This is a genomic window from Streptomyces sp. NPDC057565 (assembly GCF_042801455.1).
Lineage (GTDB): Bacteria > Actinomycetota > Actinomycetes > Streptomycetales > Streptomycetaceae > Streptomyces > Streptomyces yanii.
Window position 1 is genome coordinate 57,153 of record NZ_JBHVFU010000017.1, and the last position, 54,699, is coordinate 111,851.

The following is a 54,699-nucleotide window of genomic DNA, read 5'->3' on the forward strand; positions in this document are numbered from 1 at the left end:
CCCAGATCCCGCTCCAGCTGCCACAGCCTCGCACGTGCCTCGTCCACCGCGTTCACGGCGTCCGCCGCCTCTGCGAAGGGGACCAGGGCGAACAGGGCAGCGGTACAGGGTGAGGGGGCGGCGAGAAGGCGAGCGAGGGTCGTGTAGCCGGCGGCGAAGTCGCCGCTCTCCACCTGAGCCCACCCGGTGCTGACGGCGACGATGTCGTCCATCGCGGCCACGGACCGCCGCGCGACGTCGCGCGCCCGCGCATCGTCCCACGACACCACGGTGCCGGTGCGCAGACCTCGGGTGAGCTGTTCGAGGAGCCCCGCCGCGGTCGTGTGGTGGTCGTGGCCGCGCTCCTCGGCGCTCTCACCGCAGCGCCGGAACGCCCGTTCGGCCTGCCCCCAGTTGCCGGTCACCAGGTGTGACAGTCCCTGCCGGAGAAGTACGCCGGGCATGAGGTCGTGCAGGTCGTGGAAACGGCAGCGGCGCTCCGCCTGCCGCTGCAGATCCAGAGCCTGCAGGGGCGCACCGGTCAGCAGGGCCGCTTCCCCCAGGCGCTCAAGGTCTCGTACGGGCAGGTCGCCGCGCCCAAGAGCGTCGGGCAGGCGCTCGATGACGGCTGAGGATCGTCGCAGCGGCATCGCAGTGGCCATGGCGTGCAGCAGCCGTGGATCGTCCGCCCTGTCCGGCAGCCGGTCGAGAAAGGAGAGGAGTGCGCCCGCGCGCTCGATGTCCTTCGTGACGGTGGGGGCTACGAGCTGGGCCAACTCCAGCGCACTGTCCTGTTCGGCGGCGCCGACGGGCGTGGGCCAGGCGGCCGGATCCGCAGGTCGAGCGGGACTGCTCTCCAGCCGTGTCAGTGTCTCGGCGCAGAGGGTGCCCAGGGGTCCCAGCGGGAGGCGCAGTGCACGGTGGGCCAAGGTCCGCGCCATGCGCACCCAGTCTGCGCCGTAAGCCAGTTGAGCTGCCCGCAGGAGGCAGCGCCCCTGGTCCTCGGGCCTGCTGTACAGGTCGGCGGCGCGCCGCAGCAGACGAACGGCGGTGCCCGGCTCGTTCTGCCGCAGTGCGTGGCCGTGCACGTCTTCGAGGCGGGCGGCGAGTTCCGGGTCGGGCCCCTCCACCGCTTGGGAAAGGTGCCACATGTGCCGGACGGATCCCTGTTTCAGCTCGGCGGCCAGGGCTGCGTGGGCGGAGCGGCAACGCCGTGGACCGGTGCCGTGGACCACGGCACCGGCGGTGGCGGGGTGGCTGAAATGCAGTCGCATTCCGTCGAACATCACGATGCCCTGGCGTTCCGCGGGTTCCACGGCCGCGAGATCCAGGGCGACGCCCCCGAGCCGGGAGGCGGCCGACAGAAGGGCCGGGATGTCCGCCGTCGGGTGGAGCGCCGCCACCAGCAGCAGATCTCGGGTCCCCGCCGGGAGCTGTGCGGTCCAGGGGGCCAGGGCGGCGGCCAGCCGGTCGGACGAGGCAGGCAGGTAGGGAGCGGAGTGGTCGGCCTGGGTGGGAAGTTCGAGGAGGGCGAGGGGATTGCCGGCCGCGGTCGCCAGCAGCTCACGCTCGGTCCGGGGATCGTTGCCCGGACGCGTCTTCGCCAGCAGGGCGGCGGACTGGGCCCAGGGCAGCGGATGGAGCAGCAGTTCGGGAAGGCCCTCCGCAGACGCGGGACGGGTGTGCTGTGGGCGTGCGCTCATCAGCAGACCCAGGGGTCGGCCTGCGGTTCTTCGGGCGACAAAGGCGAGAACGTCCCTGCTGGGTTCGTCCAGCGCGTCCCAGTTGTCGACGACGATCAGCAGGGGCTGGTCGGCGCTGACCGCCTCAAGAGCGCCGAGAACGGCGAACGACATCCGGCCCCGGTCCTGCGGAGCCGGGGCGCCATCGACCAGCAGCGTCTCCAAGGCGTGGAACTGCCGGCCGGTCAGGAGCCGACGCGCATCCCCCAGGACAGGCCAGAGGACCTGAAGCAGACCGGAGAGCTCGGGCGGACGACCGCCGCGTATGCCGGTGCACCGCAGTATCCGCGCGCCGGCGGCGGCTGCCGACCCGGCACCGGCTTCCAGGATCTCCGACTTTCCTGATCCCGCGGCGCCGCGAACGACCAGGGTGGCACCGTCGGTCAGAGCGTCGCGCACGAAGGCCCGCAGCACCTCCAGCTCGCCCTCACGTCCCACGAGCCTCGAATCGTTCACCGGCTCGTACGGAACGGTGGCGCCGATCGACAGCGGGTGGTGGACGGCCTCTTCGGCGGAGAAGAAGGCGCTCTGGGTCTGCGTGTTCATGGGTGCCCCTGTTCCGGGCCGTTGAGCGTTGCCAAGTGGACCAAGGGGGCGCCCTCGAGCCTGACTCCCATCCCACCGGACCCACGGCTGCGAGAACAGGCAGTTCGCATGCAGCTTGCCCCGCAGTCGATCCGGCGTGCCGCGGACGGTTCCTCGGTGGAACGACCTGTTCGGCCTCCGTCAGCCGAGTTGCTCGGCCAGTCCGACGACGATGCCCTCAGGGCCGCGGACGTAGCAGAGCCGGTAACTGTTCTCGTACTGCGCCAGCTCGCCGATGAGTTCGGCGCCGTGGGTGCGCAGGCGGGCAACGACGCCATCGATGTCGTCGACCGCGAACACGATGCGACGCATGCCCAGCGTGTTCGCCGGCGCGTCCTTGGGTTCGGCGCTGATCGCCCGCGGCGTGTGGAATCTCGCCAGCTCGATACGGCCGTGGCCCTCCGGGGCCCGCAGCATCGCGACGTCCTGCCGGTCGGTCTTAGAGGAGCTCCCCCTGGATTCTTCGGGTGAGGTCAGGCGTGGCTGAGGATGACCAGCAGCGCGGTGCCCTCGGCGAGGCTCTGGGTGACGAGCGCCACCTGCCGTACCCGCAAGGCCGGTGCGGCCAGTGCGATGAGCAGTGACACAGCGCCGACGCCCGCACTCCACTCGGCCAGCCAGTTCGGCAGCCCGGGGGTGCACTGCTCGCCGTAGGTGATGCACCGGGAGGCATGGTCCGAGGCCAGCGTGAGGATTGCGGTCGCCACGACCGCCGGCACGAACAGGAAGGCGACCACGGCGGCCCACAGCCGTGTGCGGTCCGTCGGCGACTGGGACTGGACCGGGGGAGCGGGGACGGAAGTGGATGCGTTCATGCCGTCATCCAACGGGGGCGGCCGGCGTCTTACAGCCGCCCAGATACTCAGACCTCGGGAACCGCGTACTCAGGGGCGTCGGCTCCTGTCGCCGACGCATCGCCCAGTCCCTCGGCCACCTCGCCGTCCGCCAGAGCGCCTGCCGCCTTCTCAGCAGGTGGAGTGGACTTCGGACTGCGGAACAGCCTCCGCCTTGGCCCGCAGTGCCGCGGCACGAGGAACACGCAGACCGGTGAGCAGGTCGGCGGCTCGCATCCAGTGCGCCCGCGCCTGTGAATGGTCTCCGAGTTCAAGCAGGGCGGATGCGAGGTGGTCCAGGGTTTCAGCCTGCATGTAATCGTCGTGGACCTCTTCGAGGATCCGCAGCGACTCCCCGTAGCTGACGGCGGCGGCATCGAGACGGCCCAAGTGTTGCTGGGCAAGGCCGATGGAGTCCCAGACGGATGCTTCGCCGCTGCGGTCCTTCACCTCCCGCAGCATGGGCACCGCTTCCTCGCACGTGGCAATGGCCTCCTGGTACTGGCCCAGCATGGCGAGGCAGAAGCCCACACCGATGAGTGTGCGCGCGATCTCACCGGTCCGAGAGAGCCTGCGGGCGATCGCCAGACTCCTGCGCGCGTGCTGCAGTGCCTCCTCGTGGCGCTGCTGACGACCACGCAGAAAGCTGACATTGCGCTCGACGCGGGCCTGGTGCTCCGTGGGCAGCCGCCGCAGTTGCCCGAGCATCATGCCGATGGGCTCGTCAGCCTCGTTCATCCGCCCCGTCTCGACCATGGCGCGCGCCAGGTGCGCGCTGGTCCGCGCGATGGCGACCGGGTCGTCGAGGACAAGGGCTGCGTCGAGCCCGATGCGCGAAGCCGAGACCTCCTCGGCCCAGCGCCCTGCCGCCGCGTTGTAGCCCATCCATTCCAACGTCAGGTTCACACGATGACGGAGCAGTCGCGGATCCTGCATGCTGCGCAGAGCGGTCGCGACGGACGACTCCTCCCGGTGGAACCAGTCCAGTGCCTCCTCGCGATGGTCGACGGTGACATGCACGACGCCCGGCGCCGGTGCATCGCCCACCTCGGAGGGGAAACGCGAGACGAACCGGCCGGCGGCGTAGGCGTTGTGGCGCAGGTAGTCCAGCAGGCGGATTTCGGCGCCGACGTGGTCGTCCTTCTCCTGCTCCATGAGTTCGATGCCGTAGGCCCGGATCAGGTCGTGCATCACGTAGCGGCCCTCGGCGTCCCGCGAGAGCAGGCTGGCTGCGGTCAGCTCACGCAGACGCCGCCTCGCCATCGGCATCTCCACGCCCGCGAGGGAGGCGGCAGCCTCGGCGGACACCGCCGGTCCGGGATGAGCCGCCAGATATCGGAAGAACCGTGCCGGCTCCTGGTCGAGCGCCCGGTAGGACCACGAGAAGACGGCCCTGACATCGACCCGCCGGTCATCGGCCGCAAGGGCGTCCAGCCGCGGCCGAGCCTTCCGCAGCTCACGGACGCTGTAGCGCAACGACAACTGTGGGCTTCCGCTCAGCTGCGCGCCGACGACGGCGACTGCCAGTGGCAGGTACCCGCAGAGTTCGACGAGTTCGGCGGCAGCGTCCGGCTCGGACCGGCACCGGTCGTCACCGATCCGGGCGGCGAGCGCGGCGAGAGCCTCTTCCTGTGTCCACAGGTCCAGGCTGATCGTGGAGGCGCCCTCCGCCGCGGTCAGGCCGGGCAGCTGGTTCCGCGAGGTGATGAGGGACAGGCAGCCGGCAGGGGGCAGCAGCGGCCTGACCTGTTCGGCGTCCCGCGCGTTGTCCAGAACGACGATCAACTGCCGGGATGCGGTCCGCTCCCGGAACAGAACACCGCGCTCCTGGGTACCGGGCGGTATGTCGCTGCTCGGTACCCCGAGTGCCCGCAGGAACCCTCCCAGGGCCTCACCTGGGTCCAGAGGGCGTGAGGACTCCTCGAACCCGCGCAGGTTCACATACAGCTGGCCGTCAGGGAAGCGATCTGCCACCTGGTGAGCCCAGTGCACTGCCAGTGTGGTCTTGCCCACCCCAGCCATACCGCCCACCGCGGCGATCACGACATGCCTGCCGTCCCCGGCAACTTGGTCCATGGTTCCGTGCACGGCCTTCAGTGCCTTCTCATGCCCACGGAACACCGCGAGATCGGGAGGCAGTTGCCGGGGAACCTGCTGCGCCCGCAACGTGGACGCCTGCACAAGGCGCCGACGCTCGCCCTCGTCCAGTTCGAGAGCATCCATCAAGTCGCTCAGCGTCGACTGGCGCGGAAGGCTCCGGCCACGTTCCATATCGCTGATGGCCCGGACACTCACCCCCGAAGCCTCCGCAAGGCGCTCCAGTGTGAACACAGACCGCTGCCGTGCCTCACGCAGCAGGCGGCTGAACGTCTCCTTGCTCATTCCACTCCCTGGTGCCGCGCTGTCAGATGCCTGTTGAAGGGGCGGCGGTGTGCTTCGGAATGTCACGAAACGTAGCAGTTCTGGAATGGAAATTCACCGTGAGTCTCATATGGTGAGCCCACCTTGAGACAAGATGAGGTGTCGCCGTCCGGGGAGCGGGTTCTCCCACGTACGTCGCGAGTACCGAGGCAACACATGTGTCATGCTGCCGGACAACGACTCCGGTTCGTCTCCGATGACTTGCCCGCCTATGTGTGGGCGGCCGGATCCCTCGTCGGCACAGTCCTCGTCTCCTTCTTCCTCGTCGACATTGCTCGCTCCGGTGCCGCCGCCGACGACGTGCGGGCCGGGGAGCGAGGCGCGGTGCGCACAGGCTGAAGTGCGCTGTTGTCCAGGCCGGCATGCGACACGGGTCTGCCCTTCATGTCCTGAGCGCGCCAGCGATGGACCGAAAGCTCCAAACGCGTGCGACGACGTCCTTGACGAGACGGCGGCCGACCGCGTCGCAGCCGGGCGCATCGGGCGATACGCCAGGTGCCTGGTCAGCGCCGAGGACCGTTCTCTTTGCCGCGCCGGATCCAGTGCGCCCGGCGCTGGTAGCGGGCGACTGGCGGGGTGACCGCTGGACCGTGCGACGGCGCGGCCTCGCCGGTCGGTGGCGGGGTCGGGGCGGGCGTGTCGCTGGGCGGGCGGAGCCCTTCCGCCGAGTACTGCGTCGTGGCGATGCTCTCCACGAGCTGCTCTTCGGTGAAGCTCTCCGAACCGGGCACATGAGGTACGAAGCCGATGAGCACCCCGTCGCTGACGACTTCCGCGTCGAGCCCCGAGGCCCCGTCGACGTCCCACAGCGCCTCGATTCCCTCGTCGAGGACGACCCGGATCCCGAACTCGTAGACACCTGCCTCTACCAGATGGGCCATCACGCCACGGGCACGAAGCGCCGACACCAAACGGCCGGCACGTTCCGAATCCATACCGGGCGCACCTCCTTCGAGTACGGGCGCACGAAGGGGACAACCGAACGCAGGCACGTCCCGAGTGCCTCGGAACCGTCCTGGCGAACGGTGGCCGTGCCGGTCACCAGGGCGAACCGGCAAGGATCCCTGCCGTACGGCCGCCGCCTCTGTCAGCTCTCGGTATGCTCCGCCAGGCTCTCACTCTCCGCCCGGGACGGCCGGGTGCGCCACATGGCCGGATACTCGGCCTCGGCGGGATCCGCTTTCCCTTCCAGCCTCTCCCCTTCGGCCTGTGACGGCGTCGGGTACTTGACGTTCTGGCCCATGACCGCCTCCGCGGCCGCAACACGTGCCTACAAAATGAGCCTAACGCGTCGCCCGGTTGACGGCCTGGGCTGCCCGCATCGCCGCACAGGCCTGGCCCGGACAGCAGATGCTGTGCGACTTCGAGCTCGTCGTCGGCCCGGCCGGAGTCGGTGAAGGCGGGAACGAACACGCGCTGGGCCCGACTGGTGGTCCGTCCACCTGCTGTTGCGGTGCGGCTCCGTTGAGAGTGAGCAGGCGCGAGGGGCGATCCGTGCCGGTCGGTGATCAGGTGCTGCTGCCCGGACGCGGGCCGGGCGGGTGTGTCGTGGTGTGGCTGTTGTGTGCTGTCTACGGTCGTAGACAGCACACCGTATGCTGGTTTTCATGACTGGTGAACAGCCGTCTCGCCGACGGGACGCGGCGGCGACGCGTGAAGCGATCCTGGCCGCCGCGGCCGTGGAGTTCACGGAGCACGGATACGACCGGGCGGGGGTCCGGCAGATCGCCGAGCGGGCGGGCGTCACGGCGATGATGATCAATCGCTACTTCGGCTCGAAGCAGGGCCTGTTCGCCGAGACGGTCGACCGCTCCTTCGAGCCGCCGACCGTCGTTGGCACCCAGCGCGGTGATCTGACGCAGGCGATGGCCCGGTCCCTTGCCGAGCGCACGGCACCCGGCGCTGAGCGTCTCGATCCGTTCCTGTTGATGCTGCGCTCCGCGTCGGACCCTGAGGCGGCGGACATCGTTCGGCGGGGGATCGAGGCGCATGTGGGGGCGCGGCTGGCGGGGCTGATCGGTGGCTCGGAAGCCGACGTCCGTGCCCAGTTGGGGCTGGCGCTGGCTGCGGGGACGTGGTTGTTGCGCACCGTCGTCGGTGTCGGCGCGCTGGCGGCGGCCGACGACGACCGCCTCGCTCAGTTGCTGGCCGACATGCTCGAACCGGTCACGGGTCAGGCCCGGGTCCCGGGCTCCGGGGCGTAGATGGCGCTGTCGTCGGTGGGAGGGGTGCGGGGCGTTCAGAAGGCGGAGCGGATGAGGCCGCCATCGACGCGGATGGTGGCTCCGCTGACGTACTGCGCGTGCCGGCTGCACAGGTAGGCGACTGCTGCCGCGATCTCGTCCGGTTCGCCGAAGCGGTTCTGGTCGTTGGGGATGAGGGCATCGACGGCGTTCGGGTGGATTTCCTCCCAGGTCTGGCCCCAGCCGCGGGCCGGTCCGATCTGTGTGACGAGGTCCTTCACGCTGTCCACGAGGATCGCGCCGGGGGACACCACGTTCGAGGTGACGCCCGTGCCCTTGAGGTCGCGGGCGAGTGAGACGGCGAGGTTGTGGCGGGCGGCGAGCGTGGCGTTGTACTGCGGGTGGGTGTTCATCGGCTGGGAGGCCAGGCCGCCGCCGATGGTGACCACACGCCCCCAGCCGCGCTCGCGCATCGCCGGGACCAGGTGCTGGATCATCCGCACGCCTGAGACGACATTGACGTTGTAGGTGTCATTCCACTCCGTGGGCGTCGCCTCCACCCACGAGAGGTGCCGGTAGAAGCCGGCGTTGTTGACGAGGATGTCGATGGGGCCGTCGGCGGTGGCCGCCCGGGCGACATCGGCGGCGCCGGCGTCGGTGGCCAGGTCGCCCAGCGCCGTGGTGGCCGTTGCGCCGGCCGCACGGACTGACGCCGCGACCGCCTCCACCCGGTCCTTGTCGCGTCCGTGGACCACCACGGCTGCACCTTCGGCTGCCAACATCCTGGCCGTTGCCTCGCCGAGCCCGGCACTGGAGCCGGTGATCAGCGCGCGCTTGCCGGTGAGTTCGAGGTTCATGTCCTGTCTTCCTTTCCTGAGCCGGCCACCCTCGCGCCCTGACGGCGCGGGCGGCGAGCGGCCACACCAGTAAGTATACAGCTGTAGACTTACTGCGCCGCGACAGAACCGCCGAGGCAGCGGCAGCCACCACACCAGGGCCGCCGGCCGAGCAGGAAGTGCACCTGTCGGGCCCTGTGGTCCTCATCAGGAGTGGGTATGCGCGGGGGCCTCGGGCGGGCCCAGGTCTCGGGTGGGGGGCCGTGCGGACGAGATCGGGACGGGCCAGCGCACGACGGTCGCTCTGCGCCGCCGAGCCCAGCTCGGTGATGCCCCAGCCCGGGAAGGTACGCGGGCGCCGTTTTCCGCTCTCCCATTTCCCGACCGACGGCTTCCTCTCAGAACAGGACGCGGCCTACTCCGGCGGCCGCGTAGGCGTCGTCGAGTTCGCCGCCGAAGAGGGTGACGGGGATGGGCTCGTCGGTGCCAGGTTTGCGAGCGGTCTTCTTGAACTCGGTGATGTGGTCGAGGATGTGGGGGCGGAGTATGGGGATCCATTCGTCGCCGTGGGCGATGACGCGTCGGGCGACGTTGGCGCCGAATTTCATGACCGGTCCTCGTGCTGGTCGACGGCGATGACGATCTTGCCGACCTGGCCGCCGGCCTCCAGGTAGCGGTGGGCGTCCGCGATGGCCTCCAAGGGGAACGTCTTGTGGATCACGGGGGCGAGCTCTCCCTTGGCGAGGCCGTCGCTGACGAACGCGACCGCTTCGGCCCGCCGACGGTCGTCGGTGGTGATCTCGAAGAGTTCGAACCCGTGGATGGTGAGGTGCTTGAAGAGGACCTCGCCGACGTTCAGCGGGGTCGGCGTGCGGTCGAGAACGCCGTAGACCACGATGACGGCTTCGTGGGCGGCGGTCTTGACCAGGTCGGCCAGGGCCGGACCGCCGACGGGGTCGAAGATGACCCGGGCGCCTTTCCCGCCGGTCAGCTCCCCCACGCGTGCGGCGACGTCCTCCTCGGCGGTGGCGATGACCTCGTCGGCCCCGGCCGCCAGGATCTGCTTGCGCTTGGCGCCGGTGCGGGTCAGGGCGATGGCCCTGGCCCCGGCCTTGTGGGCGACCTGGATGGCCGCCAGGCCGACGCTGCTGGACGCCGCGGAGATCACGACGGTGTCCCCGGCGCGGACGCCCGCGAGGTCGACCAGGCCGCCGTAGGCGGTGACGAACTGCATCCACACCGACGCGGCCTCCTCGAACGACAGACGCTCGGGGTGGGCGACGACCGCGCCGGCGGGTGCGAGGACCGCCTCGCCGTGCATGGGGTTCGAGCTGCTGCCGGTTTGCTGCACTGAAGTGAGTGGTGGTGAGCGGGAGTGAGTCCTGTCGGCGGGTTTGGGGGTGGGGACAGGGGTTCTGTGGTCGAATGGGTGACCTTGGCGGCTGCTGCTCGTTGGGCTGGACAGCGGGTGTCTGGCCTTTGTGGGCGGGGGTGGCGCGGTGGGTGGCGTGCGGGAGTTGGCCGGGTCCTTCGTGGTGCCGGGGCCTTGCGGGGTGGCGGTCCGGGACCGTCTGGGGCACCTCACGGCCCAGGACGAGATGGTGCTGCGTGCGGTCGGTGAGCACCAGGGCCGTCTGGCTTCGCGTGATCTCCAGGCCCGCTGTGCGGACGGTCTGGAGCACAGTGCGGACAGCTGGGCGTCGCGTAAGCGGGACCTGACGCCGCTGTCGTCGTCGCGGATCGCGGGTGCGATCACCAAGGCCACCCACGATCAATGGGCGCTCACGCGCCGTTGCCAGGCAGCACACATCCAGACGCTGGCAGCCGGGATCAGGACGCTGCGGCACCGCCTGTCCCTCCCGATCGGGGAGAAGGGCACCAAGCGGGCGGCGGGTGGCTACCGGTCGAAGAGCGAGTGGTTCCGCAAGTCCCGCCGCCTCGCGATGCTGGAGGCGCGGCACGCTGCTGCTGTTGCCGAGTGGCAGGCCGGGCGGGTGCGGGTGGTGCGGGGCGGCAGACGTCTCCTGAACACCCGCCACCACCTTGCCCAGGCCGGGCTCACCGAAGAGCAGTGGCGGCAACGGTGGGAGGCGGGGCGCTGGTTTCTTGCCGCTGACGGTGAGTCGGGGAAGCGGTTCGGGAACGAGACGATCCGCGTCACCCCGGACGGCGAAGTGTCCATCAAGCTGCCCGTCCCGCTCGCGCACCTGGCCAATGCCCGGCACGGCCGGTACGTCCTCACCACCCGGATCGGCTTCGCGCACCGGGGTGCGGAGTGGGCCGACCGCATCGAAGCGAACCGGGCCGTCGCCTACCGCATCCACCTCGACACCCGGCGTGGCCGCTGGTACCTCACCGCGTCCTGGCAGCGCCCCGTCGTGAAGACCATCCCGCTGGAGGCCGCCCGCGCCCGGGGCATGATCGGTGTCGACACCAACGCCGACCACTTCGCCGCCTACCGGCTCGACCGGCACGGCAATCCCGTCGGAGACCCGCGCCGCTTCGGCTACGACCTGTCCGGGACCGCCGGTCACCGCGACGCGCAGATCCGCCACGCGCTGACCCGCCTGATCCACTGGGCCGAGCGTGTCGGGGCCGCCGCGATCGGCATCGAAGACCTCGACTTCACCACCGAGAAGACCCGCGAGAAGCACGGCCGCCGCAAACGGTTCCGGCAGCTCATCTCCGGTATGCCGACCGGGAGACTGAAGGCCCGGCTGGTGTCGATGGCCGCCGAACACGGCCTGAGCATTGTCGCGGTCGACCCCGCCTACACCTCCCGGTGGGGTGCCCAGCACTGGCAGAAACCGCTGGTCACCCCCCGCCGCACCTTGTCCCGTCACGATGCCGCGGGCATCGCGATCGGGCGACGCGCCCTCGGGCACCCGGTCCGGCGTCGGACGGCACCGCCCCCGCACGACCGGAGCGATCGTGCGGGGCATCGGACCGCCCAGGCCGGACCAGGCACCCGAGGACGTGAGGGAACCCGCCCACCCGCAACGGACCGGCCCCCTGCAGGGCCGTCACCGAACGGGACGCGAACGCGGGAACCCAGCGCATCCCACACCGCTCGGGATGCGCCCAGTACGCAGCAGTGGGTCCCGAACTCACTCACGCACACTGGCTAGGAACGGTAGTCGGTCATGGCGAACGAGGGCACCACACTGACCGCCTCGCCCACGCTCAGCCTGCTTACGCCTTCCCCGAGAGCTTCGATCACACCCGCGGCCTCGTACCCGATCCCGGAGGGGAAGACGGGGTCGATACCGTACTGGCCGAGCCGGAACATCGACTCCGCCCGGTTCGGGCCCAACGCCCGGGTGCGGATGAGGACCTCGCCCGGTCCCGGGGCGGGGACAGGGACCTCCTCCAGGCGCAGGACCTCGGGGCCACCAGTCTCATGGAAACGGACAGCGCGGTTCATATCTGACTCCTTGGATGCATGTGATCGACGAAGGCCCCGTCTCCGGAGGCTGCGGACACCGCGCCTCCGGGCGGTCCACCCCCGCGGAGGGGCGGATTACACAAGGCATCGGGGCTGGGGTGTGTCCGGCGCGAGGCCGGGGATGCGTCAGGCCGCGCCGTGGTTGACGGTGACGACGATCTTGCCGACCTGGCCGTTGGCCTCCATGTAGCGGTGGGCCTCGGCTATCTCGGTGAGATCGAAGGTGCGGTCCACGACCGGGGTGAAGGATCCCGAGGCCAGGCCCGCGTTGATGAACGCGACGGCGCGGGCGAGGCGTTCGGGGTCGGCAGTGATCTCGAAAAGGGTGTAGGTGCTGCTGTTGAGCGCGGGGAAGGACTGCGCGTTCGGCAGCGGGGTGGTGCGCGGGTCGAGCGCGCCGTAGACGACCAGGAAGCCGCCCGGGGCGATGCCCTGGGCGAGGGTCTCGACGCCGGGCCCGGCGATCGGGTCGAAGACCAGGCGCACACCTTCGCCGCCGGTGATCTCCTTGATCCGGGCGGGCAGATCCTCGTCGTTGGTCACGATGACGTCGGCCGCGCCCGCGTCCAGCAGGCGCTGCTTCTTGCCCGGGCCGCGGGTGGTGGCGATCGGGATCGCGCCGATGTGGCGGGCGATCTGGATCGCCGCCAGACCGACGCTGCTGGAGGCGGCGGTGATCAGGACGTAGTCACCGGGGCGCACCCGGCCGCTCTCGGCCAGCGGGCCGTAGGCGGTGATGTAGGCCATCCACACCGCCGCGACCGTCGTGGCGTCGACGTTGGCCGGGCGGGGAACCACGGCCGATGCCGGAAGGATCACGTGGTCGCCGTAGGTGCCGTACTCGCTCTGCAGGAACGCGGGCACGACAGCGATCAGGTCACCCTCGGTGAACGACTTCACGCCCTCGCCAACGGCCTCGATGACACCAGCGGCCTCGTAGCCCAGCGTGGAAGGGAAGACCGGCTGGTAGAAGTACGCGCCGTCCCGGTACATGATCTCGGCCCGGTTCAGGCCGATCGCATCGACACGGATACGCACCTCACCCGTCCCCGGAGCGCGGTCCTCGACCTCACGGAGGGAGAGAACCTCGGCGCCGCCGAGACGGTCGAACTGTACGAGCTTTGCCATGGTGCACCAGTCCACAAGAGAAGCAGATGGGGTAAAAGCCGCATTCGTGACGCGACGCCATCCACACTGCCCCACACTTCGATGGCAGTCAAATTTTGAGCGTCATCGAAATATGTACCCGGGGCGCGCACCCAGCCCGCTCAGGCCTCTTTCGCCTCCGCGACAGAGGCCGCGATGACTGCCGAGAGCAGCCCGGGGAACCGCTTCTCCATCTCGTCGTTGCGCAGCGTGTTCATCTTCGCCGTGCCCACGTAGTACTGACGGATCACGCCCGCCTCACGCAGCACGTTGAAGTGATGCGTGAGCGTCGACAGCGAAACCGGCGCCTCGAACGTGCCGCAACTCAGATCCTCACCCGCCCGAACCAACTGCGACACCACCAGGCGACGCACGGGATCCACCAGCGCCTCCAGAACCTGCTGAAGGGAGACCTGGGCCAGGTCAGGATGATCCACGGTCCGAGCGGCAGCACGAGGACGAGCCACGGTGACTCCTTGAAGAAAGCGTAGGTGCAATCCATCCATACTACGATCGCCATCGAAGCAAGCCTCAATCTGACAGGTGCAGCCGACTCAGCCCGGGCCTCGGGAACCGGTGGACAAGCGCTGCCGGGAGAGCACGGTCCGCCGGAGTGACGCGTGGCCTGTCGATCTGCCGCTGCGGGACGGCCAGATGGTGACCGCCGGGTGTCCGTGCGGGCCGGCGGTACAACCGTCTCCGCTCCTCGCGAGTCATGATCTTCATGAACCCAGCCAGACGCACGACCACCGCGGCCGCGACCGCCGTCGTGCTCGTCACCGCCGGCGGCCTGCTCACCGTGACCACGGTGCCCGCCTCGGCCGCGACCACCTGTACCTCCCCGGTGTTCAAGCGGCAGTTCTACGCGAACACCAAGTTCTCCGGTACGCCGAAGAAGACCGACTGCGACTCGGCCGTCGACCAGAGCTGGAGCGGCGCCCCCGTGACCGGCCTCCCGAGGGACAATTTCGGCGTCCGCTGGAGCGTGACCCGCGACTTCGGCTCCGGCGGTCCCTTCTCCTTCAGCGCCTCGGGGCTGGACGGCATCCGGGTCCATCTCGACGGCGTCCGCAAGATCGACCTCTGGAAGAACGTCTCGACGACCGTCTCCAAGAGCGTCAACATCACCATCCCGTCCGGCAAGCACACCCTCCGCGTCGACTACGTCAACTGGACCGGCAGCGCCAAGGTCAAGTTCACGTACGCCCCGCGCACCGCCGCCACCGTCGACAAGGTCAAGCCGCTGGTGCCGACCGGGACTTCGGTGTCGTACGACCAGGCCACCGGCAGGGCGAAGCTCACCTGGGCGAAGAACAAGGAGATGGACCTCGCCGGATACCGGATCTACCGACGCGGCAAGGGCGGCTCCTTCCCCGGCAAGCCGCTGGCGACGACCACTTCCACGTCGTACACCGACACCACCCTCCCGAAGTCGGGCGCGACTTTCTACTACGAGGTCCGCGCCTTCGACAAGGCGGGCAACGAGTCCACCGGCACCGCCGACCAGGGCGTCACCACGGTGGACCGGCTGGCACCGACCGTCCGTGATCTGAAGGTCCTCGGCGAGACCTCCCTGGATGGGGTGAGCCTCTGGTGGATGTCCGACGAGGGGTCGCTGAACTACAAGCTGCTGAGGTCCAGTTCGCCCGACGGGCCGTTCACGGTGGCCACGAGCAATGTGAGTAACTCGGCGACCGATGAAACCGCCCCGTACGGGGAGACCTCCTACTACAAGGTCGCGGCGACCGACCCGGCGGGCAACACCGGGTACTCGTCGGTGGTGTCGTTCGCCCGGCCGCTCGCCGTGCCCTACTTCAGCAGGTCGCAGAACCGGCCGGAGGATGGTGGCGGCGTCGACCTGTCCTGGCAGGTGTCGCCGTACGCACCGACGGAGTTCCGGGTCCACCGCGAGGAGCGCCGCTTCGACGACGCGACCGGCACGTTCGACGTCGTCGACTCCCGTGTGGTGCCCTGCGCCCCAACGCTCACCGACACCGCCTACGGCATCCGCCACACGTACGCCTGCACCGACACCACGGTCACCGCGAGCCCGTCCGAAAGCTTCTACGTGTACTGGGTGACCACCGTCGACGCGCTCGGGCGGGAGTCGGGGCCGTCCGCCGCCCACTCGCTCTCCTACCGTGACGGCACCGCCCCGCCAGCCGTCACCGGGTTCACGGCCACCGCCACCGAGTACGGCACGGTCCTGGACTGGGAGGACAGCCCGGCGGCCGACCTCGCTCAGTACAGCGTATTCCGGAAGAGCACGAAGGACGACGGCACCGAGTACACCTGGGTGGGACAGACCGAGCCGGGAACGACCCGGTTCGTCGACACGGAGAACCTCCAGGACGGCGAGACCCACACGTACTTCGTGGACGCGTTGGACACCTCGGGCAACTCCGTCCACAACTTGGTCGGCGACCCCTACGAGACGGCGCACACCACCGTCACCGAGTACGACCTGCGGCCCACCGTGGAGACGCCGGTCGACTGGCTGGTCTCCGTCAAGGCCGAGGCCGATCCCGCCCTTGGCACGGTCCAGCTCGACTGGGACCTGTCCTCCGCGTACAACCGGGCGGACATCACCGGATACCGGGTCTACCGCTGGAACCCGGCCACCGCAGCGTACGAGCCGCTGACCGCGGACCCGGTCACCGGCCTGTCGTACGCCGACACCACGGCCACCGCCGGCACCACGCACTTCTACTGGGTGACGGCGCTCCACGCCGACGGCACCGAATCCGCCCCCGGCGACGCCTGGGTCGCCCTGGCTCCTCAGCAGTCCGAGTAAGACCGACCGGCAATTGGGGGGTGGGTGAAGAAGCGGGGCTGGGGTGCGTACATCGCAAGGCGGAGGATTGAGCCAGATGGGGTCTCCCCTGCTCGAGCGAAGCCGAGAGCTTGGGGAAGGAGCCATGGTGATTGACGACAACGCTGCGAGGTGCGCGCCGCTGCCCCGTGACGCCGCCCCCCAATTGCCGGTCGGTCTAAGCACGAAGGGGCCCGAGAACATCTCCGGGCCCCTTCGCACACGTGCCCAGTCCTTCAGGAGCGGGTGCTCACGTGTGGGTCGCTCGGTCGGTGCCGACTTCCATGCCCCAGTACTCGATCCTCGTCAGGCATCCTCCGGCCTGGCCCTGATGCTGATCGGCGCAGCGTTAATGGGTTCTGCGGCGCAGGCTCCGCACGAAGAGTGGCACCGACAGCAGAAGCAGGCCTCCTTCGACAGCCAGGCTGACCAGCCCGAGCGGTTCCGTCCAATTGCCGACATCGTCGCTGTAGTGGGGCAGCCCCGGCCCCCTGGAGAGGATGTAGCCCAGCAAGGGGCCGACGGCGACCGCGGCTGCCAGCAACCATCCCAGTCGGACGAGGCCGATGAGGAGCAGCACGGCGGCGACCAAGGCTGCGATCTCCAGGACGTGGTAGGCGATGCCGATGTAGTGGGGATCCCTCGTTGTCGTGATGCCGCCCTGGTCCACGACATGGATGGCGGCCACCGCGACGCAGAGCAGGGCTCCCGCCCACCTGGCCACCCAGGTAGCCCCCGGCACCGTCGCGGTGTGGTGTGACATACGGAGGTGCCTTCCCCTTGTTCTTCAGCAGCGTGTGCCTGCCGCGCTGCGATCCCATCTGCCTGGTTGGCTCCTGAACAGGCAGCGCGCCGTACCTGTGTCAGGTCCCAGCGTCAGCGGACGGCTGCTCGCCGTCGCCTCCGACGGTGCAGACGAGTGACACGGAAGAGGTACCGACGCGGACGGCGCCTCACTGCCGGCAGCCCGGTAGACGGGCACACGTGCCCCCCGCGTGCCCGATGAGGGGGCACTGCACGGGGAACAGCGGGGAGTCGCGGCGACTATTGCAGAGTTACCGCAACCGGCGCCGCCGCGGCTGACCCGCTACCGCGCGGTCAGTGCCCTCCCAGTCGCAGGAAGTCCGTGTATCCGGCCGTTGCGGTGCAATGGGGCCCGGGTTCGGACAAGGGGCCTGCGGCTCCCGGCTGTCGGTGTCACCAGCTGCCGTGGCCGCCGTCTCCGTGCCCGCCGCCGTGGTGGCCGGTGCCGCCCTCGGACCAACTGCCCGGGTCCAGGTCGTGGCCGAGACTGTGGCCGCCGGTGGTGAAGTCGGCGTAGAGGTCGCTGAGCTCGCCGAGGAGTTGGCGAGTGAGGACGTCGGCGCCGGTGGCCAGTGCCGCAGCGAGTTCCTCGTCGGCTGCCGGGTCCGCTTCGGCGGTTGCGGGGGTGAGGCGGTCGTTTGCGACGAGGGTGGCCAAACGGCGGCGGTCGGTGATGCCCCGCAGGCCTGGGTAGGCGGCAGGTGCGAGGCCCGCAGCCTGGACGAGGGCGGCGAGAGTGAGGTCGTGGTCGGCGGTCGAGATTGCGGAGCCGGAGCGGACCACGCCGTCGAGACGGGCCAGCAGCGCCTGGCGGCGCGGTAGGTCGACGGAGAGAATGTCGTGGCGGGTACGGCCGCTGGCGTCGCGCCAACGGCGGACCCGGACCGCCTTCTGGTCCTCAAGCCGAGAGAGATATTCGGTGGTGAGGGAGCGTGGTGTGCGGCGCAGCCAGTCCTTGAGGCTGGGCGGGGGAGCGGTTGCGCCCAGACTGTGCAGGACGTTGTTCAACCGGCGGTCCTCGACGCGCTGGGAGTCCATCACCTCGATCCGCCGGGGGCCGACGGCGATCCGTCCGGCAAGGCCCAGATCCGCCAACTCCGATGCCCGCAGGGCGAACCGGAGCCGGTCCTCGGCCCGTATCCGTATACGCCGCCTGCCGGGGCGTATCGCGAGCAGGAGCAGTTCATCCCCCGTGGTCATACGTGCCAGGGTAGGCGCGGCCGTCCGTGGAATGGAGTCCTCTGCGGCACCTCCGTATGAGGACGCTCCTTCGCCTTGCGATGCACCGCATCTGACGCGTCGTCACCCTCGCAGTCCGATGACGGACCGCCCGTATGCAGGGACAGGCTCTCCGCCTTACCGCGTGCGGCAACCCCTCTGCCACGTCATGCACACAGGGCTCGGCCGCACCCGGAGCACGGGCAGGCCGCGAGCGCCGCCACCAAGGGTGCACGTCTGCTGGTTCCCGTCACCGGTGATCGCTTCACCGGTCGCACCACCGGCGAAAACACCGCGCTCACCCGCCGCCGGAACACTTCCTCCCGGCGTTGTTGAGCCCTGGGCACGAAGTGCATTCCCGCAGGCGCCGCACCGACGCACGCGATCCCGACCGTCAGCGCATCCATCAGGACTACGGAACGGATGAGACGCCTGCCGCTCCAGACGCGTCCGGATGCCCGAGCAGCTCGGGCATCCGGACGCGGCACTCACAAACTGCCGCGTGTTGATCGCAAACTCACCGCGCTGGAGCCTCAGCGACCATGGTCACCGCCGCCGTGATCACCACCGCCGAAGCCATGCTCGAAACCGAAGCCGTGGTCACCGCGGAAGCCATGGTCGAAACCGAAGCCATGGTCGAAACGGAAGCCGTGGTCACCGCGGAAGCCATGGTCGAAACCGAAGCCATGGTCGAAACCCTCGTGACAGCGGAATCCCCAGTCCCAGTTGTCACCGAACCAGCAACCGTGGCCCCAACCCGAGCCGCCGTCGTGAGACGGGACGGAGACGACGACGGACGACGGGGGAGAAGCGGCCGCGCTGACAGCTCCGGCGCTGGCCGCGATGGCGAGGATTGGCGCCGCGCAGACCGCGGCGGCTATTCGCCGCATCCTGGTCGTATTCGCGCGCATGATGATGTCCCCCTTCTGGGGGTCGAGAAAGAGATCTCGGGCGTTCGCACGGGACGCCCATCCGCACCAGATCCTGCGCGCGGGTCTGGTGCGCGGGATCCACCCATCGGAATTGTCAGTTCCCCGACGGGCTTCAGGATCTTACTATTGAGTATGAAGAGGGTTGTACGGTACGAAACGCCTCGTATCGCTAAGATAGGGTCTTTTTTAGGGCAAAGTCAAAGGGCGCACCAGTGGCTCACAAAGGAGGCACCCGGTGGTTACTCCCAGGCAGCAGAGCGGCCGTCAGGACCCTTTGGCTCCCGAGTACGCCGCCCAGCACAACCGCATGGTGTCTCGCTCCGGGCGGCGGCGTCGGGAGTCTCACGAAGCAGTGCTCCGAGCCACGAAAGCCCTGCTCGGCGAGGGCGGATATCAGCGACTTTCCTTCGAAGGCGTCGCACGGCGAGCCGGAGTCAGCAAGGCGACGATCTATCGGTGGTGGCCGAACAAGGCCGCGCTGGTGATCGAGGCCCTCAGCGGGGACGTCCCGCTTCCTCCCATCCATGAGACCGGCGACCTGGAAGCCGACCTGCGAACCGCCGTCCGGCTGACCATCGAGCTTGTCTCCGCCATGCCCACGTGCCTGATCCTCCCGGCGCTGCTCGCCGATGTGATCGAGGATCCCACCGGTACCGGAGCCTTCGCCGAGCTCATCGAACCCCGCCGCGCGTCGGTCGTGGAAATGCTGGAGCGAGCCCGACTCGAAGGCCGGTTGCAGCCCGACACCGATACCTCACTGATGGTCGACATCTACTCCGGAACCATCGTCTACCTGGCCGCGGTGCGCCGCGAACCGCCGGGCGAGGCGGTGATAGACCAGATCGTCAGCCTCCTCCTGAACGGCCACCTTCCAGCCCAGACCCCTCCGACGACAACGACGGCCTGAGCACGCGGGTGCGGCGCCGATCGCCCGTGCTCCCGGGCGCCGGCCTCGGAGGCAAGCGCCTGGCCGAGGAAGGGCACGCTGGCTCATGCAATGAGGGGGGCGAGCAGAAACCGTAGACGGGTTGAAGTGCTCGACGGAACGGGCCGGGTACGAACCGCCTGTTCCAGACCCTGCGCGATCTCTCCCACACCCGTCCCTCCCGCCTGGCAAGCCGCGGCAGGTCCACCCTGCCCCCTCACAGCGTCAGGTCTTCCACGGTCCGCCGCCCCTGCCTGCCCGTTTTGGTGCCTTCGGGACGGCACCGGTCGGCACGTGTGATGACCTCGGCGCCTTGCGGACCCTCGTCGCTCCTGCTCGGTGACGGCGCTGCGCGCGGGGGCGGCGAAGAAAAGGGAAGGCGGGAACCAACGGGGTGTTGGCAGGATGTTCGAGCTCCACACCCGATGGGAGAGGACCCGACGACTATGGCTCGTGCCATCACTTTGATCCGCTCTGCTTCCCTGTCCGACGTCGCCGAGTATGCCTACGCGTCCACGGCGCCCGCCGAGGCACGCCTGATCTTCCTCGCCGGGGCGTGTCCGCTGAACGATGACGGCTCTACGGCAGCGATCGGGGGCTACGCGGGCCAGGCAGCGAAAGCCATCGAGAACATGCGGGCTGCTCTCGCTGCCTCAGGTGCGACACTCCAGGACGTCATCAGTACAAGGGTTCTCGTCGCGTCGGCCCGGCAAGGGGACCTGGTGGCTGCCTGGGAGGTAGTCCGGGACTCGTTCGCTGACCATGACGTCCCAAGCACCTTGATGGGCGTCACCGTGCTCGGCTACAAGGACCAACTCGTCGAGATCGAGGCCGTCGCCGCCGTGCTCGATTCTTGAGCCCTGCCCTTGCTGATAACCCCGTCTGCGCAGGTCAGGCAGCATGCTCGTACGCGTGGAGAATGGTGCCGAGACGATCGGAACGTCGTATGGCCAGGCGGGCTGTCTCGTCCGGATCGGCGATCGGCGTCGGCAAGGGGTACGGCGGGCGGACGTTCGCGATGTCCCGATGGGGCCGGTGGGAGTTGTAGAACTTCTCGAACTCACACAGGGCATGGAGCAGGTGCCGCTCGTTCCAGATCAAGGTGCGGTCCAGCAGCTCGTGCCGACAGGTCTGCACCCACCTCACATGCCCCCGACCCCGTACACGGCTCCCACCAGGACGGATGAGTTTTCGGCAAGGACAAGGCAGCGGTCACCCACGCCGACGTGACGGGTACGGGTACGTACCCGTACTCTGGAGGAATGGGAAGGAGTACGACCATGTCCGATGCCAATGTCCGTATCCCCGAAGAGGCCAAGGACCGGCTCGCCGCGATCGCAGCCGCTGAGGGGCTGTCGCTGCGCGCCTATCTGGCTCGTCTGGCCGAGACCATGCTCACCCCGGCCGAGCGTGCCGAGCGTGCCGAGAAGGCCCTGGCCGCACTGAAGGAGTGGAACGGCTACGCACCCACCCCGGCCGAGCAGGACGACCTGGACAGTGAGCTGGACCGGCGCCTGGCCCAGGTGACGAGCCGGTGACCGACGCCATGCATATCGTCCTGGACGACACGGCGATGGCCGCGGCCGGTCAGGGCAACATCCTCGCGTCCCGTCTCATCCACCGGGCCCACGCCGAATCCGGCTGGTTCCTGTACGCCCCGGCGTGTGCACTCGTCGAAGCCGACCGCGCACGGCCCGGCACAGCCGAGCACCTTGCCGCACTGCCGGGTATCACCGTCCTGGACCTGGACCTGGCCGCGGCCCTGGCCCTCGCCCGGCAGAAGACATGGGCTGCGGCTCACAGTCAGTACGCAGCGCAGCCCACACTCGACCGCCCCGACGGAGCGATCATCGCCACCATCGTCCCGAAGCGGTGGCAGGGCGAGCCGGTCCGCGTACTGGACCTCAACGCCTGATCCAATGTCGGGCTGGCGGGCGTCCTCCGCGTGCGGGTGCGCGACGGCGAGCGGCGCGTCGGGCGCCACGTCCGGCAACTCGCGCTGAACGTCCTGTATGGAGCCGTGTGGACCCTCGCGGGGGTTGTGAGCTGCTGTCGGTTTGCTGAGCTGAAGTGAGTGGTGGCGAGCGGGAGTGAGTCCCGTCGGTGGGTTCGCGGGGGCGTGAACGGGGGTTCTGGGGTCGAATGGGTGACCTTGACGGCTGCTGCTCGTTGGGCTGGACAGCGGGTGGCTGGCCTTTGAGGGCGGGGGTGATGTGGTGGGTGGTTTGCGGGAGTTGGCCGTGCCCTTCGTGGTGCCCGGGCCTTGCGGGGTGGCGGTCCGGGACCGGCTCAAGCACCTCACGCCCCAGGGACGAGGAAGTCCTCCGCTGGGTCGGTGAGCATCAGGGCCGTCTGGCTTCGCGTGACCTCAAGGCCCGCTGTGCGGACGGTCTGGAGCACGGCGCGGACAGCTGGGCGGCGCGTAAGCGGGAGCTGACGAAGGAGTCGTCGTCGCGGATCGCGGGTGCGATCACCAAGGCCACGCACGATCAGTGGGCGCTGGCCCGGCGTTGCCAGGCGGCGCACATCCAGACGCTGGCAGCCGGGATCAGGACGCTGCGGCACCGCCTGTCCCTCCCGATCGGGGAGAAGGGCACCAAGCGGGCGGCGGGTGGCTACCGGTCGAAGAGCGAGTGGTTCCGCAAATCTCGCCGCCTCGCGATGCTGGAGGCGCGGCACGCTGCTGCTGTTGCCGAGTGGCAGGCCGGTCGGGTGCGGGTGGTGCGGGGCGGCAGACGTCTGCTGAACACCCGCCACCACCTCGCCCAGGCCCGGCTCACCGAAGACCAGTGGCGGCAACGGTGGGAGGCGGAGCGCTGGTTCATCGCGGCGGACGGTGAGTCGGGGAAGCGGTTCGGGAACGAGACGATTCGCGTCACCCCGGACGGTGAGGTGTCCATCAGGCTGCCTGTCCCGCTCGCGCACCTGGCCAACGCCGGGCACGGCCGGTACGTCCTCGCCTCCCGGATCGGGTTTGCGCACCGGGGTGTGGAGTGGGCCGACCGCATCACCGCGAACCGCGCTGTGGCCTACCGCATCCACCTGAACGTGGACCGCGGCCGCTGGTACCTCACCGCATCCTGGCAACGCCCCGCCATCCCGACCATGACGCTGGCCACCGCCCGCGCCCGGGGCATGATCGGTGTCGACACCAACGCCGACCACTTCGCCGCCTACCGGCTCGACCGGCACGGCAACCCCGTCGGCGGGCCCCGGCGGTTCTTCTGCGACCTGTCCGGGACCGCCGGTCACCGCGACGCACAGATCCGCCACGCCCTCACCCGCCTGATCCACTGGGCCAAGCAGGCCGGGGTCGCCGCGATCGGCATCGAAGACCTCGACTTCACCACCGAGAAGACCCGGGAGAAGCACGGCCGCCGCAAGCGGTTCCGGCAGCTGATCTCCGGTATCCCGACCGGGAAACTGAAGGCCCGGCTGGTGTCGATGGCCGCCGAACAGGGCCTGAGCATTGTCGCGGTCGATCCCGCCTACACCTCCCGGTGGGGTGCCCAGCACTGGCAGAAGCCACTGGTCACCGCGCATCGAACGATGTCCCGTCACGATGCCGCCGGCATCGCGGTCGGGCGACGCGCCCTCGGGCACCCGGTCCGGCGTCGGACGGCACCGCCCCCGCACGACCGGAGTGATCGTGCGGGGCATCGGACCGCCCAGGCCGGGTCAGGTGACCGGGGGCGTGAGGGAACCCGCCCACCCGCAACGGACCGGCCCCCCGGAGGGCCGTCACCGAACGGGACGCGAACGCGGGAACCCAGCGCATCCAACACCGTTCGGGATGTGCCCGGTACGCAGCAGTGGGTCCAGGACTCACTCACGCACACTGGTTAGGAACGGTTGTGGCCCAGGGCTCCGATGAGCGCGGTGATCACCTCGCCGGTTTCCTCGGCGACCTTGGCGATCCGGCCCCGGCTTCGAGTCGCCAGGTCGCGGTCGCGGTTGGCTGAGGAGGCGTCGATCCACCGCGACAGGGCGTCGATCAGCGCACCGGTTCGGGTCACCCGCGCCTCCCTGATGCTGCCTCACCGCCGCGGCGGAAGACGATGGTTGGTCAGGGAGCGCGCCAGGACCTCAGCCGATCGGCGATGTCGTACGAGTCCAGGCGTAGGGCGCGGATGTCGTTGATCAGGTCGCGCCACGCCTCGTAAGTGGTGTCGACGGATTCGCCGGAGGCCTGCAGGTACGCGATGGCGACGCCGTACGTGCCTCGATGACCTGGATCGGAGACCTTACGCAGGCCACCTCTTGATCACAACCCGATATGCGCTCTGGATTCGTGCCCGGGGGCGGGCACGGCCGCTGGGGGGACTGCTGGGCCCCCACTCTGCGCCTACCGCTAGAGTGCGATGCTTGTTCGATTCGCCGCGAGGTGGAGGGGGAGGGGTTTTGAGCGCACAACTGAGAGACACCGCCGGGGAGTTGGCGGAGATCTTGTGGCGGGAACACACCGTGTACCGGGAGCGGTCCGGCGGTGTGGTCATCCGGGGTGAGCACGTACGGCGGTGGATCAGCCTCGCTCCGGCGGGCGGCCGGGACGAGGTCCTCGTACGCGCGGGGCGCATCCTGGACGGCGGTACCACCGCTCCGGCGCGTTCGGAGGCCGTGGTGCCCCTCTCCGCCGGTACAGGCGTGCTCGCCGCGACCTGCCGCCGCCTGCTCGCCGAGGCGGCGGCCGATGCGGCGCTGGTCGTGCCGGGACGGGCAGCGCCCGGGCGGTCCCGTCGCTCCGGGAAGACCGCGCGGCCCAAAGGCAGGGGGAAACACACCAGTTTCGGTTCATGGGTGATCCTCGCCTGTGTCGCCGGTGTGATCGCCCTGTACGTCTACAGCACCGCGATGCACGGCCAGTAGGGCCGGTCCGTATCGGTGTGGGTATGTCGCGGTGACAGGTGGTGCAGGCGCCGGTCCAGATCGCGAGGAGTGTCTGTAGCTCGCGGATGACCTGGTAGAGGCTCAGGCCGGCGCCGCGTCTTTTGGGGCCTGGGCCAGTCGTTGCAGGGTGCAGAAGGCGTGCGCGACAGAGACAAGGGTGACGTGGTGGTGCCGGCCGCCCCAGGTTCGGCCCTCGAAGTCGGGGCAGGGTCAGGGCCTGCTTCCTCTCCCGGTAGTCGTGCTCGATGCGCCAGCGGAGCTTGGCGAGCCGGACCAGCGTGGTCACAGGCAGGCCACGTCAGTGCTGCATGCGGTCGCCGTGGCCCCGGCCGGTGTCGGGAGAGCCGCCCATCATGTGCAACATGGTCAGCCCGCCGGTCCGCAAGAACCGCACCAGGAGCACGGCTGCGAGGACGAGGAAGGCAATGTTGAGCCAGGTGGTGTAGTTCCAGCTGACGCCTTCCATGGGGACCTTCGCGGCGGCCTGGTCGGGGATCAGACCCAGGCCGCCGAAGGCGAACTCCACGATGTATCCCGCAATGACCATCGCGAGGTAGAAGGTGCCGAGGAGGAAGGCGGCCATCTTCGCGCCGTAGTACTTCCGGTAGATGTTGAGGATCGGCAGGATCAGCAGGTCGGCGAAGATGAACGCCACCACGCCGCCGAAGCTGATCCCTCCCTTCCACAGCACCACTGCCAGCGGCACATTCCCGATGGAGCACACGAACGAGGCGATCGCCACCAGTGGGCCGACGATGGGCCCCCACAGTTTGGCGGCGAGCGGGTGGCCGTCGAAGAAGAAGGTGCGCCAGAACGAGTCCGGGACCCAGGCGGCGATCGCGCCGGCGATGAGCAGCCCGACGACCAGGTCGCGCAGGATCGCCGCCCATTCCATGACGAACACGTGGCTGGTGGCGGTGAAGCCCTCGCGGGAGAACAGGCGCCGGGTGAAGGTGCCTTCGCGCTGCACGGACATGTCCATCGCGGCATGGCCCTCCATCGACCCGGCAAGGCCACGCTCGGCCTGTTCGCGGGCCTGGCGCAGGAGCCCCGTGCGCAGGAACAGCCGGAACAGGACCGCCAGCACAATGATCATGATGGGGCCGCCGACGAACTCGGCGGCGGTGAACTGCCAGCCCATCAGCAGCGCCAGGATGACACCGAGCTCGACGACGAGGTTGGTGGAGGCGATCTCGAAGGCCATCGCGGCGGTGAAGTTCGCGCCCTTGCGGAACAGTGAGCGGGCCAGCGCCACCGCGGCGTAGGAGCAGGACGAGGACGCCACGCCCAGGCCCGCGGAGACGGCGAGGGTGCGAGGCCGGTCGTCGCCGAGCAGAGAGACGATGGTGGACTTGCGGACCACGGCTTGAACGACGGCGGACAGGGCGAAGCCCAGGATCAGGGCCCAGGTGATCTCCCAGGTCATGGACCCCGTGATCGACAGTGCGTGCAGTACGGCGTGCATCCGTGAAGCCTTCCCTGCAAGGTGCGGCGTACGGCCGTCGGACACGCCCAATGGCAGGCATCCTTCTGTCGCCGAGGGTCTTGAGGCGCAGTACTTCAAAGACGGCGGCCGCCGGGCTGGGGGCCTCGTGGTGGAGTTCACCGACATCGACTGCATCGAGCTCGACTACGCGTGACGCGTTTCGGGCAGGGGATCGCGCCGGAAATCTGAGCAGAAGCACGATAGTTGTCACCAAGGCAGGCGTGTTGTCACCAGGGCCACCGAACGGGCGCACTGGACTGACCCTGGTTCCTCCACTTCGTGATCATGTCACCGGTTTGCGACAGCGATGTCCTGGAACGAAGACGCCGGGATCTCCTCGGCTCACAGCCCCCTCATAGTGATCAAGCAAGCACCAAGAAGCCGAAACCGCTTCGGCCTCAACCACTGATTACCAAGGGGATTTCATGTTCGGCAGCCGTCGCAAGGCCTTTCTCGTCTCCGCATTCCTCGTCGGCGGCGCCATGCTGATGACGGCGTGCCAGGACTCGGACGCGGCCACGGACACCGGCGCCGCGCAGGGTTCTTCGTCCCCCACTGCGGCCGGCAATGCGGTCACCCCGTCCGGCTCGTCGACCGCGGGCAGCAACCAGGGCACTGGCAAGGGCTCCGACGCGAAGGGCAAGGGAGCCTCGGACGGGGTCGACTCCGGCGCCGACACCGGCAACGGCGAGCGGGAGCCGGTCGGGCAGAGCTGCGGCGCCAACGACATCTCCTGGAGCACCAGGCCCGAGACCCAGGCCGGCGGATACATCCTGATCATCGCGAAGGCGAAGTCGGGGATCACTTGCTACCTGCCCGCCGCGCTTCCGACCGTGGCGTTCGGATCTGACGGCACCGAGGCGGGTCCCGCGGAGCAGACCGCCGGCAAGCAGATCAAGCTGAGCGGGAGCACCACCGCCTACGCCGGGGTGAACCCGAAGACCACCAACGCAAACGGTGGCAAGGAACTGGACAGCATCATCGTCGCCATCGGTGACGACGACCCCAACCCGGTTTCCCTGCCGGTCGGCACCATCACTGTCGATCACCCGATCGTCACCAACTGGCACACCGCCCCGAAGGACGCCGTTCCCTTCAGCTGAACGGACCCGCAGCTCGTGATCCATGCCGACGACGCGCAGCGTGCCGACCTGATGACAACCACCGTGCTTTGCCTGATCGAAGCCGCAGGTCAAGGGATGCCAATGGTGACAACTAGCGTGCTTCGGCTCACATATGAAGTGGTCGGCGGTCGGGGCTGAGCCGGGACCGGACTGATTCCGAGCCCGCTCTGACGTCACCGTAGACCCGAAGACCTCAGTACTCACGGATGCCCGTCTCAGGCCCACGCTTGGAAGGCAGGACAAGCTCAGGATGACGCGTAGGCCTGAACGGGCCGGATCTTGCTGCCGGTCCACCCACACCCACCATGCACCGGCCTGGGACCGCCTCGAGGGTGACGCCGTCGGCCGGAGGCGTGTCGTCGCGTGCGGCAGACCGGGGCCGGGAAAAACTGTCTGCTGAGGACACCCCGCCCGCTGGAAGGGACCGCAAGATGACCACGGATGTTGGCCCGGCTCCCGTTCGGGTCCTTGTATTCGGTGCGGCCCGGCGCGCCGGGTCCACCAACGCGCAGTTGGCCTCGCTGGCGTCGGGCCTGGTCGCCGAGACCGGTGCCGAGGTCGACATGGCCAGCATGCGGGATTTCGACATGCCGCTGTACGACGGGGATGTGGAGGCCGCCGAGGGGCTGCCCGCGGGTGCCCTGGCCCTGTGTGAGCGGATCAAGCGCTGCGATGCGTTCGTGATCTCGTCTCCCGAGTACAACGGCTCTGTCCCGGGGCTGCTGAAGAACGCCATCGACTGGGTGTCACGGGTACGGCCGCAGCCGTTCAAGACCAGGCACGCGCTGCTGCTGTCGGCCTCCCCGTCGCTGATCGGTGGCAACCGCGGCCTGTGGGCGCTGCGGGTCCCGCTGGAGCACCTGGGGACGCGGGTCTACCCCGACATGTTCAGCCTGCCCCGCGCGCACGAGGGCTTCACCGAGGACGGCCGGCTCGCCCGCCCCGAATCACAGGAGCGGCTCGCCGAGATCATCTCCGGGTTCATGCAGCTGGTACAGGCCGACGTGCAGTTCGTCTGCCTGCAGCGCCGCTGGTACGAGTTCCCCGGCGACCGCACCGACGCACCGGTCACCCAGCGGGCCGAGGACTGACTCCGGGACTGGCAGCGCCACTACGCGGGCGCCCGGGAACGCCTCGACGGGGGAGAGCGTGGGCTGGGCGGCACTGTCTCCAGCGCGCAGCCCTTGGCCACCCCTGCGCCGTGGGCGTGCGCTTCCTTGGCGTAGTGGACCTGGCAGTCCACGATCGGGGCGGTCGGAAGCCGAGAGGCGACGGAGCGGTGGCCGGCGGCGGCCGGTCGTTCTTCACCGGGTTCGGGTGTGAGTAGTTGAGGTACAGGAAATCCCGGTGAGATTGATCTTGCTGGCTCTTCGGTCTCCGTGGGGTGGATGACCTGGCCTTGGAGGCGCTGGCGGAGGTCGGCTTCCTCGGGCGTGAGCGGATCATCCGGGCGCCGGATGCGGGCTCGGCAGGGGCGGGGAATATCGTCGGCGCCCTGGATGTCGGCGAAGTCGGCGTGGGCCTGGGCGACGGCCTCGCGGTACGCCTCCCTCTTCTCGTGCTCGGCGAGTGCGCGGTAGATGCTCGCGACGCTGGGGGCCTGACCCTTGCGTTTGCCGGTGGGGATGATCAGGTCGGGCTGGATCTGCTCGACCGAATCACCGTTCGCCCGGCGCCGGAGACCAGGCCGCCGCCCACTGGAAGAAAATCGTGCGCCTCGCCTTTCCCGGCGGGCGCTGACCGGCGAATACCGACACGCGCCAAGGTGGCGTTAGGCGGGCTGCGGGGCGGGCGTTGCCGGAGCGGTCGCGATCTTGCGGGTCTCGTGCATTATCAGCAGGCCGTTGACCACCATCAGTGTCGCGGTCAGGCCGTGGATGCCGAGCGCGGTGGCCACGGAGCCGTGGTGGGCCAGCACGGTGGTCATGTCGCCGTATGCGGCGAGGGCCTCCACCAGCAGCGCCCAGCCCAGCGCCCGGCGGTGGCCCGTCACCAGCAGGATGCCCAGGACCAGGGCCAGGACGACGTCGCGGATTCCCTTGATGATCAGGAAGCCGTCGCCGTCGCCGGACGGCCAGCTCGGCAGGCCGAAGCCCGGCGCCGTCGTCTCCGGGCTCAGGATGAAGTCCGTCCCGAACCAGAGGATGAAGAGGATGAAGGCGGCGGCCAGGACGGTGTTGATCTTCTTCAGCGACATTGTTCTTCTCCTTGCGAGTCTTCGTCGGCTTGGTGAGCTTCGTGGAGCTTGCTGAGTCGTGTGGGGCCCGATCAGGCCGCGGGACGCGGCTGATCGAGGGGCGTAGCTTGTCGGGATCGCAGTGGTGGGATCTGAGCGGCAGCTGCATTCCCGAATGTCGGGATTTCGGTGGCACCTGCCGCCCGGGGGTGGGGGTTGTGCGCCACCGGTGCGGCGTCGGCCCGCGGGGTCAGAAATCCGAAGCCCTGTCGGGCTCACCCCGACGGGGCGAAAGCTGTCGACCCAGCCGGCAGCACCCGCAGCCGGTCGACGGCGATGCAGCCCCGGTTGAGATCGCCGTACGGCCCGCCGTGCCCCGCCGGTGTTCGGACAGCTTCAGGGACGGGGCTACGCGTGGTGGGGTGCTCGGCGGCCTTGGCGACCCGGCATGGTGCATCGATGCGTGACTGCCCGGGGAGGGCAGGGCTTCTCCGGCTGCCCTCCTCCGGCTACAGCTGCCGTGTCATACGTCGATCTGCTCGAAGATGTGCGGGTACGACACGATGTCGTCGGGGAAGTCGGCAGCCATGCGCTGGAACTCCGGGCTGCCGAACGCCGTGGCGAGAGCCTCGGTCGACTCCCAGACCGCGACGTTCATCAGAAGCTGACTGTCCGCCGTTCCCTTGTGCATCTGCAGGGAGACGAATCCCGGCTGAACCTTCATGAACTCGGCCTGCCTCCGAAAGAGGGCCAGGAACGACTCAGTCCTCTCCTTCGGGACGAAGAAGGTGTTGGCCAGGGCGATGGGCCCGGTCTTCTTCTTGAACTGCGCGAACATCGGCGTGTGCGGGTCGAGACTCTGCAGCTTGGCCATTCTCGGTACTTCCTCTCGCTATCGGTCATTGGGTGTCGCTGGCGCCCGCGTCCTGGGGATACCAGCGGAGTTCGAGGGTGTTGGTGTCCGGGCCTTGGATGTAGATGGAGGTGGCGGTGCCGCACTTCGGGCGCACGGCCGAGCGGTTGCGGCTGACGACCGGGCGGGTGAGCCCGTGGGCTCAGGTGAGGGCGGCGACGAGCAGGGTGAAGGCGGCGATGATGATGGCGACGCGGACGTAGTGGTAGCGGTCCCAGCGGTTCATCTGCTCCTTCCAGTCGGCGGGCCGGTTGTCGGGGGTCCACGTCTTGCCCCGGTTGTTGATCGGGACGAGCAGCAGGATCGACATGATCACGCTGACGATCAGCAGTGCGGCGGCGGTGATGACGAGGCCGGTGCCGCGGTGGTGCCATCCGGCGACAGCCCAGACCGCGGCGAGGACGAGTGAGCCGATGTACCAGAACGGCATCACGGCGCCGAGCATCCGGCCCCCGTGGGAGTGGGCCTGCTGGTTGCTGTCCTCCGGGAGGGCGTTGAAGATCGGGTTCATGACGAAGGCGACGGAGAACTCCACTCCCACCATCAGGCCGACGATCACGGTGGTGATGACCTCGAGTGCGCTGAGCATGTGCCCCTCCCGGGATCTAGCGTTGCTAGCTGATGTGAGCAACGCTAGTACTACTGCCGCTTGATTGTCTAGCGGTGCTAGGATTCGAGTTATGTCAGTACAGGAACGCAAGGCACGCGAACGGGCGGTCCGCGAGCGCCTCATCGTGGCGACGGCCCGTGAACTCGCCGAGCAGCAGGGCTGGGACGCGGTCACCACGCGCCGGCTCGCCGAGCGCATCGAATACAGCCAGCCCGTCCTCTACAGCCACTTCCGGGGCAAGCGCGAGATCATCGGCGCCGTCGCCCTCGAGGGCGCCGCCGAGATGGCCGCGGCGGTGCGGGCCGCGGCGTCCGCCGCGAACAGCCCGCGCGAGCGGGTCGCCGCCCTCGCCCGTGCCTACCTCGACTTCGCCGAGCGCAACCCGGCGGTCTACGACGCCTTGTTCCAGCTCGACGGCGGCCTGGCGTACGCGCAGGAGGACACCCCGGAGCCGCTGAAGGACGCCTTCGCCGCGCTGATGGAGAGCCTGGGCGAGGTCGCCGGGGACGGCGTCGACCCGGGGCTGTTCACCGAGGTGTTCTGGGCGTCCCTGCACGGACTCGCGACCCTGACCCGGGCGGGACGGCTGCTGCCGAAGGACGCCGAGCAGAGGGTGGAACTGCTGGTGGACCGGCTCGCCGTGCTCTGACACACCATCCCGGCGGGCACACGGCCGGGGCCCTCGCACCCCACCGCGTGCCCGCCCACGGCAACGCTTCGGGTCACCCGCGTCCGCACGGCACAGCCACAGATCGCCGGGCCCCGCACCCCAGACGGGCACCCGCCCCGCAAACTGCGATGCTCATTGATCACCACCCGATACGCGCCCTAACGCCGCGTCATTCGCCGGTGCCCTCGTCGTCCTCGTCGAGGTGGACGGTCGCCGGGTCACGCAGCGGGCGCAGGCCCTCGTGTGGCGGCCGGGCGGCGAAGCTGTAGCGGCCCAAGCAGTTGAAGTTGGCGTGCTTCAGCGGGGAGACCCGGGCCACGTCCTCGTCCAGGACGTCATGCTCCCCCTCCTCGGGCGGCAGGGCCCGCAGGTGGTCGACGGCGGCGTCGAGGTAGCGGGTCGTCCAGAGCACGGCGGCATTGAGGACCAGGCCGAGCGCCCCGAGTTGGTCCTCCTGCCCCGTCCTGTACGCCTGCATGATCTGTCTCCGGTCCGTCGGCGTTCCCGCCCAGCGCGGCCGGGCCTCAGCGATCAGCCAGTTGGTACTCCAGGCCCCCGCACCCATCGTCGCCCGCGCGCTCGGGTACCACGACAAGACCACCACGCGCCTCGGCACCGAAGCCGGCGGAACCTGGAGCCGGTATGCCCCCGGTGATCACAGTCGCTGACCCGGCCGGACCTTGATCCTGAGAGCAGGAGGGAGGTTCAATCGCCGGATGGCTGAGACCGACATTGACCTGGGAGTCGTGACGGCGCCGTCGGGGGTCCTCGTGTTGGGGATGGCGTCGTGGATCGACCACTGGCCGCAGCTGGGCCGACCGCTGTCCGAGCGCGCAAGTGCCGCAGCGTCGACCGGCGGTGGACACGTCCATGATTCGATGTGTGAGATGGTCGCGGTTCCCGCCGCCGGTGACAGGCCGTTGATGATGCGGGCCGGCACGACGGCATCACCATTCGACGGAGGACCAACGATCGCGGTCCTTGAGATCGATCTCGGCCTGCCATGGGCCGGCACCACAGGCAACGAGCCGATCATTCTTGGCGACCTACCGGTCGACCGGTGCGGCATGGTGCTCGGTGACGCGCTCGCCCTGGACTCCTGGACCGGAGACGGCCACCCATCAACCGACGGCCTTGCCGACATCACCTACTGGGGAGGCTACGCGGAGGCCGCCCACCTTCAGTTCGGCGGAGAACTGATCCTGCAACACGGCAGCCAAGTGCGAGGGTGGCTCGACCTGCCTCTCGACGACGCCGAGAAGCTCGTCGACACCCTCAACGACTGGGAAGGCGACGAGCAGGGCCGGGGCGTCATGGTTGCAATCGATGAGCACACCGACTTCCACCGCTTCAACCGTGCGAGTTGGACCCACCCGATTCAGATCGGCGCCATCGAGGTCGCCGGCTGCCCAGTTCTGGGGATCAACTGGGACAGCGGCGACCACTCGATGAGACATCGCGGCGAACGCCGCTTCGGACAGGTCTATCCCGTGACTCTTCAGCCCGGCCCCGAAGGCCAGACAACGATGCGCTGGACGATCCCGCCCTACGCTCCCGGTCACGACGGCACGGACTGATCAGCAGACCACCACCGACGACTCACGGTGACCAGAGCCGGAGGCCGCCGGAGGATACGCGACACCTCAACATGCGAGCCCACCCGTCCCGAGGCTGTAGATCCCCGCGAGTTCACGGAAACTGAAGGTTCTTCAGCACGAACCCAAGGGTGCGACGCCCCGATTCTGGGGGAGAGACCCATGGGTTCGCGGTCAGCCCCGGTCTCCTATCCCTGATCCACGGTGCAAAGTAGCCATTGACCCTCGGCGTGCTCCCGTTGCTTCGTCTCCGGCCTGTTCGTTAGGCCGAACGAGTAGCCGGCGAAAGAGACTTGTGCAGGGTCTGCGAGCGCGGTCAGAACCAGTGCAGGCAGTGCGGGGAGCGCTCGGCGCGGAAGAGTGCGTCAGCGAGGGTGGCTGCGCCTGGGCGGTGGGCCCGGATGTGTCCGGCACGCACGAGCGTGCTCGGGGCAGTGCCGCCGAGGTAGATGGAGCCCAGGTCGCTGATGTCCAGGGACAGGTCGGGCTTCCGGTCCGTCGGGACACAGTCGGCCTTGCTGTCCCGGATGGTCAGCAGGTAGCGGTCGTGTTCGCCGAGGAACGGGTCGTCGATGTCGAGGACGAGCTCGCCGTCCATGAACCAGCCGCGCGCGGTCAGCGCACGCGGGACGTCCAGCAGCCGCACCCAGAGCCAGTCGGTGTCGCCGCTCACCTCGCCGGCGCGGAAGTCCGCGAACTGCCAGCGCAGCGGGTGATCGGGCGGGACGTGCTTGAACACGACCTGAGAGACCAGGTCGTGTCCGAGTACGAACCGGGCCAGGGCCGTGAAGACGGCGTCGTCGGTGGCGATGGTCTCGTCGACCGTCAGGGTGCCGGACTCGATCGAGTAGCTGGCGTACCCGTCCGGGACGCCGCCGGCGTCCCGGTGGACAGCGACGTAGCGCGGCGCCGGCGAGATCGGGGGCTGCCCCGCGCGCAAGGCCCACCAGCGATGCGGCCGGGACAGCGCGCCGGGCTGGGCGCGGCGATACCGGTCGTAGACCTCTTCCAGAATCTCGCCGCACTCGGCCCGACGCAGCACCTCGACCGAGCCGTTGTCCGAGCCGGTCGCTGGTACCTGGGCCACTCCGCGCGCCCGGGGAACGGCGAGGGCGGCCTCGTGGTGCGGCACAGTCAGCCGCGCCGTGTAGGTCGCCGGTCCGTAGCCGAACCTGCCGTAGATCGGGGCCTCAGAGGCCAGCAGCACGGAAAGGAACTCCCCGCGGGCCCGCAGCTCGGTGAGCTGATGCCGCATCATCGCGCTGAGCACGCCCTGGCGCCGGTGCGAGGGCAGGACGCCGACGGCGGTCACCCCGGCGGCCGGGACGAGGGTCTCACCGGGCAGGGTGAGCTCGAAGGAGTGCGTGGCGGCGGTGCCGACGGGCCGCCCGTTTGCCGTCAGAGCGAGCATGCAGCGGTCCATTTCGAGCGCCGACCACCAGAGCCCGCCGCCCTCTATCGGGGTTTCCGGGAAGCGCCCGAACGCGGCATGGACTGTGTCGACGAAGACGTCGAGATCGTTGTCGGTCGTGGGACGGATCTCCATTGCTGCTGCTGCCTCCTCGGGATACCGGCACCACGACTCATGGTGTCTGGCCACAGTGCAGCGTTGACCCGTGGCCAGGGCAAGCGAATTACGGCCGGGCCCGCGGCCCCATCGACGGCGCACGGTCATGACCGTCGCCCAGGCGCTCGGGATCAGCGAACAGGACTGGGCTCACGGACGCGTTTTGGTCCCGGACCGCGGGGCGACCGCTGTCCGGGACCAGTGGGCTGACCGACTCCGGTGTCACCCGGTGTAGGTGAACTCGTCGGCTGGACCGGTGGGGGACGAGTAGCCGTTCACGTTCACGGTGATGTTCACGGTCGTGCTCGTAGCTTTGCCCGACGGGGGCGCTTTGGCGACGATCTTGTCCGAGTCGACCTGGACGGATGGCGAGGCGTTCTTCCCGAAATACACGGTGGCGCCTTTCGCGAAGCCCGCGCCGGAGATAGTGACCGAGTCGTTGGCCCTGCCCCTGTCCGGTGTGATGCCGGTGACCACCACGGGTTCGGGCCCGCCGTAGGCGAACTGCCCGAGCGGGACTGCCGGGGAGGTGCCCAGGGGGTTGGTGACATACACGTTGACGATGCCGGTCCCGTCGGGCACCTCGGCAGTGATGGTGCCGTCAGGGTTGAACGTGGGTGGCTTCTGGCACGGGACGGGGCCGAAGTCGACGTTGCAATCCTTGCTGAAGTCGCGGCCCTTGATAGTGACCTGTGTGCCCGATGCACCGAAGCTGGGGATCACGCCGGTCACCGTCGGCGGCCCGGAGAGGACAGGCGCGTCCAGCAGCCTGAGGTAGGTGGAGTTGGCGTGCTGAAATGCGACCTGGCCCAGGAAATCCTCAACCGAGGCCTTGACCACATTGTCGTCGCGGACCATGTAGTCGGTGTTCTTGCTGACGGCAGTGCCCGGCTGGACGTAGACATTGTTCCCGCGCAGGGTTGCGATCGACCCGAGGAGCGCCTTCACCTCGAGGGTCGCCGCTGGTCCGGGATCCGGATACCAGTTCTCCGCGGTGGGGAGATCGGACCAGGCCAGCGGTACCACGTCGTAGGCGTTGACGTAGCGCTGATTCATGTTCCCGAACTGGGAGGTGAGGTAGTCGGCGAAGCTCTCCAGACCGGCGGTGGGTGCCGCGAAGGTGACCACCCCGAACTGTGGCTGGCTTTGCTGCCAGGTCTGCGCCTTCAGGTAAAGCGCGACCATGTTTGCGATGCAACCACCCAGGCTGTGACCGATTACGTAGACCGTCGGCTGCGGAATCCCGGTCAAGAGGCCGGCGAGCGCCTGCACGAGATTGGAGCTGGCGCTGAGCGAACGCATGTCGACGACCTGAGTGAAGGCGTCCATCGCCCCCTTCGACACGGAGATGGGGGAATTCGACCCGCTGGCGGTGAACGGCACCACCGTGCCGACGTCGAGGTCTTCGAGAATGTCGGTCACGCTGGCGATTGTCCCGCGGACGACCACGGCAAACTGGTTCGAGCCGTCGTTGTTCTTGGCGATGTACGCCATGTTCGCGTTGTCCGGGCTCAGCGCGAGCCACGTCGGTGTCCAGTTGCTCATCAGGGGGGAGTTGGAGAACTGCCGGGAGATGCCGAGTTTGATCCGCTCGGTCTGGGCTTGCAGGGTCTCCCCGGACGGACGCGGAGTCGCTCCAGTTGCCGCGATGGCGGCCAGGGTCATGGCCACCTGAGGCGTGATCGGAGTGGCCTGTTGTGCCGCCGCCATGCTCGCTCCTTAAGTCTTCACTCATGGTCAAACATCTCCATTTCAATGTATTCGCTACTCAGTATCCTGACGGATGTCAGGCTCTTTGTGTTCTCGGATTCACTCGTTCGGAATGGGTTCCGACTTAAAGCGGAACCGTAGTAAACGGCTTCAAGGATTTGGTTGCCATGCAACCTCGTCGTCGCGGTTATTCCAGCGACTCTGGGGCGGTGGAGGCAACCCGGTTTGGGCCGTACCCGGGTTACACCGTCCCCATCGAAATCGGCCTGGGCGCAGCCACATTCCAAGCACTGGTCGCCGCTCTGCTGGAGAGGCTCCGAACGTCGAAGTGTGGTCCCGCTCTGCGCCAGGAACTCGCCGTCCCTCGTCACTGTGCCGAGGCGTGGGCCGACGCCGCGGAAGTGCCAGTGCATCGGTGCGAGCGCACAGGATGTTCCTCTCCGCCGTTCACGGAGAGAGTGGTGGGGCGTCCTCGCCGTTTCTGTTCGTCTGCGTATCGGCAGGCGGCTTATCGCGAGCGCGTTCGGACAGGCGCATTGAAGGAAGACGCCCTTGCGACAGCTCAGGCAGCGGGCCCTCGCGCGGTCAGACTTGCCGGCTATGCCGCTGACCTTCCAGCACTTCCCCGAGCCCGTGAGCGTCCGTGGAGGAGGAGATCATCGGGTCCGGGGGCCGGATGCCCTCTGCGGCCGGGCCTGGCCGGCGCCCGGCCGATGGCCGCGCGCGACAGGCGAAGGAGCAGAGCTGATGGCGGGGAAGTGGACGATCAACCCGGCAGGGTCGACGGACAATTTCCGTGGCGATGTGCTGCGTGTGCTCGGAGTGCTGAAAGTCGATTGCGCGAGCTCACCAGTATCAGCCCCCGACACATGCAGTCTGCGGGGCAGGGCTGCCCGCTGAAAGCTCGCGCGGTCGGACCACCCCCGGCCCCCGGCCGGGGGTGGTGACGACGCGGCGCTCGCGTTACCGCAAGCCTCAAGGTGGCGAAAACCACACGCGCCGGCCCCGTCCCGAAGCAGGCGGAACAGTGCGTGCGGAGTGGTCTTTCTGGGTCAGGCTTTCTTCAGGAACTCGGCCTTCAGGACGAGGCCCTTGACCTTCTTGGTGTTGCACTCGACCTCGCCGGGCCGGCTGGTGAGGCGGATGTTCTTGACCAGGGTGCCGCGCTTGAGGGTCTCGGATGTGCCCTTCACCTTCAGGTCCTTGATCAGGGTGACGGAGTCGCCGTCCTCCAGAACGGTCCCGTTGCTGTCCTTCACGGTCACGTCGCTCATGGTTCTTCCTTGCTCGGTTCGTTGCTGTGCATTGCTTGCATCAGGCATTGGTCGGTGCTGGTGTGCGTGTCGAGCCACTCGTCCGTGCACCTTTCGCGCCCGTCCCAGGCCGGGTCCCGGTGGGTGGCGAGGGCGGTGGGCAGGTCGCGGTGGACGGGGATCGGCGGGTGGGTGCTGTCGGGGACGAGAGAGTCGTCAGCGGGAATTGCGGCGAGTTCCAGGCGCCGCCCGTCGCTGTGGAGTTGGCGGGCGGCCTGGGCGACGGCGAGCCGGCCGGCGGCGGACCAGCCGCGCAGTTCGGTCAGGTCGAGGATGACCGGCCCGGTGCCGCGTGCCTGGACCCAGCCGATGGCGCCGGTGAACCGGTGGACGGCGTCCGGGCCGAGATATCCGGCGAGGGAGAGGACGCCGAGGCTGTGGTGGGTGGTGTAGCGCCACTCGATGGTCATTGTCGCTGCCTCAATCTTCTACAGGGGAAGGGTGACCCAGATGCTCTTGCCCTGGCCGTCCGCGTCCCCGCGTACGACCGCGGTGCCACCGATCTGCAGGGTGAGTTCGACGACGGTGGCCAGCCCAGTGCTGCCGGTGCCGATGACCGCGTCGTAGAGGGGCGGCTGGTAGGGGTGGCGGTCGTGGACGGCGAAAGCGAACGTGTCCGGCCCGCCCGCGAAGATGACCGTCACGTTCGGGGAGAGCACGGCGGCGTGACGCACGCTGTTGGTCACCAGCTCCGCCAGGATCAGCAGCGCCGGATCCACGCTCGGATGGCGGCGGCTGATACCCCACTCCGCCAGTACCTGCTCCGTCGTCTCACGCGTTATCCGGACGGCCGAGCCCATGGTGGGCAGGGTCAATACGTGCCGGTACGGCAGGGTTTCGAGCTGCGTATTCACCGGGCCTCCCGGTGGGCGAGGCGGAAGCCGGTAACTGCCTGCGGACGGATCCGTACGAGGGTGTCGTGCGGTCCGTGGGCCCAGCCCGGCAGCGTACGGCGGTGGTGAGCCGTTTCGTGCGCGTCACGGACGATCTCGGCCGGTCCGGTCACGGTGATGGTCCAGCCGCTTCCGTCGGCCCGGATCTCGTCCGTCTGGTAGCTCAGTGCGACTCGCTCGGCCAGGGCGGCCTCCTGGGCCGGGGTGCGGACGATCAGGCGCCCGTACTGCACGACGTGCGCGGCCGGGCGGACCACGGCGATCTCGCGCTGGAAGTAGATCAGACGACCCTGGTCGACGCTTTCGAGCAGCCAAAGGGCCTCCGCGCCAGAGACCTCGGTCATGTGGCGGGTGTGGGGGCCGGTCATCGGGAAGCCTTTTCGATGACAGGAGCGATCCGGCCGGGAGCGGGCAGCAGTCCGGCCTTCTGCAGGTGGGCGCGGGCCCCGGCGATGGCCTCCGGAGTGGAGGCGTACTCGCGCCCCTGCCGCTGCAACAGGCCCAAGGCGCCGACGGAGTCGAGGGCCTGGCGCTGGCCGGGGCGAATGCCGGAGGTCATCACGGCGATGCCGCGACGGTTCAGCTTCTCCACGGCGTCCTTCAACACCAGAGCGCCGGTTGCGTCCATCGTCGACACCCGCGACATCCGCAGGATCACCACTCGCACGTCGCCCACCTCGGAGAGCTCGAGGAGGAAGCGGTGGGCGCCGGCGAAGAACAGTGGCCCGTCGATCCGATACGCGACGATGTGCTCGGCCAGGAGCGCGTGCTCCTCTTCACTGTGCTCACCGGGCAGATCGGGTCGGAAGTCCACCTCGTCGATCCGGGCCTGGCGGGCCACCGCCCGAAGCGCCAGCGCCCCGGCCACCACCAGGCCGATGATGACCGCGTAGACAAGGTCGAGAGCCAAAGTGGCAGCCGCGGTCAGGACGAGGACGACCGCGTCGGAGCGGGTCGCGCGGGCCATCGCCCGCAGCGCACCGACCTCGACCATGCGGATCGCGGTCGCGATCAGCACACCCGCCAGCGCGGCCAGCGGGATCCTGGAGACCAGCGGAGCTGCGGCGAAGACGATCACAGCGAGGACGGCGGCGTGGGTGAGCGCGGCCAGCCGGGAGCCCGCGCCGGTACGGACATTGACCGCGGTACGGGCGATGGCGGCCGTTGCCGGAACGCCGCCGAACAGAGGGGCGGCCAGGTTCGCGATGCCCTGCCCGAACAGTTCCTTGTCCGGGTCGTGCTTCTGCCCGACCGTCATGCCGTCCGCGACGGTGGCTGACAGCAGCGACTCCAGCGCCGCGAGTGCGGCCACCGCTACGGCGGGGGCGAGCAGCGAACCCAGGGCCGACAGGTCCAGGAAGCCGAGCGAAGGGGCAGGCAGCCCGGACGGCAGATCACCGATCGGTGCGGCTTTGTCGAGGTGGAAGAGCTGGGCGGCCACAGTGGCGGCGATCACCGCGACGATGGAGAACGGGACGGCCGGGCGCCAGCGTGCGCCGAGCAGCATCATGGCCGCGACACCAGCCGCGAGAGCGACGGCGGTCCAGTTCGGTGCCTTCGTGAACTCCTCGATCGCGCGCCAGGTCACTACGAGGACCTTGTCGCCCTCGGGCTTGGGCACGCCGAGGGCGCCCGGGATCTGCTGAAGTCCGATGACGCAGGCGATGCCCAGGGTGAATCCCTCCACCACCGGGGCCGGGATGTACCGCATGTACTGGCCGGCCTTCAGCAGGGCGAGCACGATCAGCAGGACACCGGCCATCAGCCCGACCGTCAGCACTCCGCCGGGCCCGTACTGGGCGACGATCGGCACCAGCACCACCGTCATCGCGCCCGTTGGGCCGGAGACCTGGAGATTCGAGCCGCCGAACAGCGCCGCCAAGGCTCCCGCCACCACGGCGGTAGCGAGCCCGGCTTCGGCGCCGAGCCCCGAGGAGACACCGAACCCGAGAGCGAGCGGCAGGGCCACAATGGCGACGGTGAGGCCGGAGAGCAGGTCACGCCGCGGGTTACGGGCCATGACCGCGTAGTCGGCGCGGGCAGGCAACAGGGAGCGTACCCGCTCCCAGGATCGGGCCAGCAGGGCACTCACTCGGGCGCTACCTCTGCTTTCCGCAGCTCGGCCAGGAGTTCGTTCTGCCCGCTCAGCATCTCCGTCAGGATCCTCCGCGCCGCCCGCATCAGATCCGCGACATCCCCGCCGGCCAGCTCATACACCACGGTCGAGCCTTCCCGGGTAGCGGTCACGATCCCCGAGCGGCGCAACACCGCCAGTTGCTGTGACAGCGCTGCCGGCTCCACCTCGATCGCCGCCAGCAGGTCACGTACCGGCATCGGGCCGCCCTGCAACAGCTCCAGCACCCGGATGCGCACCGGGTGCCCGAGCATCCGGAAGAACTCGGCCTTGGCCTCATACAGCGGAACCGGCACGGTCTCGCACACTCCTCATCACCTGGATACCCGGGAACATCGCTCGGCGCTGTGCCCCGGACTACGCACCGGCACAGCTCCTACATCATGTAATGAATTGCAGAATTCTGCAATTCATTGATGCGGCGCTTGAGCTCGACCTGCCACGCTCACCTCCGCCGGCGCAACGCCAACGCCCGCCACCGCGTGTCCTGGCCGCCGGACGAAGACACCGCGCCCGCATCCGAAGCGAAAAGGGCATCCGCGGGGGCGGACGCCCACCCGCAGTCGCGGCCTGAAGAACCTGGCGAACCTAATCGGTCAGAACGCTAGACGACTTCCAAGTTGGCCATCATCGCCATGTCCTCGTGCTCCAGGTTGTGGCAGTGGAAGACGAAACGCCCCCGGTAGCCGGTGAATCTGGTGATGATGGCGACCGCCTCGCCCGGGCTCAGGTCGACGGTGTCCTTCCAGCCCGCGTCGTAGGGGCCGGGGGCCTCGCCGTTGCGGGAGAGCACCTGGAAGTGCGCCAGGTGAAGGTGGACCGGGTGGTGGAAGTCGCTGGTGAACCGCCAGACCTCCAGTGCGCCCAGCCGGGGGGTGGCGTCGGCCCGCATCGGGTCGAAGGGCCGGCCGTTGATCGTCCAGCCCTCGTCGCCCTGGTCGCGGAAGGTGAAGGTACGGGTCGCCGTCGCACGCGCCGGGTCCAGACGCTCGACGCCCGACAGTCGCGCGGGCACGGTGCTGTCGTCGGTGGCGCGCCGGGCGATCCGGAAGCGCATGACCGCGGCGGTGGTGCCGCTGCCGAGCCGGTTGGCCAGGGTGACCTCCTCGCCGACTCGGTAGCGGGAGAAGTCGACGACGACGTCGAAGCGTTCCGCGGGCGCCAGTACGATCGCGTCGTGCGCTCTCGGGGCCGCCAGCAGGCCGCCGTCCGAGCCGATCTGTACCAGGGCGCCGCCGCCCGCGGGCTGGGGATCCAGCTCCAGCCGGTAGCGGCGTGCGTTGGAGGCGTTGAGGATGCGCAGCCGGTAGCGGGCGGCGTCGACTTCCAGGACGGGCCACGGCGCACCGTTGACCAGGATCACGTCGCCCAGAACCCCTTCGACGTAGTCCTGCTGCACACCTGGGGTGTGCAGCAGGGTCGGGTCGGTCGCGGGGTAGCGGAAGGAGCCGTCGGCGTCGAAGGCCCGGTCGGTGATCATGAGCGGGATGTCCCGGTCCCCGCGCGGCAGGGGCAGGGCCTCCTCCTCGTCGTCGTGTACGAGATGAAATCCGGCCAGCCCGCGCCAGACGGCGGCGCCGGTGAAGTCCATGCGGTGGTCGTGATACCAGAGCGTGGCGGCCCGCTGCTGGAGGGGGTACTCGTAGACGCGTGAGCCGTGGGCCAGGCTGGCCCGGTGGTCGTGGTGCGGGAGCGGGCCGGTGAACCCGTCCGGCACGATCAGGTCGGTGGGGTAGCCGTCGCTGGCCGACGGGGTGCGGCCGCCGTGCAGGTGCACGACGGCCGGCACAGGAAGCGCGTTGCGGTGACGGACGACGGTCCGCCGGCCGCTGCGGGAGACGAGGGTGGGCCCGGGGAAGATCCCCTCGTACCCCCAGATCGCGGTGGTGTGGCCGGGCAGGATCTCCTGGGTGGCGGCCTTCTGAGTCACCTCGTAGTAGTCGGTGGTGGCGTCCTGGCGTGGGGTCAGCACCGGCGGTACCGGCAGCGGCACCCGGTACGGGGCGGGCAGCGGCAACAGGCTGCGCAGCAGTTCCCCGGTCTGGGCGCCGGCGGCCAGCCGCGGGATGTATGTGCCCACCGCCGTCAGGGCGGCCGCCCCGCCCAGGGCGCCGAGGAGGCGGCGGCGCGGTATCGCCGGTCTCACGAGACCTCCTGCCCGGGCCGCGACGCCTCCGGGGACGTGCCGGGCCGCGGCCCCCTCCCGGACACTGACCCGGCGTCACCGGGCGCGGCCGGGACGGGGCCCGGGGGCAGGGGGCGCCACACCTGGATCAGGAGCAGCAGCCCGGCGGCAATGAGCGTCACGCCCAGCGGGACGTGCACCCCCAGGGTCCGCCGGTAGCCGAGGACGGCCTGCCCGGCCTCGGCCACGAGCAGCACGACGCTGACCGCGGCCGGCCAGCCCGGACCGCGGCCCTGGCGCCAATACAGCACCGTTACCACGACCTGCGCGAGGCCGACGGCGACGATCACGTTGGCGTTGATCGCGTGCGCGGTGAGCATGTCGTAGTCGCCGGACAGGAACCGCCCGGCGAGGACGGCCTGGGTGAACAGGGCTGCGGCGTGCACCGTCGTCACCGCGCGCAGTGCACCGCGGGCCCGCCCGGGGTGCCGTCGCGGGTCTGGCGACTCGCGTGTGCCCGAGCCGCCCGGCTCGGCGGCGGCCAACGACGGCTGCATGGACGTCTCCCCTGGGCAGTGGATGATCATCAGCACGCAACCGTAGTCCGCCCTCTCATGCGCGTCTACGCCTGGACACAGGGGGCCGATCCGCCCGCTCCCCGGACCGGGCCCCTACGGGGGCATCGCGGCGGGCGGCACAGCGACGCCTCCGACTCGTCGGCCCGCTGCGGCGCCGAGGGCGAGGCCGGCGGTGACGTCGGTGGCCCGGTGGACGCCCAGGCAGACGCGGCCGGCGGCGAGCGGCGCGGACATCGCGAGCGCGGTGGCCCACCAGGTTGCGGTGCGGGAGCGGGCGCGGCTTGTCGGCGGGATTCCTCCATGACGGTGTGGGCGCGCCGACCCCTCCGCGGACCTTCGTACTCATCGTTTCACAGCTAATGTTACGGTCGTTACATGACGGAGACGACAGGGGGCCGGGAGCGGTTCCTGCTGGTGTCGGTGAGCACTGCGGACGCGCCTGCGGCGACGAGGGTGCGCGTATGGCGAAAGCTGCGCTCGCTGGGGGCGCTGTACCTGCAGCAGTCGGTGTGTCTGCTGCCCGACCGTGATGCGGTCCGCCGCCAGGTGGCGCGGCTGCTGGCGTCCGTACGGGCCGACGGCGGCACCGCGCGGCAGTTGGCTGTGAACATCGCCGACGAGGCGGAGTACGGGCAGCTGATCGCCGAGTTCAACGCGGAGCGCGACACCGAGTACGGCGAGGTCGTCGAGCGTGCCCCGGAGTTGCTGAAGGAGCTGGAGATGGAGACGGCGCGCGGCAACGCCACCTATGCGGAGGTGGAGGAGTCCGAGGCGGACCTGGAGCGGTTCGACAAGTGGCTTGCCAAGATCGACGCTCGGGACTACTTCGGCGCGAACGGTGGTGCGACGGCGCGGGAGGCAGTTGAGCGGTGCCGCGCGGCGCTGGCCGCGTTCGAGGACGCGGCGATCGCCGCGCAAGCCGGCACCCACCCGGTGGCCGACTCCGACACGAGCGCGCTGCCGACCTCGGCCAAGCTGCGCGCCGTCGAATAGAAGGGGCCTTCACATGTGGTGGGACATACTCATCGCGACCGTCGCGGGCCTGCTCGCCGCCTGGGTGACGCTGCTGATCGCGCTGCTGCTGATCCGCCCCAAGGGTGCCCTGCTTTCCGAGGCGGTACGACTGCTGCCGGACCTGGTGCGCCTGCTGCGGCGCCTGGCTGCCGACAAGAGCCTCCCCAGGGGTGTGCGGGTGCGGCTCGGACTGCTGATGGTCTACCTGGTGCTGCCGATCGATCTCATCCCCGACTTCCTGCCGGTCATCGGCTACGCGGACGACGCCATCATCGTCGCGTTCACCCTGCGCTCCGTCGTACGGCGCGCAGGGATTGAGGCCGTACGCGCTCACTGGCCCGGAACCGAGGACGGCTTCTCCGCCCTCGTGCGCCTGACCGGACTGAACCGCGCAGCCGACAGCTCTGCGCTGCCCTCCGACTCGCAGCCGTAGACCGGCGCATCGTCCTGTGGGGCTCGTCAAGTCATCGCTGCTGGTCAATACCCGCCTGCGGGCTTGTCGTGGAGAGTCGTGGGGACTTGTCCTGCTGCTCTGATGATCGTGTCCGTGGCCGGCCCGGGCGCTTCGGCCGGGACTGGTCCGCGTGCCGACGCGCAACCAGATCGCGATGCCGGCGAAGCACGGTGTCCGGCCGCACCGGCAGCCGCAGGCTGCGCAGCACATCTCACGGCAGCCGAAGCAGCAGCGCGGCGAGGAACGCCCGGTCGGTCCGCGTGAACCGCAGCGACCTGGCAGTGCCTCCTCGATACTGCGCTGCCACCGGATACGGTCACTGCGCCGCGCCCGCCACTCCTGGAAGGAGAGGGCGACGGCGCCGACGACAGCGGCGGCCCCGCGGTCAGTGCCGCGTTCGCCGCCGCTCCCAGGACCCCCTCGGCCAGTTCGTACGTGGCCATGGACGGATCGTGGCACCGCCCTCCCGACCCGCTGTCGACAGGGCGGTGATCGTGGCAGGGAGCGGACGACAGCTGATCCCGGGCACGCGCCCGGAATTGCAGGGCGGCTGCGGAGCCCCTCTGTCCGTGGCACTGAGAATGAATCCCGGCAGCCCGTCTCTCCCCGGAAAATCAATGGTCGCCAGACCGCGGCTGTCCGTGCTCTCACGGCCTGGCGACCGGTATAGGGGCGGCCCGTCTGTCAGACGCGCCGTCAGTCGGACGCGGCGGCGTCGACCACGCCGGCCGTCGCCCGACGCGTCGTCAGAATGCGGTGAATCAGCCGCGCACCCGCGCGCGCCGTCCGGTGGTCGACATCGAGGTCCGGGTTGAGTTCGGCGACATCGACCACGATCGGCTTCCCGCTCGCCGCCACCCGGGCGCAGACGCGCTCGACGACCTCCATCTGCACGCCGTGGGCGGCCGGGGCGCTGACCCCGGGAGCGGCGGCGGCCGGCAGGACGTCCAGGTCGATGCTGAGGTGGAGGACATCGCTGCTGTCGACGAACTCGTCCACGAACGCGTCGACCGCGGGCAGATCGAGGAGCCCGCACTCGGTGTCGGTCAGATAGCGCACGTCGAGCCGGTCGGCCGTGCGGAAGAGATGCTCGGTGTTGCTCGGCTGACTGATGCCGATCACACGGTAGTTGAGCCGGTGGCCCCGCTGCTCCTCGCTCCGCGCCATCTGGAGGAACGGGGTGCCGGAGCTCGCCCGTACGTCGTCCCGGAGGTCGAAGTGGGCGTCGAGGTTGAGCACCCCGAGCCGCCCTCCCGCCCGCACCGCCCGCGTGTCGACGAGCCCGAGATAGGTCCCGTACGCCACCTCGTGACCGCCGCCCAGCACCACCACCGGAATGCCACGGTCGACGAGCGCGCCGACCGCCTGACCCAGGCGCCGGTGCCCCGACTCCAGGTCCCCGTCGAGGACTTCGACGTCTCCGGCGTCCAGCGCGGTCATGGGTGCGGGCAGTGCCATGGACGCCAGGGCGGCACGCAGTTCGCGCGGGCCGCCCGCCGCGCCCTGGCGGCCCTTGTTGCGGCGCACCCCCTCGTCGCTGCGAAAGCCGACGAACGCGGCGTCCCACGGCCCCGGTTGCCCGGGGTCGGTGCTGATCGCGTGGTGCCAGCGCAGGTGTTCGTTCCCGGGACCGTCGTCCCGGCCGCGCCACGCCTCGGGAGCCACGTCCACGGTGAGCTCGACAGCCATGTCCGTGGGTTGGGTCGTGACCGCCGCGCTCACTTGCTTTCGCCCTCGGTCATGGGGATGCGCACCCCGCGGTCGCGTGCCACGGTGCCGGCGTACTCGTAACCCGCGTCGACGTGCCGGATGACGCCCATCCCGGGGTCGTTGGTCAGGACGCGGGACAGCTTCTGCGCGGCGAGTTCGGTGCCGTCGGCGATGCACACCTGGCCCGCGTGGATGGAGCGGCCCATGCCGACTCCGCCGCCGTGGTGGATCGAGACCCACGAAGCGCCGGACGACGTGTTCACCAGGGCGTTGAGCAGCGGCCAGTCGGCGATGGCGTCGGAGCCGTCGAGCATGGCCTCGGTCTCGCGGTAGGGGGAGGCGACGGAGCCGGAGTCCAGGTGGTCGCGGCCGATGGCGAGCGGCGCGGACAGTTCGCCGGAGGCGACCATCTCGTTGAACCGCAGGCCCGCGCGGTGGCGTTCGCCGTAGCCGAGCCAGCAGATGCGGGCGGGCAGGCCCTCGAAGGAGACGCGCTCACCGGCCATCTTGATCCAGCGGTGGAGGTGCTCGTTCTCGGGGAAGAGCTCCATGATCGCCCGGTCGGTGGCCTCGATGTCCTTGGGGTCGCCGGACAGCGCCGCCCACCGGAACGGGCCGAGGCCCTCTTCGAACAGGGGCCGGATGTGGGCGGGTACGAAGCCGGGGAAGTCGAAAGCGCGCTGGTAGCCGGCCTTGCGGGCCTCGTCGCGGATCGAGTTGCCGTAGTCGAAGACCTCGGCTCCGGCGTCGAGGAACCCGACCATGGCCTCCACGTGCCGGGCCATCGACTCGCGGGAGCGGCGGGTGAAGTCCGCCGGGTCCTTGCCGGCCTGCTCGTGCCACTCCTCGACGCTCACGCCGACGGGGAGGTAGGCCAGCGGGTCGTGCGCCGAGGTCTGGTCGGTGACGATGTCGATCGGCGCGCCCATCTCCAGGAGCTGCGGGAACACCTCGGCGGCGTTGCCCGCGAGTCCGATGGACAGCGGGCGGCGCGCTTCCTTGGCCTCGATGGCGAGACTCAGGGCGTGGTCGAGGTCGTCGGCCGCGACGTCGAGGTAGCGGTGCGCGATACGGCGCTCGATGCGGGTGGGGTCGACGTCGACGCAGAGCGCGACGCCGTCGTTCATGGTGACGGCGAGCGGCTGGGCGCCGCCCATGCCGCCGAGTCCGGCGGTCAGCGTGATGGTGCCCGCCAGCGTGCCGTCGAACTTCTTGCGCGCGACCGCTCCGAAGGTCTCGTACGTGCCCTGGAGGATGCCCTGGCTGCCGATGTAGATCCAGGAGCCGGCGGTCATCTGGCCGTACATGGTCAGTCCGCGCGCCTCGAGGGAGCGGAACTCCTCCCAGTTGGCCCAGTCGCCGACCAGGTTGGAGTTGGCGAGCAGCACCCGGGGCGCCCACTCGCTGGTGCGCATGACGCCGACCGGCTTTCCGGACTGCACCAGGAGCGTCTCGTCGTCCTTGAGCGTTTTGAGGGTGCGCACGATCGCGTCGTACGCGGCCCAGTCGCGGGCGGCCTTGCCGGTGCCGCCGTAGACGACCAGGTTCTCGGGGTGCTCAGCGACCTCGGGGTCGAGGTTGTTCATGAGCATGCGCAGGGCGCCCTCCTGCTGCCAGCCGAGGCAGTTCAGTTCGGTGCCACGCGGGGCGCGGATGTGGCGGGCCGCGGGGGAAACGCCGGTCATGGTCTTCTCCTGGTGGGTAACGGAGTTGCTGCGTGACCCATGACAGGCGATCGGTCGGGCGGGAACCAGCGGCGGGCCCCGAAGTTCTCGGATCCGAGAACGGGATGCGCCCGGCCCGTATGGCGGGGCCGGCGGTGACCGGCATCCTGAAAGGGGTCTCGCCTAGAATTCCGGTGATCGTGACCGCACCTCAGGCGGCGCGACGACCGACGGGGACGAGGACGGTGGACGGCTTGGTCGTGGGGGCTTCGGAGCTCGCCAGGCTCTACGCGGAGCAGACATCCGGTTCCTCGCCCGCCTACCAGCGGATCAAGGACCTCGTGTCCCGGCAGATCGTCAGCGGCCACTGGCGCGAGGGCGAGGCACTGCCGTCGGAGAACCAGTTCGTCGAGTCGCTCGGCCTGTCCCGGATGACGGTCAACCGCGCTCTGCGCGAGCTGAGCGCGGACGGCCTGCTGCGGCGCGTCATGGGAGTGGGCACCTTCGTCGCACGGCGCAAGGGCAGCTCCGCCCTGGTCGAGGTGCACAACATCGCCGACGAGATCCGGGGACGTGGCCACCGCTACGAGGCCAGGGTGCTGTCACTGCGCGAGGAACTCCCCGATCCCGAGATCAGCGCACAGCTCGGCCTCGACGGGCGGCGCAGCGCCTTCCGTTCGCGCGTCGTGCACTTCGAGGACGGGGCGGCGGTCCAGTTGGAGGACCGTTACGTCCATCCGGACTTCGCCCCCGGCTATCTCGACCAGGACTTCACGCAACGCACACCGTTCACGTTCCTGTCGGAGGTCGCGCCGCTGGGCAAGGGCGAGCACATCGTCGAGGCGGTACTTCCCTCTGCGGAGGAGTGCGAGATCCTCGGCGTGTCACCGGCCGAGCCGTGCCTGTTGATCCAGCGGCGCACCTGGTCGCGCGACGCCGTCGTCAGCGTCGCGCGTCTGCTGCACCCGGGCTCCCGGTACCGCCTCGAGGGAACGTTTGCCGCGCACTGAGCTGTCGGTGCGCCTGCCTGCATGTGCACCGATCTGTCGGTGACCGTCAGGAGGCGCCCGGTCCGACCGTGCGGCTCAGCTGCGCTGCCGGCCGCCGGCCGGACATCGCGGCGGTCAGCCGCGCCGCGGACTGTTCGAGGACGCCGCGCACCTGGTCGGGCTCGTGCCGGCTGTAGTGCCGGTGCCAGGTGCTGCTGAGCGCGGCGACGGGCCGCTCGTTGTGGTCGAAGGCCGCGATTCCCATCGACCGGCAACCTTCCGAGACCAGCTCGACCTCCTCTGACCAGCCGCGTTCACGGTCCTGTGCCAGCAGGGACAGCAGTTCCGGCAGCGAGCGCGGTCCCTTGCCGGTACGGGTGATGAGGTCGCCGCGACGCGGGAACAGAGCCCGTAGCTGCGCCGGAGCGGAATGGGCGAGGATGGCACGCCCGTTGGCCGTCAGATGTGCGGGCAGCCGGACCCCGATGTCCGTGACGAGGGCGATGTCGGCGTCGCCTGGCGGGCGCGACCGGGGACGCTCCTTGAGCAGGTAGACCGTCTCCGCGCCGTGGACGATGCCCAGGTGGACGGTCTGGCCGAGGCGGTTGGACGCGCTGCGCAGGATGGGGCGCGCGAGCCGTTCGAGGGGCTCGTGCCGGAGGTAGGCCGAGCCGATCTCGAAGGACGCGACCCCGAGCCCGTACGCCTGCTCCTTGGGCAGGTAGGTGACGAAACCGCGGTCCACCAGGACGGAGAGGATGTGGTACGCGGACGACCGGGGGATGCCCAGTTCGCGTGCGAGGGCCGCGGCCTGGACCGGGCCCGACCGGCCGGCGAGGTGCAGCAGGATGTCCAGCGCCCGTCCGACGGCCGGCGAGGCGCTCGACGCCGTCTCTCGTTCACCCATGGGTCCACCTCTTGACTCTCCTGTATATACAGGAATATACAAGTGCCCTCGTCGTGCGGGTGTGCCGAAGGCCGTCACCGGTCATCGATCCGGCCCCGCCACCTCGCCCGGAACGCGCCGTTCCCAAGGAGGGCATTCGTTGACCACCGACATGTTGACCACTGACAAGTCGTCCCTGCAGCGCGGGCTCAAGTCCCGGCACATACGCTTCATCGCCCTCGGCTCCGCCATCGGGACGGGCCTCTTCTACGGTTCCTCGGAATCCATCAAGGCGGCCGGGCCGGCCGTACTGCTCGCCTATCTCATCGGCGGAGCCGCCGTCTTCCTCGTCCTGCGCTCGCTCGGCGAGATGGCGGTGAGCCGGCCGTGCGCCGGATCCTTCGGCGAGTACGCGACCAGGCACCTCGGTCCGCTGCCCGGCTTCCTGACCGGCTGGACCTACGCGCTGGAGATGGTCTTCGTCTGCCTGGCCGACATCACGGCACTCGGTGTCTACATGGGCTTCTGGTTCCCCGACGTGCCCCGCTGGATCTGGCTCCTGGCGGCCGTGGGCGTCATCGGCGCCATGAACCTCTTCAGCGTCAAGGTCTTCGGCGAGCTGGAGTTCTGGCTCTCGCTTGCCAAGGTCGTCGCCATCATCGCGATGATCCTCGCCGGAATCGCGATCATCGTCTTCGGCAGCCACGGCGGCGCAAGCGTCTCGAACCTGTGGAGCAACGGAGGCTTCCTCCCCCACGGGATCCAGGGCGTCGTCATGTCGCTGGCCGTGGTGATGTTCGCGTTCGGCGGCACCGAGATCATCGGCGTCACCGCCGGCGAGGCGCAGGACCCCGAGAAGACGATCCCGAGCGCCGTCAACTCCATCCCCATCCGCATCGTGCTCTTCTACGTGCTCACCCTCGCCGTGATCATGTCCCTCGACCCCTGGCAGCACATCGGCTCGGGCGGCAGCCCCTTCGTCGAGATCTTCGCCGGGCTCGGCGTCAGCTCCGCGGCCGCCGTACTGAACGTCGTCGTCATCGTCGCCGCACTGTCCGCGATCAACAGCGACATCTTCGCCGCCGGACGCATCATGTACGGCATGGCCGAGCGGGGACAGGCACCGGCCGCCATGCGCAGGCTCTCGCGCAACGGGGTGCCGTGGCTGACCGTCGTCATCATGATCGGCGCACTCCTCTGCGGCGTACTCCTCAACTACCTCATGCCCGAACGGATCTTCCTCGTCATCGCCTCCATCGCGACCTTCGCCACCGTCTGGGTCTGGCTCATGATCCTGCTCTCCCAGGTCAGCGCCCGCCGCAGGATGACCCCGCAGGAGGTCGCCGCGCTGAAGTACCCGGCACCCTTCTGGCCCTACGGGCAGATCGCCGCGATCGTGTTCATGGCCGGCGTGGTGGTGCTCCTCGCGTTCTCGGACAGCACGAGGATCGCCCTCGTCGTCGGAGCGGTCTGGCTGGCGCTGATGACGGGCGCGTACTACCTCTGTATGCGCCGCCGCCCACCGGAGGCCGAAACCCTCGAAGCCCCGAAGGGGACCGAGCCCGACAGGGAACCGGTCCACCAGTACTAGCCCCGCAACCACGACCACTCGGCGGAACCGCGACCCACGCGGTTCCGCCGAATGCTTTTTGGGTCGGCCGGTCATGGTTCAAGGCTCTGCCAGGCCCCCGCCCCACAGCCATCCACCCGCACCGGCAAGTGTCTGGGATCCCAGACATTAACCCTCCGCAGCCACTGACGAAGAGGTTCCGGTTTCGGGCTTGATGGATCCATGAACGAAACCTTCGTAGGCATCGGCCCCCTGTCCCTCGCCGATGTCGTGGCCGTCGCCCGCCACGGCGCCCACGTGACCCTCACCCACGAAGCCCTCGGAGAGATCTCCCAGAGCCGCAAGGTGGTCGAGGACCTGGCCGGCGACGTAGTACCGCACTACGGCGTGTCCACCGGATTCGGCGCCCTGGCCACCCGCCACATACCCCTCGAACTGCGCGCCCAGCTCCAGCGCAGCCTCGTCCGCTCCCACGCGGCGGGCTCCGGCCCCGAGGTCGAGCGCGAGGTCGTACGCGCCCTGATGCTGCTGCGCCTCTCGACACTCGCGACCGGCCGCACCGGCGTACGCCCCGAGACCGCGCAGGCCTACGCCGCCCTCCTCAACGCCGGCATCACGCCCGTCGTCCACGAATACGGCTCCCTCGGCTGCTCCGGCGACCTCGCCCCGCTCGCCCACTGCGCCCTCGCCGTCATGGGCGAAGGCCAGGTGCGCGACGCCCAGGGCGAACTCATGCCCGCGGCCGAGGCCCTCGCCGCCGCCGGCATCGCACCCGTCACCCTGCACGAGAAGGAGGGCCTGGCCCTCATCAACGGCACCGACGGCATGCTCGGCATGCTCGTCATGGCCGCCCACGACCTGCGGATGCTGCTCCGCACCGCCGACATCGCCGCCGCCATGAGCGTCGAGGCACAGCTCGGCACCGACGCCGTCTTCGCCGCCGACCTCCAGGCCCTGCGCCCGCACCCCGGCCAGGGCGCCAGCGCGGCCAACCTCCGCGCCCTGCTGGACGGTTCGGCGATTGTCGCCAGCCACCGCGGCCCCGACTGCACCCGTGTCCAGGACGCCTACTCGCTGCGCTGCACCCCCCAGGTGCACGGCGCCGCCCGCGACACCCTCGCCCACGCGGAGACCGTCGCGGGCCGCGAACTCGCCAGCGCCATCGACAACCCCGTCGTGACCCCCGACGGCCGGGTGGAGTCCAACGGCAACTTCCACGGCGCCCCCGTGGCCTGCGTCCTGGACTTCCTCGCCATCTCCGTCGCGGACATCGCCTCCGTCAGCGAACGCCGCACCGACCGCTTCCTCGACGTCGCCCGCAACCACGGTCTGAACGCCTTCCTCGCCGACGACCCGGGCGTGGACTCCGGCCACATGATCGCCCAGTACACCCAGGCCGGCATCGTCTCCGAGCTCAAGCGCCTCGCCGCCCCCGCATCCGTCGACTCCATCCCCTCCAGCGCCATGCAGGAGGACCACGTCTCGATGGGCTGGGCCGCCGCCCGCAAGCTGCGCCGCGCCATCGACGGGCTGACCCGCGTGGTCGCCGTCGAGATCCTCACCGCGGCCCGTGCCCTCGACCTGCGCGCACCCCTCACCCCGGCCCCCGCCACCGCGGCCGTCCTGGCCGGCCTGCGCCGGCACGTACAGGGCCCGGGCACCGACCGCTACCTCGCACCCGAGATCGAGGCGGCCGTCCAGTACGTGTCCGCGGGCCACGCCCTCGCGGACGCCGAATCGGTCATCGGGCAGCTGGACTGACCTGAGCGAGCGTTCGTGTGCGTTCCGCCGCCGACCGGGGTCGGCGGCGGAACGCCAACTCCCTGTTCCGGCCGGCCGTCAGTGGCGGACCATGAGTTGCTCACGTCACGAGGCGTGCACCCCGCCGATACGACGACTCAGCAGATTCGCCGTCCGCGTCACTTGTGTAGCGATCCACTCCTGCTGCTCGGGCCCGACCTCGTCACCCGGGAACGTGACCGCCACCCCGGCAACAGGATGCGCGCTGTGGTCGAGAACGGCGGCCGCCACCGACGAGAAACCGGGCGTCACCTCACCGTCCTCCGTGGCATACCCACGCCGGCGGGCCTCCGCAAGAAGCTCCCGGAGCGCGGTCAACGACCCCGGCCCCGCCTCGTGGCGCAGCACGAACGCCGACGCGTCGGGAAACAGAGCCCGCACCTGCGCCTGCGAAAGGCCGGCCAGCAACGCCCGCCCGCTGGCGGTCAGATGGGCCGGGAGCCGCACACCGACCTCCGTCACCAGCGGCGCCCGACCAGGAGCCCGCTCCTCGATGACGTAGATGACCTCGCGGCCGTGCAGCACGGCGAGATGGGCGTTGTGCCCCGTACTGTCGACGAGCTTCGCCAGCGGCACCCGAGCCAGACGCTGAAACGGAGCCTGACGGCTGTACCCCGACGCCAGCTCGAAGGCACTGACCCCCAGCCCGTAACGCCGCTCCTCCGGCAGATGCACGACGAACCCCTCGCGCGTGAGCGTGTCGAGCAGGTGATAGGTCGTGGACCGGGGCAGCCGCACATCACGACTGATGGCGGCGGCGGGAACGGGCCCCGCCTGACCTGCGAGATATCGCAGAATGGCCAACACCTGGGCGGCGGCGGGAACTGGTGACATGTCGCGAGATTACGTCCGATGGTCGGCGTCACTCCGCACCCTCGTGGCGACGTCCGGGATACGAGACACGACGAAGGTGATCGGCACGGGTGCCACAGGTGCCACAGGTGGTGCGAGGTGTCAGCCCGGGAGTGCG

Annotated in this window: 56 protein-coding genes and 4 pseudogenes (2 of these 60 running past the window's edge); 21 read left to right on the top strand and 39 right to left on the bottom strand. The window is 69.4% G+C overall.

Annotation, left to right across the window (positions count from 1 at the left end; translation table 11 throughout):
• The 4 genes and pseudogenes from ACFU8W_RS26825 to ACFU8W_RS26840 all read right to left on the bottom strand — a co-directional run.
• Positions 1-2,267: the 5' portion of an AAA family ATPase gene (locus tag ACFU8W_RS26825; RefSeq protein ID WP_384042004.1), read on the bottom strand. The gene continues 526 nt to the left of window position 1, outside the view; only the first 2,267 of its 2,793 coding nucleotides appear in the window; its start codon is at positions 2,265-2,267; the stop codon falls past the left edge of the window.
• A 180-nt stretch (positions 2,268-2,447) separates the two neighbouring features.
• A pseudogene (locus tag ACFU8W_RS26830) lies at positions 2,448-2,738 on the bottom strand (VOC family protein); the annotation flags it as partial.
• A 41-nt stretch (positions 2,739-2,779) separates the two neighbouring features.
• Complete coding sequence (locus ACFU8W_RS26835; RefSeq protein WP_384042007.1) at positions 2,780-3,121, bottom strand: hypothetical protein; 342 nt, start codon at positions 3,119-3,121, stop codon at positions 2,780-2,782.
• Positions 3,122-3,271: 150 nt separating this feature from the next.
• Positions 3,272-5,521: a tetratricopeptide repeat protein gene (locus ACFU8W_RS26840; protein ID WP_384042012.1), complete on the bottom strand. Its 2,250-nt coding sequence runs from the start codon at positions 5,519-5,521 to the stop codon at positions 3,272-3,274.
• Positions 5,522-5,716: 195 nt separating this feature from the next.
• Here ACFU8W_RS26840 and ACFU8W_RS26845 point away from each other — a divergent pair, with 195 nt between their 5' ends.
• On the top strand, positions 5,717-5,899 hold the full coding sequence (locus ACFU8W_RS26845; protein WP_384042015.1) for a hypothetical protein: 183 nt from the start codon (positions 5,717-5,719) through the stop codon (positions 5,897-5,899).
• A 164-nt stretch (positions 5,900-6,063) separates the two neighbouring features.
• On the opposite strand, the gene ACFU8W_RS26850 is transcribed toward ACFU8W_RS26845, so the two are convergent.
• Both ACFU8W_RS26850 and ACFU8W_RS26855 read right to left on the bottom strand, forming a co-directional pair.
• Positions 6,064-6,495, bottom strand: coding sequence for a hypothetical protein (locus ACFU8W_RS26850; RefSeq protein ID WP_384042018.1), 432 nt, complete (start codon positions 6,493-6,495; stop codon positions 6,064-6,066).
• A gap of 152 nt (positions 6,496-6,647) precedes the next feature.
• Positions 6,648-6,803: a hypothetical protein gene (locus tag ACFU8W_RS26855; protein WP_384042021.1), complete on the bottom strand. Its 156-nt coding sequence runs from the start codon at positions 6,801-6,803 to the stop codon at positions 6,648-6,650.
• Positions 6,804-7,167: 364 nt separating this feature from the next.
• Between ACFU8W_RS26855 and ACFU8W_RS26860 the strand changes: the two genes are divergently transcribed.
• Positions 7,168-7,764 (top strand): TetR/AcrR family transcriptional regulator, encoded by a 597-nt coding sequence (locus ACFU8W_RS26860; protein WP_384042024.1) that lies wholly within the window; start codon positions 7,168-7,170, stop codon positions 7,762-7,764.
• 35 nt (positions 7,765-7,799) lie between these two features.
• Here the strand turns inward: ACFU8W_RS26860 and ACFU8W_RS26865 are convergent, their stop codons facing one another.
• The 3 genes from ACFU8W_RS26865 to ACFU8W_RS26875 form a co-directional block, all read right to left on the bottom strand.
• Entirely contained in the window at positions 7,800-8,600 is an 801-nt protein-coding gene (locus ACFU8W_RS26865; RefSeq protein WP_384042026.1) for an SDR family NAD(P)-dependent oxidoreductase, read from the bottom strand.
• Between the two features lie 377 nt (positions 8,601-8,977).
• On the bottom strand, positions 8,978-9,187 hold the full coding sequence (locus ACFU8W_RS26870) for a hypothetical protein (protein ID WP_384042029.1): 210 nt from the start codon (positions 9,185-9,187) through the stop codon (positions 8,978-8,980).
• A complete protein-coding gene (locus ACFU8W_RS26875) occupies positions 9,184-9,930 on the bottom strand; it encodes a zinc-dependent alcohol dehydrogenase family protein (RefSeq protein WP_384042032.1) in 747 nt (248 codons plus the stop codon). Before ACFU8W_RS26875 ends, ACFU8W_RS26870 begins: the two co-directional genes overlap by 4 nt.
• Before the next feature lie 148 nt (positions 9,931-10,078).
• Between ACFU8W_RS26875 and ACFU8W_RS26880 the strand changes: the two genes are divergently transcribed.
• A complete protein-coding gene (locus tag ACFU8W_RS26880) occupies positions 10,079-11,707 on the top strand; it encodes an IS200/IS605 family accessory protein TnpB-related protein (protein WP_384042035.1) in 1,629 nt (542 codons plus the stop codon).
• On the opposite strand, the gene ACFU8W_RS26885 is transcribed toward ACFU8W_RS26880, so the two are convergent.
• The 3 genes from ACFU8W_RS26885 to ACFU8W_RS26895 all read right to left on the bottom strand — a co-directional run bounded on the left by ACFU8W_RS26885 (position 11,704) and on the right by ACFU8W_RS26895 (position 13,676).
• Complete coding sequence (locus tag ACFU8W_RS26885) at positions 11,704-12,003, bottom strand: alcohol dehydrogenase catalytic domain-containing protein (protein ID WP_384042039.1); 300 nt, start codon at positions 12,001-12,003, stop codon at positions 11,704-11,706. The two genes, ACFU8W_RS26880 and ACFU8W_RS26885, sit on opposite strands and share 4 nt — an antisense overlap.
• Before the next feature lie 147 nt (positions 12,004-12,150).
• A complete protein-coding gene (locus ACFU8W_RS26890; protein ID WP_384042042.1) occupies positions 12,151-13,152 on the bottom strand; it encodes a zinc-dependent alcohol dehydrogenase family protein in 1,002 nt (333 codons plus the stop codon).
• A gap of 140 nt (positions 13,153-13,292) precedes the next feature.
• Positions 13,293-13,676, bottom strand: a complete 384-nt coding sequence (locus ACFU8W_RS26895; protein ID WP_384042047.1) for an ArsR/SmtB family transcription factor — start codon at positions 13,674-13,676, stop codon at positions 13,293-13,295.
• A 218-nt stretch (positions 13,677-13,894) separates the two neighbouring features.
• Between ACFU8W_RS26895 and ACFU8W_RS26900 the strand changes: the two genes are divergently transcribed.
• On the top strand, positions 13,895-15,964 hold the full coding sequence (locus ACFU8W_RS26900; RefSeq protein ID WP_384042050.1) for a PA14 domain-containing protein: 2,070 nt from the start codon (positions 13,895-13,897) through the stop codon (positions 15,962-15,964).
• A 367-nt stretch (positions 15,965-16,331) separates the two neighbouring features.
• Here ACFU8W_RS26900 and ACFU8W_RS26905 read toward each other — a convergent pair whose 3' ends face one another.
• The 3 genes from ACFU8W_RS26905 to ACFU8W_RS26915 form a co-directional block, all read right to left on the bottom strand.
• Positions 16,332-16,745 carry a hypothetical protein gene (locus tag ACFU8W_RS26905; RefSeq protein WP_384042054.1) on the bottom strand — a complete coding sequence of 138 codons (414 nt, stop codon included), beginning with the start codon at positions 16,743-16,745 and terminating at the stop codon, positions 16,332-16,334.
• A 434-nt stretch (positions 16,746-17,179) separates the two neighbouring features.
• Positions 17,180-17,986: a GPP34 family phosphoprotein gene (locus ACFU8W_RS26910; RefSeq protein WP_384042057.1), complete on the bottom strand. Its 807-nt coding sequence runs from the start codon at positions 17,984-17,986 to the stop codon at positions 17,180-17,182.
• A 551-nt stretch (positions 17,987-18,537) separates the two neighbouring features.
• Positions 18,538-18,915 carry a hypothetical protein gene (locus ACFU8W_RS26915; RefSeq protein ID WP_384042061.1) on the bottom strand — a complete coding sequence of 126 codons (378 nt, stop codon included), beginning with the start codon at positions 18,913-18,915 and terminating at the stop codon, positions 18,538-18,540.
• Positions 18,916-19,171: 256 nt separating this feature from the next.
• Here ACFU8W_RS26915 and ACFU8W_RS26920 point away from each other — a divergent pair, with 256 nt between their 5' ends.
• Entirely contained in the window at positions 19,172-19,843 is a 672-nt protein-coding gene (locus ACFU8W_RS26920; RefSeq protein WP_384042064.1) for a TetR/AcrR family transcriptional regulator, read from the top strand.
• 464 nt (positions 19,844-20,307) lie between these two features.
• Positions 20,308-20,718 (top strand): RidA family protein, encoded by a 411-nt coding sequence (locus ACFU8W_RS26925; RefSeq protein ID WP_384042067.1) that lies wholly within the window; start codon positions 20,308-20,310, stop codon positions 20,716-20,718.
• A 34-nt stretch (positions 20,719-20,752) separates the two neighbouring features.
• Here the strand turns inward: ACFU8W_RS26925 and ACFU8W_RS26930 are convergent, their stop codons facing one another.
• The gene (locus ACFU8W_RS26930; protein ID WP_384042069.1) at positions 20,753-20,998 is read right to left on the bottom strand and encodes an integrase; all 246 of its coding nucleotides are present in this window, start codon (positions 20,996-20,998) and stop codon (positions 20,753-20,755) included.
• Between the two features lie 143 nt (positions 20,999-21,141).
• On the opposite strand from ACFU8W_RS26930, the gene ACFU8W_RS26935 reads away from it, so the two are divergent.
• From ACFU8W_RS26935 to ACFU8W_RS26945, 3 genes and pseudogenes are all read left to right on the top strand, one after another.
• Positions 21,142-21,399 (top strand): hypothetical protein, encoded by a 258-nt coding sequence (locus ACFU8W_RS26935; RefSeq protein ID WP_030936061.1) that lies wholly within the window; start codon positions 21,142-21,144, stop codon positions 21,397-21,399.
• An 8-nt stretch (positions 21,400-21,407) separates the two neighbouring features.
• Positions 21,408-21,776, top strand: coding sequence for a hypothetical protein (locus ACFU8W_RS26940; RefSeq protein WP_384042296.1), 369 nt, complete (start codon positions 21,408-21,410; stop codon positions 21,774-21,776).
• Positions 21,777-22,077: 301 nt separating this feature from the next.
• Positions 22,078-23,707, top strand: a pseudogene (locus ACFU8W_RS26945) (IS200/IS605 family accessory protein TnpB-related protein).
• On the opposite strand, the gene ACFU8W_RS26950 reads toward ACFU8W_RS26945, so the two are convergent.
• Entirely contained in the window at positions 23,704-23,877 is a 174-nt protein-coding gene (locus tag ACFU8W_RS26950; protein WP_384042072.1) for a hypothetical protein, read from the bottom strand. The pseudogene ACFU8W_RS26945 and the gene ACFU8W_RS26950 overlap by 4 nt on opposite strands.
• A gap of 385 nt (positions 23,878-24,262) precedes the next feature.
• Here ACFU8W_RS26950 and ACFU8W_RS26955 point away from each other — a divergent pair, with 385 nt between their 5' ends.
• Entirely contained in the window at positions 24,263-24,727 is a 465-nt protein-coding gene (locus ACFU8W_RS26955; protein WP_384042075.1) for a hypothetical protein, read from the top strand.
• A 102-nt stretch (positions 24,728-24,829) separates the two neighbouring features.
• On the opposite strand, the pseudogene ACFU8W_RS26960 reads toward ACFU8W_RS26955, so the two are convergent.
• A pseudogene (locus ACFU8W_RS26960) lies at positions 24,830-25,040 on the bottom strand (IS701 family transposase); the annotation flags it as partial.
• A gap of 6 nt (positions 25,041-25,046) precedes the next feature.
• A complete protein-coding gene (locus ACFU8W_RS26965) occupies positions 25,047-26,213 on the bottom strand; it encodes a permease (RefSeq protein ID WP_384042082.1) in 1,167 nt (388 codons plus the stop codon).
• Here ACFU8W_RS26965 and ACFU8W_RS26970 point away from each other — a divergent pair.
• The 3 genes from ACFU8W_RS26970 (at position 26,173) to ACFU8W_RS26980 (ending at position 28,449) form a co-directional block, all read left to right on the top strand.
• Entirely contained in the window at positions 26,173-26,388 is a 216-nt protein-coding gene (locus ACFU8W_RS26970) for a hypothetical protein (protein WP_384042305.1), read from the top strand. The two genes, ACFU8W_RS26965 and ACFU8W_RS26970, sit on opposite strands and share 41 nt — an antisense overlap.
• A gap of 271 nt (positions 26,389-26,659) precedes the next feature.
• On the top strand, positions 26,660-27,337 hold the full coding sequence (locus ACFU8W_RS26975; RefSeq protein ID WP_384042086.1) for a DUF4232 domain-containing protein: 678 nt from the start codon (positions 26,660-26,662) through the stop codon (positions 27,335-27,337).
• A gap of 452 nt (positions 27,338-27,789) precedes the next feature.
• On the top strand, positions 27,790-28,449 hold the full coding sequence (locus ACFU8W_RS26980) for an NADPH-dependent FMN reductase (protein WP_384042089.1): 660 nt from the start codon (positions 27,790-27,792) through the stop codon (positions 28,447-28,449).
• 680 nt (positions 28,450-29,129) lie between these two features.
• Here ACFU8W_RS26980 and ACFU8W_RS26985 read toward each other — a convergent pair.
• The 3 genes from ACFU8W_RS26985 to ACFU8W_RS26995 form a co-directional block, all read right to left on the bottom strand.
• On the bottom strand, positions 29,130-29,555 hold the full coding sequence (locus ACFU8W_RS26985) for a DUF4267 domain-containing protein (RefSeq protein WP_384042092.1): 426 nt from the start codon (positions 29,553-29,555) through the stop codon (positions 29,130-29,132).
• Positions 29,556-30,057: 502 nt separating this feature from the next.
• Positions 30,058-30,408, bottom strand: a complete 351-nt coding sequence (locus ACFU8W_RS26990; RefSeq protein WP_384042095.1) for an antibiotic biosynthesis monooxygenase family protein — start codon at positions 30,406-30,408, stop codon at positions 30,058-30,060.
• A gap of 181 nt (positions 30,409-30,589) precedes the next feature.
• The gene (locus ACFU8W_RS26995) at positions 30,590-31,036 is read right to left on the bottom strand and encodes an anthrone oxygenase family protein (protein WP_384042098.1); all 447 of its coding nucleotides are present in this window, start codon (positions 31,034-31,036) and stop codon (positions 30,590-30,592) included.
• 91 nt (positions 31,037-31,127) lie between these two features.
• Here ACFU8W_RS26995 and ACFU8W_RS27000 point away from each other — a divergent pair, with 91 nt between their 5' ends.
• Positions 31,128-31,706 (top strand): TetR/AcrR family transcriptional regulator, encoded by a 579-nt coding sequence (locus ACFU8W_RS27000; RefSeq protein ID WP_384042101.1) that lies wholly within the window; start codon positions 31,128-31,130, stop codon positions 31,704-31,706.
• A 190-nt stretch (positions 31,707-31,896) separates the two neighbouring features.
• On the opposite strand, the pseudogene ACFU8W_RS27005 reads toward ACFU8W_RS27000, so the two are convergent.
• Positions 31,897-32,217: pseudogene (locus ACFU8W_RS27005) on the bottom strand (Tn3 family transposase); the annotation flags it as partial.
• Here ACFU8W_RS27005 and ACFU8W_RS27010 point away from each other — a divergent pair.
• Positions 32,204-32,395 (top strand): hypothetical protein, encoded by a 192-nt coding sequence (locus tag ACFU8W_RS27010; protein ID WP_384042308.1) that lies wholly within the window; start codon positions 32,204-32,206, stop codon positions 32,393-32,395. The pseudogene ACFU8W_RS27005 and the gene ACFU8W_RS27010 sit on opposite strands and share 14 nt — an antisense overlap.
• Positions 32,396-32,443: 48 nt before the next feature.
• Positions 32,444-33,304: a hypothetical protein gene (locus tag ACFU8W_RS27015; RefSeq protein WP_384042104.1), complete on the top strand. Its 861-nt coding sequence runs from the start codon at positions 32,444-32,446 to the stop codon at positions 33,302-33,304.
• Between the two features lie 334 nt (positions 33,305-33,638).
• Here ACFU8W_RS27015 and ACFU8W_RS27020 read toward each other — a convergent pair whose 3' ends face one another.
• The 11 genes from ACFU8W_RS27020 to ACFU8W_RS27070 all read right to left on the bottom strand — a co-directional run bounded on the left by ACFU8W_RS27020 (position 33,639) and on the right by ACFU8W_RS27070 (position 43,876).
• Entirely contained in the window at positions 33,639-34,868 is a 1,230-nt protein-coding gene (locus ACFU8W_RS27020) for a GNAT family N-acetyltransferase (RefSeq protein ID WP_384042107.1), read from the bottom strand.
• A 243-nt stretch (positions 34,869-35,111) separates the two neighbouring features.
• Positions 35,112-36,599, bottom strand: a complete 1,488-nt coding sequence (locus tag ACFU8W_RS27025; protein WP_384042110.1) for an IPT/TIG domain-containing protein — start codon at positions 36,597-36,599, stop codon at positions 35,112-35,114.
• A gap of 1,052 nt (positions 36,600-37,651) precedes the next feature.
• Positions 37,652-37,873, bottom strand: a complete 222-nt coding sequence (locus tag ACFU8W_RS27030; protein WP_384042117.1) for an alkylphosphonate utilization protein — start codon at positions 37,871-37,873, stop codon at positions 37,652-37,654.
• Positions 37,870-38,322: an STAS domain-containing protein gene (locus tag ACFU8W_RS27035; protein WP_384042120.1), complete on the bottom strand. Its 453-nt coding sequence runs from the start codon at positions 38,320-38,322 to the stop codon at positions 37,870-37,872. The genes ACFU8W_RS27030 and ACFU8W_RS27035 overlap by 4 nt, the downstream gene beginning before the upstream one ends.
• A gap of 18 nt (positions 38,323-38,340) precedes the next feature.
• Entirely contained in the window at positions 38,341-38,766 is a 426-nt protein-coding gene (locus tag ACFU8W_RS27040; RefSeq protein ID WP_384042123.1) for an ATP-binding protein, read from the bottom strand.
• A complete protein-coding gene (locus ACFU8W_RS27045; RefSeq protein WP_384042126.1) occupies positions 38,763-39,149 on the bottom strand; it encodes a pyridoxamine 5'-phosphate oxidase family protein in 387 nt (128 codons plus the stop codon). The genes ACFU8W_RS27040 and ACFU8W_RS27045 overlap by 4 nt, the downstream gene beginning before the upstream one ends.
• Positions 39,150-39,169: 20 nt before the next feature.
• Entirely contained in the window at positions 39,170-40,825 is a 1,656-nt protein-coding gene (locus ACFU8W_RS27050) for a SulP family inorganic anion transporter (RefSeq protein WP_384042299.1), read from the bottom strand.
• Between the two features lie 68 nt (positions 40,826-40,893).
• Positions 40,894-41,235 (bottom strand): metalloregulator ArsR/SmtB family transcription factor, encoded by a 342-nt coding sequence (locus ACFU8W_RS27055; protein ID WP_345511027.1) that lies wholly within the window; start codon positions 41,233-41,235, stop codon positions 40,894-40,896.
• 308 nt (positions 41,236-41,543) lie between these two features.
• On the bottom strand, positions 41,544-43,085 hold the full coding sequence (locus ACFU8W_RS27060; protein WP_384042131.1) for a multicopper oxidase family protein: 1,542 nt from the start codon (positions 43,083-43,085) through the stop codon (positions 41,544-41,546).
• Positions 43,082-43,621, bottom strand: coding sequence for a hypothetical protein (locus ACFU8W_RS27065; protein ID WP_384042134.1), 540 nt, complete (start codon positions 43,619-43,621; stop codon positions 43,082-43,084). The genes ACFU8W_RS27060 and ACFU8W_RS27065 overlap by 4 nt, the downstream gene beginning before the upstream one ends.
• Before the next feature lie 114 nt (positions 43,622-43,735).
• Positions 43,736-43,876, bottom strand: a complete 141-nt coding sequence (locus tag ACFU8W_RS27070; RefSeq protein ID WP_384042136.1) for a hypothetical protein — start codon at positions 43,874-43,876, stop codon at positions 43,736-43,738.
• 141 nt (positions 43,877-44,017) lie between these two features.
• Here ACFU8W_RS27070 and ACFU8W_RS27075 point away from each other — a divergent pair, with 141 nt between their 5' ends.
• Both ACFU8W_RS27075 and ACFU8W_RS27080 read left to right on the top strand, forming a co-directional pair.
• Positions 44,018-44,635 (top strand): Chromate resistance protein ChrB, encoded by a 618-nt coding sequence (locus ACFU8W_RS27075; protein ID WP_384042139.1) that lies wholly within the window; start codon positions 44,018-44,020, stop codon positions 44,633-44,635.
• A 13-nt stretch (positions 44,636-44,648) separates the two neighbouring features.
• A complete protein-coding gene (locus tag ACFU8W_RS27080) occupies positions 44,649-45,089 on the top strand; it encodes a YkvA family protein (protein ID WP_384042142.1) in 441 nt (146 codons plus the stop codon).
• A 717-nt stretch (positions 45,090-45,806) separates the two neighbouring features.
• On the opposite strand, the gene hutG is transcribed toward ACFU8W_RS27080, so the two are convergent.
• Positions 45,807-46,799, bottom strand: a complete 993-nt coding sequence (hutG, locus tag ACFU8W_RS27085) for a formimidoylglutamase (RefSeq protein WP_384042146.1) — start codon at positions 46,797-46,799, stop codon at positions 45,807-45,809.
• Positions 46,800-46,828: 29 nt separating this feature from the next.
• Positions 46,829-48,505 (bottom strand): urocanate hydratase, encoded by a 1,677-nt coding sequence (hutU, locus tag ACFU8W_RS27090; protein ID WP_384042150.1) that lies wholly within the window; start codon positions 48,503-48,505, stop codon positions 46,829-46,831.
• 179 nt (positions 48,506-48,684) lie between these two features.
• Here hutU and hutC point away from each other — a divergent pair, with 179 nt between their 5' ends.
• Positions 48,685-49,494, top strand: a complete 810-nt coding sequence (hutC, locus tag ACFU8W_RS27095) for a histidine utilization repressor (RefSeq protein ID WP_384042153.1) — start codon at positions 48,685-48,687, stop codon at positions 49,492-49,494.
• Positions 49,495-49,540: 46 nt separating this feature from the next.
• Here hutC and ACFU8W_RS27100 read toward each other — a convergent pair whose 3' ends face one another.
• The gene (locus tag ACFU8W_RS27100) at positions 49,541-50,380 is read right to left on the bottom strand and encodes an IclR family transcriptional regulator (RefSeq protein ID WP_384042157.1); all 840 of its coding nucleotides are present in this window, start codon (positions 50,378-50,380) and stop codon (positions 49,541-49,543) included.
• Between the two features lie 139 nt (positions 50,381-50,519).
• On the opposite strand from ACFU8W_RS27100, the gene ACFU8W_RS27105 reads away from it, so the two are divergent.
• Positions 50,520-51,950, top strand: coding sequence for an amino acid permease (locus ACFU8W_RS27105; protein WP_384042160.1), 1,431 nt, complete (start codon positions 50,520-50,522; stop codon positions 51,948-51,950).
• 201 nt (positions 51,951-52,151) lie between these two features.
• Positions 52,152-53,690 (top strand): histidine ammonia-lyase, encoded by a 1,539-nt coding sequence (hutH, locus tag ACFU8W_RS27110; protein WP_384042163.1) that lies wholly within the window; start codon positions 52,152-52,154, stop codon positions 53,688-53,690.
• A 105-nt stretch (positions 53,691-53,795) separates the two neighbouring features.
• On the opposite strand, the gene ACFU8W_RS27115 is transcribed toward hutH, so the two are convergent.
• Together ACFU8W_RS27115 and ACFU8W_RS27120 are read right to left on the bottom strand one after the other, a co-directional pair.
• The gene (locus ACFU8W_RS27115; RefSeq protein ID WP_384042166.1) at positions 53,796-54,563 is read right to left on the bottom strand and encodes an IclR family transcriptional regulator; all 768 of its coding nucleotides are present in this window, start codon (positions 54,561-54,563) and stop codon (positions 53,796-53,798) included.
• Between the two features lie 120 nt (positions 54,564-54,683).
• Positions 54,684-54,699: the 3' end of an MFS transporter gene (locus tag ACFU8W_RS27120; protein WP_384042169.1), read on the bottom strand. The gene runs 1,574 nt beyond the window's last position; the window shows 16 of its 1,590 coding nt (coding positions 1,575-1,590); its start codon lies off the right edge, out of view; its stop codon occupies positions 54,684-54,686.

Bases quoted from the DNA above. Each gene is read 5' to 3' on its own strand.
- ACFU8W_RS27025 (WP_384042110.1), bottom strand. From the start codon at position 36,599: ATGGCGGCGGCACAACAGGCCACTCCGATCACGCCTCAGGTGGCCATG.
- ACFU8W_RS27020 (WP_384042107.1), bottom strand. From the start codon at position 34,868: ATGGAGATCCGTCCCACGACCGACAACGATCTCGACGTCTTCGTCGAC.
- ACFU8W_RS27000 (WP_384042101.1), top strand. From the start codon at position 31,128: ATGTCAGTACAGGAACGCAAGGCACGCGAACGGGCGGTCCGCGAGCGC.
- ACFU8W_RS27070 (WP_384042136.1), bottom strand. From the start codon at position 43,876: ATGTCCGCGCCGCTCGCCGCCGGCCGCGTCTGCCTGGGCGTCCACCGG.
- ACFU8W_RS27045 (WP_384042126.1), bottom strand. From the start codon at position 39,149: ATGACCGAGGTCTCTGGCGCGGAGGCCCTTTGGCTGCTCGAAAGCGTC.
- ACFU8W_RS27015 (WP_384042104.1), top strand. From the start codon at position 32,444: ATGGCTGAGACCGACATTGACCTGGGAGTCGTGACGGCGCCGTCGGGG.
- ACFU8W_RS26965 (WP_384042082.1), bottom strand. From the start codon at position 26,213: ATGCACGCCGTACTGCACGCACTGTCGATCACGGGGTCCATGACCTGG.
- ACFU8W_RS26870 (WP_384042029.1), bottom strand. From the start codon at position 9,187: ATGAAATTCGGCGCCAACGTCGCCCGACGCGTCATCGCCCACGGCGAC.
- ACFU8W_RS26915 (WP_384042061.1), bottom strand. From the start codon at position 18,915: ATGCGCGCGAATACGACCAGGATGCGGCGAATAGCCGCCGCGGTCTGC.
- ACFU8W_RS27030 (WP_384042117.1), bottom strand. From the start codon at position 37,873: ATGAGCGACGTGACCGTGAAGGACAGCAACGGGACCGTTCTGGAGGAC.
- ACFU8W_RS26860 (WP_384042024.1), top strand. From the start codon at position 7,168: ATGACTGGTGAACAGCCGTCTCGCCGACGGGACGCGGCGGCGACGCGT.
- ACFU8W_RS26890 (WP_384042042.1), bottom strand. From the start codon at position 13,152: ATGGCAAAGCTCGTACAGTTCGACCGTCTCGGCGGCGCCGAGGTTCTC.
- ACFU8W_RS26885 (WP_384042039.1), bottom strand. From the start codon at position 12,003: ATGAACCGCGCTGTCCGTTTCCATGAGACTGGTGGCCCCGAGGTCCTG.
- ACFU8W_RS26925 (WP_384042067.1), top strand. From the start codon at position 20,308: ATGGCTCGTGCCATCACTTTGATCCGCTCTGCTTCCCTGTCCGACGTC.
- hutG (WP_384042146.1), bottom strand. From the start codon at position 46,799: ATGGCTGTCGAGCTCACCGTGGACGTGGCTCCCGAGGCGTGGCGCGGC.
- ACFU8W_RS26835 (WP_384042007.1), bottom strand. From the start codon at position 3,121: ATGAACGCATCCACTTCCGTCCCCGCTCCCCCGGTCCAGTCCCAGTCG.
- ACFU8W_RS26900 (WP_384042050.1), top strand. From the start codon at position 13,895: ATGAACCCAGCCAGACGCACGACCACCGCGGCCGCGACCGCCGTCGTG.
- ACFU8W_RS26975 (WP_384042086.1), top strand. From the start codon at position 26,660: ATGTTCGGCAGCCGTCGCAAGGCCTTTCTCGTCTCCGCATTCCTCGTC.
- ACFU8W_RS27010 (WP_384042308.1), top strand. From the start codon at position 32,204: ATGATCTGTCTCCGGTCCGTCGGCGTTCCCGCCCAGCGCGGCCGGGCC.
- ACFU8W_RS26850 (WP_384042018.1), bottom strand. From the start codon at position 6,495: ATGGATTCGGAACGTGCCGGCCGTTTGGTGTCGGCGCTTCGTGCCCGT.
- ACFU8W_RS26845 (WP_384042015.1), top strand. From the start codon at position 5,717: ATGTGTCATGCTGCCGGACAACGACTCCGGTTCGTCTCCGATGACTTG.
- ACFU8W_RS26895 (WP_384042047.1), bottom strand. From the start codon at position 13,676: ATGGATGGATTGCACCTACGCTTTCTTCAAGGAGTCACCGTGGCTCGT.
- ACFU8W_RS26935 (WP_030936061.1), top strand. From the start codon at position 21,142: ATGTCCGATGCCAATGTCCGTATCCCCGAAGAGGCCAAGGACCGGCTC.
- ACFU8W_RS26905 (WP_384042054.1), bottom strand. From the start codon at position 16,745: ATGTCACACCACACCGCGACGGTGCCGGGGGCTACCTGGGTGGCCAGG.
- ACFU8W_RS27100 (WP_384042157.1), bottom strand. From the start codon at position 50,380: ATGGGTGAACGAGAGACGGCGTCGAGCGCCTCGCCGGCCGTCGGACGG.
- ACFU8W_RS26995 (WP_384042098.1), bottom strand. From the start codon at position 31,036: ATGCTCAGCGCACTCGAGGTCATCACCACCGTGATCGTCGGCCTGATG.
- ACFU8W_RS27115 (WP_384042166.1), bottom strand. From the start codon at position 54,563: ATGTCACCAGTTCCCGCCGCCGCCCAGGTGTTGGCCATTCTGCGATAT.
- hutU (WP_384042150.1), bottom strand. From the start codon at position 48,505: ATGACCGGCGTTTCCCCCGCGGCCCGCCACATCCGCGCCCCGCGTGGC.
- ACFU8W_RS26970 (WP_384042305.1), top strand. From the start codon at position 26,173: ATGGACCCCGTGATCGACAGTGCGTGCAGTACGGCGTGCATCCGTGAA.
- ACFU8W_RS27080 (WP_384042142.1), top strand. From the start codon at position 44,649: ATGTGGTGGGACATACTCATCGCGACCGTCGCGGGCCTGCTCGCCGCC.
- ACFU8W_RS26865 (WP_384042026.1), bottom strand. From the start codon at position 8,600: ATGAACCTCGAACTCACCGGCAAGCGCGCGCTGATCACCGGCTCCAGT.
- ACFU8W_RS27050 (WP_384042299.1), bottom strand. From the start codon at position 40,825: ATGGCCCGTAACCCGCGGCGTGACCTGCTCTCCGGCCTCACCGTCGCC.
- ACFU8W_RS27065 (WP_384042134.1), bottom strand. From the start codon at position 43,621: ATGCAGCCGTCGTTGGCCGCCGCCGAGCCGGGCGGCTCGGGCACACGC.
- hutH (WP_384042163.1), top strand. From the start codon at position 52,152: ATGAACGAAACCTTCGTAGGCATCGGCCCCCTGTCCCTCGCCGATGTC.
- ACFU8W_RS26855 (WP_384042021.1), bottom strand. From the start codon at position 6,803: ATGGGCCAGAACGTCAAGTACCCGACGCCGTCACAGGCCGAAGGGGAG.
- ACFU8W_RS26985 (WP_384042092.1), bottom strand. From the start codon at position 29,555: ATGTCGCTGAAGAAGATCAACACCGTCCTGGCCGCCGCCTTCATCCTC.
- ACFU8W_RS26840 (WP_384042012.1), bottom strand. From the start codon at position 5,521: ATGAGCAAGGAGACGTTCAGCCGCCTGCTGCGTGAGGCACGGCAGCGG.
- ACFU8W_RS27075 (WP_384042139.1), top strand. From the start codon at position 44,018: ATGACGGAGACGACAGGGGGCCGGGAGCGGTTCCTGCTGGTGTCGGTG.
- ACFU8W_RS26910 (WP_384042057.1), bottom strand. From the start codon at position 17,986: ATGACCACGGGGGATGAACTGCTCCTGCTCGCGATACGCCCCGGCAGG.
- ACFU8W_RS26980 (WP_384042089.1), top strand. From the start codon at position 27,790: ATGACCACGGATGTTGGCCCGGCTCCCGTTCGGGTCCTTGTATTCGGT.
- ACFU8W_RS26990 (WP_384042095.1), bottom strand. From the start codon at position 30,408: ATGGCCAAGCTGCAGAGTCTCGACCCGCACACGCCGATGTTCGCGCAG.
- ACFU8W_RS27035 (WP_384042120.1), bottom strand. From the start codon at position 38,322: ATGACCATCGAGTGGCGCTACACCACCCACCACAGCCTCGGCGTCCTC.
- ACFU8W_RS26940 (WP_384042296.1), top strand. From the start codon at position 21,408: ATGCATATCGTCCTGGACGACACGGCGATGGCCGCGGCCGGTCAGGGC.